This is a genomic window from Litoribacter ruber, from assembly GCF_018449405.1.
GTDB classification, from domain to species: domain Bacteria; phylum Bacteroidota; class Bacteroidia; order Cytophagales; family Cyclobacteriaceae; genus Litoribacter; species Litoribacter ruber.
Genome location: NZ_JAHCMY010000002.1, coordinates 461,372 through 517,993, shown reverse-complemented (window position 1 = coordinate 517,993; position 56,622 = coordinate 461,372). Strand labels below are relative to the sequence as shown.

62 protein-coding genes (2 of these 62 only partly in view) are annotated in these 56,622 nt (G+C 45.6%); 32 read left to right on the top strand and 30 right to left on the bottom strand.

Annotation, left to right across the window (positions count from 1 at the left end):
• The 14 genes from KI659_RS06925 to KI659_RS06860 form a co-directional block, all read right to left on the bottom strand.
• A protein-coding gene (locus KI659_RS06925; protein WP_213944624.1) for a CPBP family glutamic-type intramembrane protease crosses the window boundary here: on the bottom strand, positions 1-226 show its start. The gene continues 419 nt to the left of window position 1, outside the view; the window shows 226 of its 645 coding nt (coding positions 1-226); its start codon is at positions 224-226; the stop codon falls past the left edge of the window.
• A 32-nt stretch (positions 227-258) separates the two neighbouring features.
• Positions 259-399, bottom strand: a complete 141-nt coding sequence (locus KI659_RS06920; protein WP_213944623.1) for a hypothetical protein — start codon at positions 397-399, stop codon at positions 259-261.
• A gap of 51 nt (positions 400-450) precedes the next feature.
• Complete coding sequence (locus tag KI659_RS06915) at positions 451-660, bottom strand: hypothetical protein (protein ID WP_213944622.1); 210 nt, start codon at positions 658-660, stop codon at positions 451-453.
• Between the two features lie 524 nt (positions 661-1,184).
• Positions 1,185-2,180, bottom strand: coding sequence for an adenosine kinase (locus tag KI659_RS06910; RefSeq protein ID WP_213944621.1), 996 nt, complete (start codon positions 2,178-2,180; stop codon positions 1,185-1,187).
• A gap of 301 nt (positions 2,181-2,481) precedes the next feature.
• Entirely contained in the window at positions 2,482-3,648 is a 1,167-nt protein-coding gene (locus KI659_RS06905) for a hypothetical protein (protein WP_213944620.1), read from the bottom strand.
• 33 nt (positions 3,649-3,681) lie between these two features.
• Positions 3,682-4,014 (bottom strand): type II toxin-antitoxin system RelE family toxin, encoded by a 333-nt coding sequence (locus KI659_RS06900; protein ID WP_213944619.1) that lies wholly within the window; start codon positions 4,012-4,014, stop codon positions 3,682-3,684.
• Positions 4,011-4,226: a hypothetical protein gene (locus KI659_RS06895; RefSeq protein WP_213944618.1), complete on the bottom strand. Its 216-nt coding sequence runs from the start codon at positions 4,224-4,226 to the stop codon at positions 4,011-4,013. Before KI659_RS06895 ends, KI659_RS06900 begins: the two co-directional genes overlap by 4 nt.
• A gap of 191 nt (positions 4,227-4,417) precedes the next feature.
• Positions 4,418-5,734 (bottom strand): 30S ribosomal protein S12 methylthiotransferase RimO, encoded by a 1,317-nt coding sequence (gene rimO / locus KI659_RS06890; protein ID WP_213944659.1) that lies wholly within the window; start codon positions 5,732-5,734, stop codon positions 4,418-4,420.
• A 566-nt stretch (positions 5,735-6,300) separates the two neighbouring features.
• Positions 6,301-7,257 (bottom strand): signal recognition particle-docking protein FtsY, encoded by a 957-nt coding sequence (gene ftsY / locus KI659_RS06885; RefSeq protein ID WP_213944617.1) that lies wholly within the window; start codon positions 7,255-7,257, stop codon positions 6,301-6,303.
• Between the two features lie 139 nt (positions 7,258-7,396).
• Positions 7,397-7,549 carry a DUF4295 domain-containing protein gene (locus KI659_RS06880; protein WP_009185442.1) on the bottom strand — a complete coding sequence of 51 codons (153 nt, stop codon included), beginning with the start codon at positions 7,547-7,549 and terminating at the stop codon, positions 7,397-7,399.
• 45 nt (positions 7,550-7,594) lie between these two features.
• Entirely contained in the window at positions 7,595-7,777 is a 183-nt protein-coding gene (gene rpmG, locus KI659_RS06875) for a 50S ribosomal protein L33 (RefSeq protein WP_035075268.1), read from the bottom strand.
• A gap of 30 nt (positions 7,778-7,807) precedes the next feature.
• Positions 7,808-8,050 carry a 50S ribosomal protein L28 gene (gene rpmB, locus KI659_RS06870; protein WP_143959649.1) on the bottom strand — a complete coding sequence of 81 codons (243 nt, stop codon included), beginning with the start codon at positions 8,048-8,050 and terminating at the stop codon, positions 7,808-7,810.
• Between the two features lie 244 nt (positions 8,051-8,294).
• Positions 8,295-8,456, bottom strand: coding sequence for a DUF5522 domain-containing protein (locus tag KI659_RS18655; RefSeq protein ID WP_213944658.1), 162 nt, complete (start codon positions 8,454-8,456; stop codon positions 8,295-8,297).
• Between the two features lie 116 nt (positions 8,457-8,572).
• A complete protein-coding gene (locus tag KI659_RS06860) occupies positions 8,573-8,773 on the bottom strand; it encodes a hypothetical protein (protein WP_213944616.1) in 201 nt (66 codons plus the stop codon).
• A gap of 13 nt (positions 8,774-8,786) precedes the next feature.
• Here KI659_RS06860 and rocD point away from each other — a divergent pair, with 13 nt between their 5' ends.
• The 3 genes from rocD (at position 8,787) to KI659_RS06845 (ending at position 10,707) form a co-directional block, all read left to right on the top strand.
• Entirely contained in the window at positions 8,787-10,064 is a 1,278-nt protein-coding gene (gene rocD / locus KI659_RS06855) for an ornithine--oxo-acid transaminase (RefSeq protein ID WP_213944615.1), read from the top strand.
• Between the two features lie 177 nt (positions 10,065-10,241).
• Positions 10,242-10,454 (top strand): hypothetical protein, encoded by a 213-nt coding sequence (locus KI659_RS06850; protein WP_213944614.1) that lies wholly within the window; start codon positions 10,242-10,244, stop codon positions 10,452-10,454.
• On the top strand, positions 10,444-10,707 hold the full coding sequence (locus tag KI659_RS06845) for a hypothetical protein (RefSeq protein ID WP_317195932.1): 264 nt from the start codon (positions 10,444-10,446) through the stop codon (positions 10,705-10,707). The genes KI659_RS06850 and KI659_RS06845 overlap by 11 nt, the downstream gene beginning before the upstream one ends.
• A 172-nt stretch (positions 10,708-10,879) precedes the next feature.
• Here the strand turns inward: KI659_RS06845 and KI659_RS06840 are convergent, their stop codons facing one another.
• The 3 genes from KI659_RS06840 to KI659_RS06830 form a co-directional block, all read right to left on the bottom strand.
• Positions 10,880-11,233 carry a hypothetical protein gene (locus KI659_RS06840; RefSeq protein ID WP_213944613.1) on the bottom strand — a complete coding sequence of 118 codons (354 nt, stop codon included), beginning with the start codon at positions 11,231-11,233 and terminating at the stop codon, positions 10,880-10,882.
• A 234-nt stretch (positions 11,234-11,467) separates the two neighbouring features.
• Entirely contained in the window at positions 11,468-12,571 is a 1,104-nt protein-coding gene (locus KI659_RS06835) for a trans-sulfuration enzyme family protein (RefSeq protein ID WP_213944612.1), read from the bottom strand.
• A 47-nt stretch (positions 12,572-12,618) separates the two neighbouring features.
• Positions 12,619-13,116 (bottom strand): DUF4293 domain-containing protein, encoded by a 498-nt coding sequence (locus KI659_RS06830; RefSeq protein WP_213944611.1) that lies wholly within the window; start codon positions 13,114-13,116, stop codon positions 12,619-12,621.
• Positions 13,117-13,173: 57 nt separating this feature from the next.
• Here KI659_RS06830 and KI659_RS06825 point away from each other — a divergent pair, with 57 nt between their 5' ends.
• The 8 genes from KI659_RS06825 to hemE all read left to right on the top strand — a co-directional run bounded on the left by KI659_RS06825 (position 13,174) and on the right by hemE (position 20,816).
• Positions 13,174-13,506 carry a hypothetical protein gene (locus KI659_RS06825; RefSeq protein WP_213944610.1) on the top strand — a complete coding sequence of 111 codons (333 nt, stop codon included), beginning with the start codon at positions 13,174-13,176 and terminating at the stop codon, positions 13,504-13,506.
• A gap of 193 nt (positions 13,507-13,699) precedes the next feature.
• Positions 13,700-14,386 (top strand): hypothetical protein, encoded by a 687-nt coding sequence (locus KI659_RS06820; protein ID WP_213944609.1) that lies wholly within the window; start codon positions 13,700-13,702, stop codon positions 14,384-14,386.
• Between the two features lie 583 nt (positions 14,387-14,969).
• Positions 14,970-15,725 (top strand): tRNA pseudouridine(38-40) synthase TruA, encoded by a 756-nt coding sequence (truA, locus tag KI659_RS06815; protein WP_213944608.1) that lies wholly within the window; start codon positions 14,970-14,972, stop codon positions 15,723-15,725.
• A 70-nt stretch (positions 15,726-15,795) separates the two neighbouring features.
• Positions 15,796-17,568, top strand: coding sequence for an ABC transporter ATP-binding protein (locus tag KI659_RS06810; protein ID WP_213944607.1), 1,773 nt, complete (start codon positions 15,796-15,798; stop codon positions 17,566-17,568).
• 280 nt (positions 17,569-17,848) lie between these two features.
• Positions 17,849-18,430 carry a hypothetical protein gene (locus KI659_RS06805; RefSeq protein ID WP_213944606.1) on the top strand — a complete coding sequence of 194 codons (582 nt, stop codon included), beginning with the start codon at positions 17,849-17,851 and terminating at the stop codon, positions 18,428-18,430.
• 2 nt (positions 18,431-18,432) lie between these two features.
• Positions 18,433-18,930, top strand: a complete 498-nt coding sequence (locus KI659_RS06800; protein WP_213944605.1) for a hypothetical protein — start codon at positions 18,433-18,435, stop codon at positions 18,928-18,930.
• A gap of 92 nt (positions 18,931-19,022) precedes the next feature.
• Positions 19,023-19,550, top strand: a complete 528-nt coding sequence (locus KI659_RS06795; RefSeq protein ID WP_213944604.1) for a hypothetical protein — start codon at positions 19,023-19,025, stop codon at positions 19,548-19,550.
• Between the two features lie 234 nt (positions 19,551-19,784).
• Positions 19,785-20,816 (top strand): uroporphyrinogen decarboxylase, encoded by a 1,032-nt coding sequence (gene hemE / locus KI659_RS06790; protein ID WP_213944603.1) that lies wholly within the window; start codon positions 19,785-19,787, stop codon positions 20,814-20,816.
• A 137-nt stretch (positions 20,817-20,953) separates the two neighbouring features.
• Here the strand turns inward: hemE and KI659_RS06785 are convergent, their stop codons facing one another.
• Positions 20,954-21,790, bottom strand: coding sequence for an MOSC domain-containing protein (locus KI659_RS06785; protein ID WP_246535308.1), 837 nt, complete (start codon positions 21,788-21,790; stop codon positions 20,954-20,956).
• A 221-nt stretch (positions 21,791-22,011) separates the two neighbouring features.
• Here KI659_RS06785 and dnaK point away from each other — a divergent pair, with 221 nt between their 5' ends.
• Complete coding sequence (dnaK, locus tag KI659_RS06780) at positions 22,012-23,949, top strand: molecular chaperone DnaK (protein WP_213944602.1); 1,938 nt, start codon at positions 22,012-22,014, stop codon at positions 23,947-23,949.
• A gap of 460 nt (positions 23,950-24,409) precedes the next feature.
• Here dnaK and hemB read toward each other — a convergent pair whose 3' ends face one another.
• From hemB to KI659_RS06740, 8 genes are all read right to left on the bottom strand, one after another.
• Positions 24,410-25,381, bottom strand: coding sequence for a porphobilinogen synthase (gene hemB / locus KI659_RS06775; RefSeq protein ID WP_213944656.1), 972 nt, complete (start codon positions 25,379-25,381; stop codon positions 24,410-24,412).
• A gap of 434 nt (positions 25,382-25,815) precedes the next feature.
• Positions 25,816-26,517 (bottom strand): hypothetical protein, encoded by a 702-nt coding sequence (locus tag KI659_RS06770; RefSeq protein ID WP_213944601.1) that lies wholly within the window; start codon positions 26,515-26,517, stop codon positions 25,816-25,818.
• A 1-nt stretch (position 26,518) separates the two neighbouring features.
• A complete protein-coding gene (locus KI659_RS06765) occupies positions 26,519-27,217 on the bottom strand; it encodes an ABC transporter ATP-binding protein (RefSeq protein ID WP_213944600.1) in 699 nt (232 codons plus the stop codon).
• A 167-nt stretch (positions 27,218-27,384) separates the two neighbouring features.
• A complete protein-coding gene (locus tag KI659_RS06760; RefSeq protein WP_213944599.1) occupies positions 27,385-27,576 on the bottom strand; it encodes a hypothetical protein in 192 nt (63 codons plus the stop codon).
• An 80-nt stretch (positions 27,577-27,656) separates the two neighbouring features.
• Complete coding sequence (locus KI659_RS06755; protein ID WP_213944598.1) at positions 27,657-28,874, bottom strand: porin; 1,218 nt, start codon at positions 28,872-28,874, stop codon at positions 27,657-27,659.
• A gap of 211 nt (positions 28,875-29,085) precedes the next feature.
• Positions 29,086-30,624, bottom strand: a complete 1,539-nt coding sequence (locus KI659_RS06750; RefSeq protein WP_213944597.1) for a YifB family Mg chelatase-like AAA ATPase — start codon at positions 30,622-30,624, stop codon at positions 29,086-29,088.
• 102 nt (positions 30,625-30,726) lie between these two features.
• On the bottom strand, positions 30,727-31,092 hold the full coding sequence (locus tag KI659_RS06745) for a hypothetical protein (protein WP_213944596.1): 366 nt from the start codon (positions 31,090-31,092) through the stop codon (positions 30,727-30,729).
• A 103-nt stretch (positions 31,093-31,195) separates the two neighbouring features.
• The gene (locus tag KI659_RS06740; protein WP_213944595.1) at positions 31,196-32,872 is read right to left on the bottom strand and encodes a hypothetical protein; all 1,677 of its coding nucleotides are present in this window, start codon (positions 32,870-32,872) and stop codon (positions 31,196-31,198) included.
• A gap of 192 nt (positions 32,873-33,064) precedes the next feature.
• Between KI659_RS06740 and KI659_RS06735 the strand changes: the two genes are divergently transcribed.
• From KI659_RS06735 to KI659_RS06650, 18 genes are all read left to right on the top strand, one after another.
• The gene (locus KI659_RS06735; protein WP_213944594.1) at positions 33,065-33,310 is read left to right on the top strand and encodes a type B 50S ribosomal protein L31; all 246 of its coding nucleotides are present in this window, start codon (positions 33,065-33,067) and stop codon (positions 33,308-33,310) included.
• Positions 33,311-33,381: 71 nt separating this feature from the next.
• A complete protein-coding gene (locus tag KI659_RS06730; RefSeq protein WP_213944593.1) occupies positions 33,382-34,581 on the top strand; it encodes a GlmU family protein in 1,200 nt (399 codons plus the stop codon).
• 16 nt (positions 34,582-34,597) lie between these two features.
• Positions 34,598-35,740: a DNA polymerase III subunit gene (locus KI659_RS06725; protein ID WP_213944592.1), complete on the top strand. Its 1,143-nt coding sequence runs from the start codon at positions 34,598-34,600 to the stop codon at positions 35,738-35,740.
• The gene (locus KI659_RS06720; RefSeq protein WP_213944591.1) at positions 35,737-36,183 is read left to right on the top strand and encodes an ATP-dependent zinc protease family protein; all 447 of its coding nucleotides are present in this window, start codon (positions 35,737-35,739) and stop codon (positions 36,181-36,183) included. The genes KI659_RS06725 and KI659_RS06720 overlap by 4 nt, the downstream gene beginning before the upstream one ends.
• A complete protein-coding gene (gene rimK / locus KI659_RS06715; protein WP_213944590.1) occupies positions 36,180-37,088 on the top strand; it encodes a 30S ribosomal protein S6--L-glutamate ligase in 909 nt (302 codons plus the stop codon). The genes KI659_RS06720 and rimK overlap by 4 nt, the downstream gene beginning before the upstream one ends.
• Positions 37,088-38,023: a hydroxymethylbilane synthase gene (gene hemC, locus KI659_RS06710; protein ID WP_213944589.1), complete on the top strand. Its 936-nt coding sequence runs from the start codon at positions 37,088-37,090 to the stop codon at positions 38,021-38,023. The genes rimK and hemC overlap by 1 nt, the downstream gene beginning before the upstream one ends.
• Positions 38,023-38,859 (top strand): peptidylprolyl isomerase, encoded by an 837-nt coding sequence (locus KI659_RS06705; protein WP_213944588.1) that lies wholly within the window; start codon positions 38,023-38,025, stop codon positions 38,857-38,859. Before hemC ends, KI659_RS06705 begins: the two co-directional genes overlap by 1 nt.
• Positions 38,837-39,766, top strand: a complete 930-nt coding sequence (locus KI659_RS06700) for an SDR family oxidoreductase (protein WP_213944587.1) — start codon at positions 38,837-38,839, stop codon at positions 39,764-39,766. The genes KI659_RS06705 and KI659_RS06700 overlap by 23 nt, the downstream gene beginning before the upstream one ends.
• A 41-nt stretch (positions 39,767-39,807) precedes the next feature.
• Entirely contained in the window at positions 39,808-41,196 is a 1,389-nt protein-coding gene (locus tag KI659_RS06695) for a sodium-dependent transporter (RefSeq protein ID WP_213944586.1), read from the top strand.
• A gap of 235 nt (positions 41,197-41,431) precedes the next feature.
• Positions 41,432-42,007: a porin family protein gene (locus KI659_RS06690; RefSeq protein ID WP_213944585.1), complete on the top strand. Its 576-nt coding sequence runs from the start codon at positions 41,432-41,434 to the stop codon at positions 42,005-42,007.
• Positions 42,008-42,084: 77 nt separating this feature from the next.
• Positions 42,085-42,498 (top strand): RrF2 family transcriptional regulator, encoded by a 414-nt coding sequence (locus tag KI659_RS06685; protein WP_213944584.1) that lies wholly within the window; start codon positions 42,085-42,087, stop codon positions 42,496-42,498.
• Positions 42,499-42,574: 76 nt separating this feature from the next.
• Positions 42,575-42,829: a DUF2061 domain-containing protein gene (locus KI659_RS06680; protein ID WP_213944583.1), complete on the top strand. Its 255-nt coding sequence runs from the start codon at positions 42,575-42,577 to the stop codon at positions 42,827-42,829.
• Positions 42,826-43,551 carry a phosphoadenylyl-sulfate reductase gene (locus KI659_RS06675; RefSeq protein WP_317195935.1) on the top strand — a complete coding sequence of 242 codons (726 nt, stop codon included), beginning with the start codon at positions 42,826-42,828 and terminating at the stop codon, positions 43,549-43,551. Before KI659_RS06680 ends, KI659_RS06675 begins: the two co-directional genes overlap by 4 nt.
• A gap of 8 nt (positions 43,552-43,559) precedes the next feature.
• Positions 43,560-44,459 (top strand): sulfate adenylyltransferase subunit CysD, encoded by a 900-nt coding sequence (cysD, locus tag KI659_RS06670; RefSeq protein ID WP_213944581.1) that lies wholly within the window; start codon positions 43,560-43,562, stop codon positions 44,457-44,459.
• Between the two features lie 60 nt (positions 44,460-44,519).
• A complete protein-coding gene (locus tag KI659_RS06665; RefSeq protein ID WP_213944580.1) occupies positions 44,520-45,776 on the top strand; it encodes a sulfate adenylyltransferase subunit 1 in 1,257 nt (418 codons plus the stop codon).
• 58 nt (positions 45,777-45,834) lie between these two features.
• On the top strand, positions 45,835-47,940 hold the full coding sequence (locus tag KI659_RS06660) for a nitrite/sulfite reductase (RefSeq protein ID WP_213944579.1): 2,106 nt from the start codon (positions 45,835-45,837) through the stop codon (positions 47,938-47,940).
• Complete coding sequence (cobA, locus tag KI659_RS06655; protein WP_213944578.1) at positions 47,930-48,703, top strand: uroporphyrinogen-III C-methyltransferase; 774 nt, start codon at positions 47,930-47,932, stop codon at positions 48,701-48,703. Before KI659_RS06660 ends, cobA begins: the two co-directional genes overlap by 11 nt.
• A 10-nt stretch (positions 48,704-48,713) precedes the next feature.
• On the top strand, positions 48,714-49,292 hold the full coding sequence (locus KI659_RS06650; RefSeq protein WP_143959602.1) for a precorrin-2 dehydrogenase/sirohydrochlorin ferrochelatase family protein: 579 nt from the start codon (positions 48,714-48,716) through the stop codon (positions 49,290-49,292).
• 111 nt (positions 49,293-49,403) lie between these two features.
• On the opposite strand, the gene KI659_RS06645 is transcribed toward KI659_RS06650, so the two are convergent.
• Positions 49,404-50,525: a sugar phosphate isomerase/epimerase family protein gene (locus KI659_RS06645; protein ID WP_213944577.1), complete on the bottom strand. Its 1,122-nt coding sequence runs from the start codon at positions 50,523-50,525 to the stop codon at positions 49,404-49,406.
• Positions 50,526-50,697: 172 nt separating this feature from the next.
• Between KI659_RS06645 and KI659_RS06640 the strand changes: the two genes are divergently transcribed.
• Positions 50,698-51,825 carry a PQQ-dependent sugar dehydrogenase gene (locus KI659_RS06640; RefSeq protein ID WP_213944576.1) on the top strand — a complete coding sequence of 376 codons (1,128 nt, stop codon included), beginning with the start codon at positions 50,698-50,700 and terminating at the stop codon, positions 51,823-51,825.
• A 55-nt stretch (positions 51,826-51,880) separates the two neighbouring features.
• Here the strand turns inward: KI659_RS06640 and KI659_RS06635 are convergent, their stop codons facing one another.
• The 3 genes from KI659_RS06635 to bshC are packed head-to-tail and all read right to left on the bottom strand — an operon-like array spanning position 51,881 to position 54,519.
• Complete coding sequence (locus KI659_RS06635) at positions 51,881-52,369, bottom strand: hypothetical protein (protein WP_213944575.1); 489 nt, start codon at positions 52,367-52,369, stop codon at positions 51,881-51,883.
• A 31-nt stretch (positions 52,370-52,400) separates the two neighbouring features.
• Positions 52,401-52,967, bottom strand: coding sequence for a 5-formyltetrahydrofolate cyclo-ligase (locus KI659_RS06630; protein ID WP_213944574.1), 567 nt, complete (start codon positions 52,965-52,967; stop codon positions 52,401-52,403).
• 1 nt (position 52,968) lies between these two features.
• Positions 52,969-54,519 carry a bacillithiol biosynthesis cysteine-adding enzyme BshC gene (gene bshC / locus KI659_RS06625; RefSeq protein WP_213944573.1) on the bottom strand — a complete coding sequence of 517 codons (1,551 nt, stop codon included), beginning with the start codon at positions 54,517-54,519 and terminating at the stop codon, positions 52,969-52,971.
• Between the two features lie 169 nt (positions 54,520-54,688).
• On the opposite strand from bshC, the gene KI659_RS06620 reads away from it, so the two are divergent.
• On the top strand, positions 54,689-56,622 hold the 5' portion of the coding sequence (locus KI659_RS06620; protein WP_213944572.1) for a heavy metal translocating P-type ATPase. It continues 250 nt past the right edge of the window; 1,934 of the gene's 2,184 nt are visible here — the first part of the coding sequence; the start codon lies at positions 54,689-54,691; the stop codon falls past the right edge of the window.

Below are 56,622 nucleotides of genomic sequence, written 5' to 3'. Positions count from 1 at the left end.
CCTCTACTACAGGGGCTATTAACAAAGCTGAAACAATAGACAGCTGATCCATCTGGGCAAAGCTTTTGTCAAACCCTCCAACTCCCAATTTCATAGCGATCACATCAGACACCATATAAGTATAGATGAGTTTGGTTATAAATAAGATAATAACCAGTGTATAGAATTGGCTATCCCAGTTTTCCTTAAAAGAAGCAATCTTTTGATTTAAATAAATAATCTTCATGCTTGGCTTTATATGGGTTGGGACTTTATTAATTAAAAGTTATGGTTTTCTACGGGCGGTGCCCCCTTAAGCCCCCTTTTAAAATCTCCCCAACTCCCGGTAATGGTCAATCCAACAATTATCGTTATGGCAATAATCAGCACGTTGACCCATGTCAATTGTTTCTTTTTCATATTTAACAAACCTCTATCTTTTCCTTCAGATATTTTCTTCGGAAGGGTATATCAAATTTCCATAGCAGCAACCCAACCAGTCCCAACCGCCGCCATTCTGATACCTGCTATCCCAGCACGGGAAAAATGAAGGTCAAAAATGTTGTTTTCAGTGATATAATCACCATAGGAATGATTGAGCTGAAAACCTATAAACAGCAACAGAACCGTCCAAAACAGATGAACCCTCGTATAATAATCCACGTTCAAAATATTCTTCATACCCGAGCAAACAAAAACTAAAAGCCCTGTAAAATAGACCAACTAAAGTTTAGATGCAAATCTAATTTTTCATAATTTGATCCGCAATGATACCAAAGGCCAATTTTCCCTTGATTGGCAGGACGGAAGACGGAAGAAAGATGTGAAAAAAAATGGCCACAAAGTCCACAAAGTTTTCACGAAGTTTCACAAAGGCCACTTCGCGGAGAAAAATTAAAGTCTTGAGAAAAAAGTGTCAAGTGAAATTAGGACGTGACAAAGCTCCATCAAAGCGTTCACCCTTGTTTTTGGCTGTTTCTATTGCACATGTACATGTGCAGTAAAAACGGCTTTTGCACATCTACTTGTGCAGTCTGTGTAAAAGCAAAAAATCACCGGCCAAAAGACCGGTGATTTTTAAATTCTACTTTCATCTAAGGTGTCCAAAAACCCAACTAAAGCGTTGCGCCCGTTGCGTTCCGTTGCGTTCCGTTGCGCCTTTACGAGAAATTATTCTCTAAATCAAAATGCACCCTGTTTCCAATTTAAGGATTCAGCCTTGCCAAGATCTCCTTCGCCTCGTGCCACTTCAACCTTGGCCCAAACTGACTCACAATCTTGGAGCTGGCCATGGAAGCCAACTTGCCGCTGGAAGCATAGCTGTGGCCGTTGGTGATGCCGTACATGAAGGCACCGGCAAACATATCACCTGCGCCATTGCTGTCAATTGCCTCGGTTTTGTAGGGCTCGATGTCGATGAAGGTGTCGCCATCCCAGATAATCGCACCGTTTTTCCCTTGGGTGATGCAGAAGTGCTTGGCGGCTTTCTTCAGCTCCTCACGGGCATCCATCAGGTTGTCTTTCCCGGTGTAGATCATCGCCTCTTCCTCATTGGCAAAAAGCATGTCTACGCTATGGCCAATCACGTCGTCAAACCCTTCCTTGAAGTATTTCACCATAGCCGGATCGGAAAAGGTCATGGCCACTTTCACACCGTTGTTTTCTGCGATTTTCTTCGCCTGAAGCATGGCTGCCTTTCCATTTTCGGAAGTTACCAGGTAACCTTCGATATAGAGGTATTTGGAATCCTTGATTGCCGCTTCATTGACATCGGCCACTGAATAGTTTTGCGTTATCCCCAAAAAAGTATTCATGGTCCTTTCGGCATCCTCGGTTACCATCACCAGACATTTGCCGGTAATGCCTTCCTCCAACTTCTCAGGATTAAGGTTGTGGTCAACGCCTGATTCCTTCATGTCCTCCATGAAGAACTGGCCAAGTTCATCGTTGGCCACCTTGCAGCAGTAATAGGAATTACCACCAAACTGGCTCACGGCAATCACGGTGTTGGCGGCAGATCCACCGCACTGTTTTTTGGCCTCGGCCGTGTTAATTACGCGCATCAGGGCATTCTGGCGATCCTCATCCACCAGGGTCATCACTCCTTTTTCCACCCCGTTGTCAAGGAAAAACTTGTCGGTAACTTTAAATTCAATATCCACAAGGGCATTTCCAATGCCGGTAACGTCGTATTTTTTCATGTTTGTTTTTTATAGTTAATGGGGTTAACCCCACAGAATAATCTCTAGTCTGTACTTTATTGTTCGTCTTTTCGTCACCTCGAGGCTCCATGTTTTAAAACACACCCTAAGCTATGACGAATGATTTCTCGCGGCGGCGCTGCGAAAATCGCTGCGACCGCTGCGAGAACTTTTATTCGTCATTAGTACCGGAACGGAGTGGAGAGGTCCCTTTACATTACAAGACCTCTCCACTGAGCTAGCGCTACGGTCGAGGTGACTACGATAATCACTTCTGGCATCGGTCATCCGACATCCCGCATCACTCAAAGATCTTATGCCTTTCAAAGGGCTTTTCCCTATCAAAGAGATACCTATACGTGTGATGCGTCTTATAAATCTCCGCATTCAACTGCTCGCATACCCGCATCATCTTGGGGTTAAAGTCCCCTATCCAGTTCATCTCAATAATTTCATAACTGAAATTAGATTTACTAGCATATTGTTCGTTATACTCCATGATCATGGCGCTCTCCACACCCTTGCCCTGAAACTCGGGTACCACCCCAAACACCAATCCAAGCATTTTATTGGGAGGATTGAAGGTTTTGTGCCAAAGAAATTTAAGCTTACCGATCAGATCCATCTTGCCATTTACATGCTTGAAAAGCTGATTCAGTTCGGGAATATTGATGAAGAAAGAAATGGGCTCACCTTTATGGAAACCAAAATAAATCAAGCGAACGTCGATGATGGGTTTCATTTTGGTAAACATCAACTTGGTCTCCTTCAAGGTCAGGGATTTGCCCATATGCCTTGCCCAAGCTTTGTTGTAGACCTCCATAAAAAACTCCGGAGCTTTGGTCAAAATCTCGTCCTTGGTGATAGACCTAAACTCAAAGTCGGGACTACCGATAATTTTGTTGGCCCTTTCAATCATTTTGGGATCAAAATCTACCCCCCGGGTGGGCCTCATGTAGGTAAACTGTTTGAAGTAAACCTGGAAACCATAGGCCTCAAAGAACTCCCGGTAGTAGGCAAAATTCCAGGGCATGTTGTAGTTGGCCGGTGAGTATCCATCCACCAGTAGCCCCCACCACTTGTCTCTTTCGCCAAAATTGATCGGACCGTCCATGGCCTCCATGCCTTCCGATTGCAACCAATCCTTGGCAACGTCAAAGAGCATAAAAGCGGCTTTTTGGTCATTAGTAGATTCAAAGAAACCAATACCTCCAGTAGGTTGCTTCTCCTTCATTTTGGGATTGATAAAGGCTGCTATCCGGCCTATGGTCTCCCCCTTTTCATTGAGGAGTAGCCATCGCTTGGCTTTGGCGCCCTGCCTAAAAAGCTTGTTGGTATCCGGGTGGAATAGATTTTCTATATCCTTGTCAAGCGGACGAATCCAATTCTTTTCGTTTTTATAAAGCCTCACGGCCATTTCTATGAATTCTTTTTGAAGAGCGGGGCTGTTGGCCTCTTTAAGGTTCATGAATAAATTGGGTTAAATAAAATTGAAAAGAAATTACTCAGGTTTTATTTTACTTAAGAGAGAAGTAATGAATGAGTCAGTTACTGATTCTTGCCCTGATTTGTCATAAATGGAAAGCAAATACACAGAATTTTCAGAGAGGGCTACGTGGGTTATCACCCGACCCCCTCCAGATTTCCCTTTACTCTTGCTCTTTATAGCTATTCGGATCTTGTAACAGTTTTTAAAAAGTGGTGCTCCTAGGTGAGGATTTTTCTCCAGGTTATCTATCAAATCATGAAATTCAGATTTGAGGGAGGGATACTTCTTGACCAACTTTTTAAGTTGCTTATCAAACTCTGGTAAAGTCTTTACCGAAATGCTCATAGTTCATCAAACAAATCCCTAGCATCTCGAGCTTTGATTTTCCCAGCCTTTGCATCCAGCATTTCTTTATAACCCTGAGCTACACTTTCGGCTATTATTTTGGATTCGGAAATATCTTCTGTCGCTGTAAACCTCACTTTCAAAGCTTTCAGGATTGCTTTTACAGTTTCAGACTGCTCCTCATTTATCGTTTCAATTACAATTACTCCCATAATATAAATTTAACGTTTTTCTTCAGAGTTTGTACAGGTATCACTAATGAACTCAAAAACCTGACAGGCTTCTGGATTCAACAAAAAAACCTACCAGGTTTAATCTATTTCACGAAAACCTGGCAGGTTTCATAAATTTTTACACGCAGAAACTACAGAACAATCTGTGCAATTCGTTTAATCTGTGTTTTTTATTTTTCCACTACATCCCCATAAAGGTCAAACTCCGTCGCCTCAGTGATCTTCACATCCACAAAATCACCCACGCGGCAATAGTGCTTGGATGCATCAATCAATACTTCATTATCCACTTCGACTGAGTCATATTCAGTCCTTCCGACCCACTGCCCGTTTTCTTTTTTATCTATTAGTACTTTAAAGGTTTTGCCAACCTTTTCCTGATTGAGGTCATAGCTGATCTGCTCCTGGATTTCCATCAGGTGGTTGGCACGTTCCTGCTTCACTTCTTCAGGGGTGCTGTCTTCCATGCTGTGTGCATGGGTATTTTCCTCATGGCTGTAAGTAAAGACCCCAAGTCTTTCAAATTTCATCCCTTCCACAAAATCCACCATTTCCTGATATTCCTTCTCCCCTTCACCCGGGTGTCCGGCGATCAAAGTAGTACGGATAGCAATGTCCGGCAAAATGTCACGGATGCTGTGGATCAAATCTTCCTGCTTTTCACGGCTGGTGCCCCTTCTCATGGCTTTTAACACATCTGAGGAACCATGCTGCAACGGAATATCCAAATAGTTACAGATATTCGGTCTTTCCTTCATCACCTTGATGACATCCATCGGGAAGCCAGTTGGGTAGGCATAATGCAAGCGGATCCAGTCGATGCCATCCACATCGGAAAGGGCTCTCATCAGGTCGGCCAGTCTTCTTTTCTTGTAAAGGTCCAACCCATAATAGGTGGAGTCCTGCGCAATAAGCAACAACTCTCTTGTTCCGTTGGCCGCCTTGTGCTCGGCTTCCTTCACCAGCTCCTCAATGGAACGGGACACGTGTCCGCCTCTCATCAAAGGAATGGCACAGAAGGAGCAGGGTCTGTCGCAGCCTTCGGATATCTTCATATAAGCGTAGTGGGAAGAATGCGTAAGCAGACGCTCTCCTACCAGCTCATGCTTGTAGTCGGCCTTGAATTTCTTGAGAATGGCAGGAAGGTCACGGGTGCCGAAGAAGGCATCCACCTGTGGGATTTCCTTTTCCAGGTCATCCTTGTAGCGCTGAGATAGGCAGCCGGTCACATAGACCTTATCTACCAGCCCGCGCTCCTTGGCATCGGCATACTGCAGGATGGTGTCGATGGACTCCTGTTTGGCATTGTCGATAAACCCACAGGTATTAATAATGATGATATTGTTGTCTTGGGCACTCGACTCGTGGTTGGCATCGATGCCGTTGCCCTTGAGCTGGGTCAACAACACTTCGGAATCCACCAAATTTTTGGAGCATCCCATGGTGATGATGTTGACCTTATCTTTCTTTAATGTTCTCGCCTTCAAATCGTTCTTTCTAAATTTCATGCAAAAGTACAAAAAATAAAGCAATTCTCCCGTCTTCAGCCTTCCGGTCTTCGGTCTTCCGTCTCCGGTCCTCGCTCTTACATCCGACATCCGACATCGGACATCAAACATCCCAACATTAAACCAATATTACCCCAGTCACTTTAAACCTATTTAACTTAAATATTACTTAACGGTAAGTTTGCATACAGAGATTTGGAAATAACTACTTTTGAATACGTACAGCAAACGGACATTTTTTCAACTCCTTGCATTATTTTTTAGGCGTCGATGTGAATCGACGCTTTTTTTATTTGGGGCCACGAAGGCGCGAAGGCGCAAAGAAAAACAATTGAAGCTAATTAGCCACTAAGCCCCAAAGTCTCGAAGAAAATCCTTAGCGTCTCAGTGGCAGAAAAACAAAAAATCACCAAGCCTGCTTCAAGCCTGGTGGTCTATATAAAATTAAAAGAAAACTCTGAGCATCTCTGTGGAAAAAATCCGCGAAGAGGGACTCTGTGAAACTCCATTTTTTTTGAACTCCGCGAAACTCTGTGTCCCCTTGTTTACTTCTTCTTAAACAACGAATCCACGAATTCCTTCCTGTTAAACACCTGCAGGTCGCTCATTTTTTCACCTACGCCGATGTATTTCACGGGGATTTTGAACTGATCGGAGATGCCGATGACCACGCCACCCTTGGCAGTACCGTCAAGTTTGGTGATGGCAAGGGAAGTGATTTCGGTTACACGGGTAAATTCCTTGGCCTGGATAAAGGCATTCTGTCCGGTGGAGCCATCCAGCACCAAGAGGATCTCATGGGGTGCGGTTTCTATGAATTTTTGCATCACCCTTTTGATCTTACCCAATTCATTCATCAGGTTGACTTTGGTGTGAAGCCTACCGGCGGTATCTATGATCACCACGTCAGCCTGCATATCCACGGCTTTTTTCACCGCGTCGAAAGCCACTGATGCCGGGTCGGTATTCATGCCATGGGAAATCACCGGGACGCCTACCCGCTCGCCCCAAAGGATAAGCTGATCCACGGCCGCCGCTCTGAAAGTATCTGCCGCGCCAAGGACCACGGACTTGCCCGCCTGCTTGAATTGGTGGGCAAGTTTGCCGATGGTGGTGGTTTTACCCACACCGTTGACGCCGACCACCATGATCACGTATGGTTTTTTGTCTTTGGGAAGGTCAAAATCGGTAAGGTCTTCGGTGTTGTTTTCTTCCAACAGTCCCATGATTTCCTCACGCAGGATCTGATCAAGTTCGGCGGTGCTGACGTACTTGTCACGCGCCACCCGCTCCTCGATTCTGCGGATCACCTTGATGGTCGTGTCCACGCCTACATCGGAGGTAATCAGGATTTCTTCCAGTTCATCGAGGATTTCCTCGTCCACTTTGGACTTGCCGACCATGGCTTTGCCCAATTTGGAAAAAAGATTCTCGTTGGATTTTTCTAGGCCTTTGTCTAGGCTTTCCTTTTTATCTTTCGAAAAGAAACCAAAAATTCCCATAGCTTTTACACAAATAAACACCTGAATTTAAGCAGGTGATTTCTTAAAACGGACATTACGCCCTTGAATATAACAAAAAAGTCCCAGTTCCGATAGATTACCGAAAGGGACTTTCAAATGCTTTGCAAAAAAGGCAAAATTATTTTTTCAATGTTTCCTGAACCATTGGGGTTGGAACCATCTCTTCTCTGAAGGTATAGGCACCAGTCTTCTCAGACTTTACCGCTTTGATCACTTTAGCATAAGTGACGCCGCCTTCTTTTTTTAGGGTTGCTACTACTTTCTTAGCCATATCTTAACTATTTAAAGGAGGTATCAAGCAAGGATACCCGCCTAATTATTTGATTTCTTTATGAACAGTCACTTTCTTCATGATTGGGTTGAACTTCTTCAATTCCAATCTTTCAGTAGTGTTTTTTCTGTTTTTGGTCGTGATATATCTGGAAGTACCTGGAAGACCGCTAGTCTTATGCTCGGTGCACTCCATGATCACTTGTACTCTGTTACCTTTCTTAGCCATCGCTCTATATCTTTAAAAGAGTAATTCTATTTATTTAATGATAATGTTACCGTTCTGCTGAGCTTCTTTCAACACTGCAGAGATACCCTTCTTGTTGATGGTTCTCAAAGCCTTTGAAGAAACCTTCAACGTGATCCAAGCATCTTCTTCTGGTACATAGAAAGATTTCTTGTGCAAGTTTGGATAAAACTTACGCTTGGTCTTGTTGTTGGCGTGCGATACATTGTTACCTACTCGAGGTCTTTTACCGGTGATGTCACAAACTTTTGCCATGATATATGATCGTAATATTTAAGACGTTTTCTAAATTGAGTTTGCAAATATCGGAACTTTTCGGGAATTACCAAAAGAGCAGCAAAAATTTATTGCCTAATCTGTTGGATGTCATTAACGTGGAAATGGAAAGTTATGAATTATGAATTAAGAATTAGGAATTAAGAATTAAGGTTTTTGAATGACCGATATTTCTGATTCTCCATTCCCAATTCCTCATTTCTAATTCTCTATTCCCAATTCCTTATTTCCCATTCCGGTACGGGCAATGCTTGCACCCACTCCCACAACAGAAGCCTCTCCTGAGGTGGTACTGCTCCGTAAACACCATCAGCCCCGCCTCGTTGAAATAGTAGTCACCGGGTTGGACTTGCTGGGGTTTGATGGGTTCTTTTTTCTTTTTCATCATATTATATAAACCGTCTTTTCGACTGAGCGACCCTTTTCGGGAGCGAATGGAGAAATCTAGATCGAGAACAATATTTATTAGACCTCTCCACTCCGTTCCGGTCGAGGTGACGCTTAATGTTCTGCATTCATAGGCTTTGTGCCCGCAGTGACCTCTTCCCTTTCCCAATCCACTTCGTCACTCGGGACAGGTGTGCGACTTTTTTTTACTTTGGAAAACTTAGTGGCCTCTTTTGTTCCGTCTTCCGTCTTCCGTCTTTTATCCCTATATTTGTTTTTACCCAAAACAAACCTCAGCCCGATAAGTGCGGGCAAAACTACAGATTTTATGATTGAAAAAATAACCTCCAGCCAGCAGGCCATTGCTTTAGAAGACAAATACGGCGCCCACAACTACCACCCGCTGCCGGTGGTGCTTTCAAAAGGCGAAGGCGTATTTTTATGGGATGTGGAAGGTAAGAAATATTTCGACTTCCTTTCCGCCTACTCGGCCGTCAACCAGGGCCACTGCCACCCTAGGATCAAGGACGCGCTGATTGAGCAGGCGGGAACCCTGACTTTGACCTCAAGGGCTTTTCACAATGACGTGCTGGGGCCATTCGAGAAATACATCACCGAATACTTCGGCTTCGACAAGGTGCTTCCTATGAATACCGGCGCCGAAGGGGTGGAGACGGCCATCAAAATTGCCCGTAAATGGGGTTATGAGAAAAAGGGAATTGCCGAAAACCAGGCGACCATCATAGTGGCCGACAACAATTTCCACGGCAGGACTACGACTGTCATCTCCTTTTCTAACGACGAAAACGCCCGTAAAAACTTCGGTCCCTACACCGCAGGTTTTGTCAAAGTGCCATACAACGATGTGGACGCACTGAAATCTATCATGGCTGAGAACAAAAATGTGGTTGCCTTTCTTGTGGAGCCTATCCAGGGAGAGGCCGGCGTATATACACCAGATGACACTTATATAAAGGAAGTAGCCGCAGTCTGTAAAGAGAACAATGTGCTCTTCATCGCCGATGAGATCCAGACGGGCATTGCAAGGACGGGTTCACTTTTGGCCGTGTGCGGAAACTGCAGCTGCGAAGGCCATTGCGAAAAGCAGGAAACCTACATCCAGCCGGACATGCTCATTTTGGGCAAGGCCATTTCGGGTGGCTTCTTCCCGGTTTCTGCTGTATTGGCCAATGACGAGATCATGGGCGTCATCAAGCCCGGCCAGCACGGTTCCACTTTTGGCGGCAACCCACTTGGCGCCAAGGTTGCCATGGCTGCTCTTGATGTGGTAAAGGATGAAAAACTTGCCCAAAATGCCAGAAAGCTCGGCAATATCTTCAGAGAGCGGATGCAGAAACTGGTGGACAAATACAATATCGTGAAGCTGGTCAGGGGCAAAGGCCTCTTGAACGCCGTGGTGATCAACGACAGCGAGGACAGCAGCACCGCCTGGGACATCTGCGTGGCCCTAAAAGACAACGGCCTACTGGCCAAACCCACCCATGGCAACATCATCCGCTTCGCCCCTCCATTAGTCATAACCGAAGAGCAGCTACATGAGTGCTGTGATATTATTGAAAGGACGATTGAGGGGTTTGAGAAATAGGCTTTAAAAAGGACACGGAGTTGCGCGGAGTTGGGCACAGAGTTTCGCAGAGTTCTCGTACCAGCCTATCGAATCAATTTTATTTAATAAAAAGAGGGGCCATTTGGCTCTCTCTTTTTTTGCAACTTTTTAAATTCATCTAAGGTTCTTAAATTAAAAGAATTAAACTGAAGCAGTATGAAACGGATTACTTTAGAAATACCTGATGATAAATATTTTTTCTTTTTGGAGCTGGTAAAAAACCTTGGCCTCGACAAAGTTAAAGAGGAAACTAGTGATTCACAGAAGGAAATCCTTCGAGATATTGAGCAGGGTCTTAAGGAAATTAAGCTTATTCAGGAAGGAAAACTGAAAGGCACCACGTTAAAAGATTTCCTCGATGAGTTATAGCATCATTCTGACTGAAAATTTCAAAACCCAGGTAAAGAAACTTAATAAGAAATACAATTCCTTAAAGTCCGACCTCCAAAAGCTGGGAGAAGAACTCGCTATCAACCCCACATCAGGAACTCCACTCGGACATAATATTTATAAAATCAGATTGGCAATTACCTCCAAAGGTAAGGGCAAATCAGGAGGAGCTAGAATCATTACTTACGTAAAAGTAATAAATAAACAGATTTTTTTTTGTTTCAATATATGATAAAAGCCAATTGGAAAATATCTCAAAAGCCCACCTCCTTGATATATTATATAGGCTTGGTTTATTGGATTAAGAGAAATTGAAACTCCAGATTACATCTCCAAATTTAAAATTTTTACTGATCCCTTTTCTTTGTACCCTTCTTTTCCTTTGTGCCCATTTCCACCCTTCTTCACTTTCCTATCGGATAAAACGTCGCAGGTGCTTCGAATTTGGGGAGGTCTAGTTCATATTTACTACCATCAACCCTCAAAGGTGGGCTGCTAGGCTTATAGTCAGCCAATACATCTACTTGGGTATCGTTATAAATCGGCATCTTTGCCTGCAAATCCGGAGGTAGCGCGGCAATTTCCATTTTGGAGTTGAATTCGGGGGATGGCTGCAGTATGGGCATCCTGTCGACTTTTTCCGGGGAAACTATCCCAAAAACCTTTAACTCGACACCATCAAAATCCAAAGTCTCCTGACCCCAAGAAGGCAAAACAACCAACATCAACCCCGCACTGAATAAAATCTTCTGAAACATAGCCTATAATTTTTAAATCCGCTCCTATAAATTTAGTGAAAAATTAATCTCTATAAAAATGTTTAACCACAGATTACTTAAATTAACACAGATTAACTAATCACCTCTACCTCATTGGATATAATCAGCAGAATCAAATGTGCCCCTTCATTTACTCCCCGCCCAGCATTTTCCGCGACGCAGCTCAGTGAGACTCTGTGCTCGAACTCTGAGTTACTCTGTGACAATTTTTTCTCAACCCAGCGCCCCATCCAGATCGCTCAGCAGATCATCCAGGTGTTCCAAACCAACCGACACCCTGACCAGGTTCTGGGGCGTGGTGGTATCAGGCCCCTCCACAGCGGCCCTTCTTTCGATGAGGCTCTCCACACCGCCGAGACTGGTGGCATTGGTGAAAAACTTCAGCTTTGCGATCATCTTGTCGGTCTCTCCAGCTGTTCCTCTGTATAAAAACGAAAGCATTCCACCGAAGCCGGTCATCTGCGCAGAAGCTACCTCAAAGCCCTCATGCGATTTCAATCCTGGGTAGAATACCTTTTCCACGTTTTGGTGGTTTTCTAAATAGGTGGCAATGATACCCGCATGTTCGGCATGCCCCTTCATCCTATAGGCCAGGGTCTTGATGCTGCGGGTAAGGTAATAACTGTCAAACGGCGAAGGCACTGCTCCACCAACCTGCTGTACCAGCCTGATTTGCTCCCAGAAGGCATCCTCCTCTTTGGTGATCAATGCCCCTCCGAGGATATCGGAATGGCCGCCGAGGTATTTGGTGCTGCTGTGCATGACGATATCTGCCCCCAGATCCAAGGGATTCTGGAAAACGGGAGTGGCAAAAGTATTGTCGCAGACTATCTTAATACCGGCTATTTCGCTCACCTGTGCGCAGGCAGCCTTGATGTCTGTGATTTTCAAAAGCGGATTGGAGGGTGTCTCTATCCAGAGCAAAGCCGTGTTGCTCCTGATGGCGCTTCCGATGTTTTCAGCCTTGGCCATATCCACAAAGGTCACCTCCAGTTTACCTTTGAACATTTCGACCAGCTGCTTTTTCAGGCCATGGTACATGTCTTCCGGGGCGATGATGTGGCTGTGGGCAGGCAGGGCCTGGAACACGGCCATTCCTGCTGCATTTCCGGAGGAGAAGGCTGCGGCGTCCTTTCCTTTTTCCAGCTTGGCAAGCAGATTTTCCAGTGCTAGGCGGTTGGGGTTGGCAGCCCGGGTATAGATCAGGGAATCCTCCCGGTGCTCAAAAATGGTTGAAAGGGTAATGGGCTGGGTTACGGGTCTACGGATGTCCGTAATCTGAGTGCCCGCATGGATGGCTACAGTTTCAAATCTCATAGGGGAAAGTTATAAAAAAAGAGGCAATAAATTGCCTCTTTTTTTATCTACCTGATCCTATCCACCGACCTCACCAGCATCTCATCCTTGCGGATGAAGCGGTTAGCGAGCAGGTTCATCAGCATGGCGAGCACTATGGCATAAAAACCGAGCATGAAGGCTCCGGTATCCCGTCCTCCGATCGCGTCATTGGCTGTAATCGAAAGGTAAACGGTGGCTCCCAAGATAATGACCATAATTAGGGAGTTGATCATATTAAGCATCATTTGACGCTTGCGGTCCTTAAACTGGCTGAGGCTATACAGGGCGAGTAAGCCAGAAACTACGGCAAGAAAACCCAAATAAGCGGTGCTTGACTGGCTCACCACTCCGGCGGATTCAGAAATCTCCGCGACCCCAATGGTGGTCACCGTCAAGGTCCAAGCCGTAAGCATCACCTGCTCGGTTTGGGAGGGGTTAACTTGTGACCATAGTGGGAAAAGTGCCACCAACACCATGCTTAATGCCAGCAAAAAAAGGAAAATCGTTTGTACGCGTTGTATCATCTTGTTTGAAGTTTTGACAAAATAACGTCCTTCTGCTTATAATCGCAAGTTAAGGCAATGGAGAATTGGAAATTAGGAATGGGGAATAAGGAAAATAACAAAATAACCACTGAGAATCGGAGGCTAAGTAAAATCAGTTCTGGAGCCTCACAATCCCACAGAGGGGTTCATTCCCTGAAGCAATCTAAATGTAAGAGGAGAAGTTTCTCGCAAACCTGTCCCGAGCAGCGAAGCGAATCGGGAGGGAGCAAAGGGCGCAATAGGATCAGACTGCAGGCGGGTCACTCCTTTTCCCTCTCCATCATAGCGGTAAGCATGGTACGGATGAGGTATGGATTAGGTATGGACAAGCTCCATATTTGGGCTAACGGGAACTGGGAAGAAACCTAGCTCAGCTCTAACTCAATATCCCTATAAGGTCTCTATAATGTCCCTATAAATTCCCTGTAAGGTCCCTATAACCTTTTTCACCTCGTTAGCCATTTTTTTACACTCTGATAAACATTTCCCTGTAACCCATTGCATAAATGGGTGATTTTTACCAATTTAACCAAACAAAACACTTTTTATATTGTAGTAAGACATGGCAAAAATCAAACACAAACTAGGGGCTATTTCTGGCACTATTGATAACAAAACATACGTAAATAGTGATACCTATGGAGAGCATGTGCGCGCTGCTAGAGGAACACATAAAGAGGCGGTGCTAAATGATGTAATGCAAGCCTGGACGAAAGCGCCTGCTGTAAAAAACAAAATGGCTGGCTTGCTGAACACGGTGGTCAAGAATAATTCCGGCATCCTTTTCAGTACCAAGAATTACCAACCCATGTTGGCTAAGTTGGACCAGCATTACAAACTACATGGGGAGTATGCCTGGAAAGCTTTGGTGGGAATGGATCTGGTAAATAAAAATCCATTTGACAGATTTGGACTGTCTTTTGGTCGGGAATGGGTAAACAGGCGAGGAAACGTACTTAAGTTTGATTGGTCCGCCATTCAAGATTGGTCTTTGGAATCCTCGGGGTTGATTGGCTTTGACCTTCACCTGTATTTCTTGGGCTACATACCGGAAATCGAAAACTTTGAAATTGCCAGCCTGCAATTGAGCGCAAATGGCAAGCAACTGGAACCGGTCAGTACCCAGCGACTGAAGTTCTCAAAAGACGTGAAGGATATAATAATAGTAGCCAAATTCCTGGGCTATTCAGATAGGTTTCACCTTGAAATGGTTGGCAATTCCGGCATGAAGGTCCTTCAGGTGATTTAATTGGAATTCGGGTATGTGTGGTTTCTCGCAAACCTGTCCCGAGCAGCGAAGCGAATCGGGAGGGCGCAAAGTGAACCGCAAAGAGCGCGGCGCTTTATTTTCCCCAAACTTCCCTCTAAGTAATCCGTGAAACCTGTGTTTTTTTCTCCTTCACCAACTGCCTATTTGTTGAAGGGTTTAAGGTCCTGAAGGGAATAGCTGTGCTTTATTCCCTTCAGGACTGATGAATGGATTAATGAGCCACTAGTGCCCTTCTTCGTGGCCGCTTTGTTTACGTTCAGCAATCGTGCTAGACCTCTCCACTCCCTTCGGTCGGTACTAATGACGGGTTAAAATAACCGCAGAGCCACAGAGAAAAAAATGGAAACCGCAAAACTTGTCCCGAGTAGTGGAGCGGATCGGGAGAGGTTAAGTTTCGCAAAGAATAAATAAGTGAAATAAAACCCATTTTACCTGGCGACCTGCCTTTGCCTGGCAGGCAGGCGCTGCGATTTTCTTTGCGCCGCCGCGAGAAATCAAAACGTCATAGCACTTGGTGGGTTTGCACAATTTTTCCCCAACGAATTCCTATCTTTGCCCCCTCATGAACGAGCAACATCGATACTTTCTGGAGCTGGCCTACAAGGGTACTGCCTACCATGGCTGGCAGGTGCAGGAGAATGCCCATACCGTGCAGGCCGAACTCAACAAGGCCCTTTCCACGCTGCTGAGAAGGGATGTGGAAACCATGGGGAGCGGCCGCACCGACACGGGCGTACACGCAATGCAACAGTTTGTTCATTTTGACCATCATGAAAAACTGGAACCCCAAAACTTTCTAAAAAGAGTCAATGCCCTGCTGCCCTCTGATATCGCTTGCTACAGGCTTTTGCCTGTCAAAAATGAGGCACATACCCGATTCGATGCCTTGTGGAGAAGCTATGAATACCATGTTACCTTGCGCAAGAATCCTTTTTCTGAGGAGCAGGCCTGGTATTGTTTTTACAAACTCGATGTGGATAAAATGAACCGGGCTGCTGAGCTGCTCCTGAGCCACACCGATTTTGAATGTTTCAGCAAGGTCAAAACCAGCGTCAACAATTTCCGCTGTGAAATTAAAACTGCCCGCTGGGAACAAAATTCTGAAAGTTTGATTTTCCATATTACGGCAAATCGCTTTCTTAGGGGAATGGTAAGGGCTATAGTGGGCACTTTGGTAATGGTGGGCACCGGCAAACTGGACCTGGTGGGTTTCCAAGAGGTTTTGTCCAGCCAAAACCGCAGGAAGGCAGGGTCGTCTGCTCCAGCCCATGGCTTGTTTTTAAGTCGCATCACATATCCTGAGGACATATTTATTTAAAAAAGAGACCGAAGACCGAAGACGGAAGACGAAAAACGGGTCAAAAAAATCATATAAAACTAATTAACCATTGAGTTTAGAAAAGGAAAATGTAAAAAGTGGGGAGATCATTGACACCAAGGTCCTCAAGAAACTGTACCAGTTTGTGCAGCCCTACAAAGGCCGGTTCTTCTTCCTTATATTTCTTACGTTAGCCTTGGCGATCTTGGCTCCTACCAGGCCCCTATTTATTCAGATAGCAATCGATGACTATGTGGCTATGGGTGACCGGGATGGGTTGGTCCGAATCATCTACCTGCTGGTGGGGCTAATGATTTTGCAGTCCATCGTGCAGTTTGCCCACACTTATCTTTCTGGCTGGATCGGCCAGGTCATCATCCGGGACATCAGGATAAAGCTTTATCGGCACCTGCTGAAAATGAAGCTCAAGTTTTTTGACAACACCCCTATTGGCAGGCTGGTCACCCGAAACATTTCAGACATTGAAACCCTGGCGGATGTATTTAGCGAAGGGTTGGCAGCCATAATAGGTGATCTTTTGCAGCTGATCACCATCCTAGGGGTGATGTTCTACATTGACTGGAAGCTTACCTTGGTCAGTTTGTGTACCCTGCCCTTGTTGATCATTTCCACGTATGTGTTCAAGGAAAAGATCAAGGTGGCCTTTAATGATGTCCGAAATGCGGTATCCAATCTCAACTCTTTCCTTCAGGAGCATATCACGGGGATGAATATTGTGCAGATCTTTAACAGGGAAGAAAGGGAGTACAAGAAATTTGAAACGATCAACAAAGAGCACAGAAGGGCACACCTCAAGTCTGTATTGTACTATTCCATCTATTTCCCTGTTGCGGAGATCATTCAGGCTATTGGGATAGGCTTAGTGGTATGGTACGGGGCCACGGGGGTGTTTGACATGGAGCTCAAAGTAGGTGTACTGATTTCCTTTATCATGTACCTGCAGCTTTTCTTCCGTCCCATCAGAATGATTGCTGACCGATACAATACCCTGCAGCTGGGAGTGGTGAGTTCCTCGAGGATTTTCAAGCTGCTTGACAGTGAAGAACACATCCCCAATAATGGCACTTATGCACCTGAAAAGATCAAGGGGGACATACAGCTGAAAAACGTCTGGTTTGCCTACAATGATGAGGAATATGTGCTCAAGGACATCAATTTTGATGTGAAGCATGGGGAGACCATCGCCCTAGTGGGAGCCACTGGAGCGGGAAAATCCAGTATTATCAACCTGATCAGCCGTTTTTATGAAATCAACAAAGGCAGCATCCTGGTTGACGGCACTGATATCCGAGATTTCGAGCTCAACACCCTTAGAAAGCATATCGGGGTAGTATTGCAGGATGTATTCCTTTTCTCTGACACCATTTTGAACAACATCACCCTAGGAAATCCAAAAATAACCCGAGAGCAGGTCATGGAGGCCGCCGAACTAGTGGGAGCGAGAAAGTTTATCGAAAGGCTTCCTGGCGGGCTGGACTACAACGTGATGGAAAGGGGCGCCACGCTTTCGGTGGGGCAAAGGCAGATGATATCCTTTGTAAGGGCCATGGTGTACAATCCGGAGATCATCATATTGGATGAGGCCACCTCCTCAGTGGACACCGAAACCGAGGAGCTGATTCAGGGAGCCATAGAAAAGATGATGAAAGGCCGGACCTCCATCGTGATTGCGCACCGCCTGTCTACTATCATCAAAGCTGACAAGATCATCGTCATGCACAAAGGCGAGATCAAGGAAATCGGCAACCATGAGAAGCTTTTGGCAGAAGGTGGGCTGTATGCGCAGCTGCACCAAATGCAGTTGAAGTCTATGGTTAGCTAGTAGGGGAAATGAGTCACGAACTTGCCTTGCGACAGACAGGGTCACAGGAAGTTCAAAAGAAGTCGCGCAAAGAATTGAAAATTAGGAATGAGGAATGGGGGAGCACGGATTTCTTAATTCCTAATTCTACATTCAAACTTCAAGTGGGCACGAGGGCTGAATTATACAATGGTCCTAGAAGTACTTTGTACCTGGTACATGGTACTTTGTACTAAGAATTTTTCCGCAAAATAATCCTAAATTCGCACCGTTGACTGTTAAACCTTACCTAAAACATTTTATGAAGAAAGTATTATTGCTGGCTTTTTTACTCTTGCCGGCTTTGGCGTATTCACAGGAGCATCAAGTGGGGGTCAGACTGGGGGAGCCGTTGGGGATTACTTACAAGACTTTTATCGACGAGCGCATTTCCCTGGAAGGGATAATCGGGGCTGCGGGGGCCAACCATGCTGGTTACTACCGCCGGGCATTCAACAATAACAGACCTACTGGAGATGCCGTTTATGCCAGTCATAGCACCTACTCCGCTTTTTCCTTGAATGCAAGAGCAGCCTATCATGAGGATATTACCAACCAGTTTAACATTACCGAAGGCATGCTTTGGGCTTATGGAGGTGTCGGTGCCCAGTTGAGGTCCGTACAAGTGGATTATCTATATTCCAGACCTATGTCACCAACATTCTTCAACAGTGAAAACAGAACAAACATCGATTTTGGCCCTGAGGCATTTGTAGGTACTGAATATTATTTTCAGGATCTGCCAATCAGTGTGTTTGTGGAAGCAGGCTTGTTTCTCGAACTGATTGACCGTCCAGGACACCTAAGGTTACAGGGGGCAATCGGGGCACGATATATTTTCTAATTATGAAAAAAGCATTAATTCTCATCCCGGCAGTACTTTTTGTCGGTTTGGTTGGCTATTTCTTACTGGGCGGGTTCAATGAGCTCGAACTGGAGGTGGTGCAAACTGACAACATTCACCTAATGGGATACCAGTACCGCGGCACCCCGCAAGATGAGGCTTTGCCCCAAACCTTCCAAAAAGCTGAAGGACTGTTGGGAGATGGCAAAACTCTGCATACCCTTTACCAAGTAGAACCAGCGGGTAAACTCGACACCATGGAAGTTTTCATAGGAGTAGAGTTCAGCGGGGAAATGGGTGACGCGCAGGAATTGCTTATCGAAAGCCAAAATGCCATTGTGGCCACGATGCGGTCCAGCAGATATGTGATGCCAGGCCCCAATAAAGTCAAAAAACGCATTGAGAAATTTGCCGAGCTAAATGGGCTGGAGACCCAGGGAATATATATTGACAGGATTGTGGAATCCGATCATGTGGAGGTTTGGGCTCCCTTGAAATAACTGGTACATTTTACCATTTCAATGATTTCCACAACCATTTCCTTTGGCTTTGCGTCTAAATAAAACGTATATTTCAACCAAAACAATATTTTATGAAAAAGCTGCTGTTATCCCTCTCTGTTCTTGGTGCATTTTTGATACAGGCCTGTCAAGGTCCCATGGGCCCTCCTGGCTTAGATGGAATAGATGGAATTACTGTAGAAGCAGATGTATTTGAAGTAGTGGGGGATTTTGATCCAGAAGCCAATTTTACAATACAAGGAGATTTCAACGAACTTGGATTAACCTTTCTTGAATCCGACAAGCTCCTGATTTATCATCTTTGGGAAACAGATGAGGGCAGAGATGTGTGGAGAATTCTCCCTCAGACAATTTATCTTGACCAGGGCCAATTTGCCTATCAATATGATTTTACGAATTTAGACTTTAGAATTTTCATGCAGGGCAATTTCGACCTCAACATCTTGGAGCCAGATTGGAGAAACGAACAGTATTTCCGACTAGTAGTAGTACCTACGAGAGCAGTGAACTTCCGAGTGGATTTCAATGACTATGAAGCGGTCGTCGATCATTACAATTTGGATACAAGCAATATCCCAAGAATCAGATTGGGTAAATAAAACTTCCCCTTTTTATAAAACGAAAAACCACCTCTCTTTCAGGGAGCGTGGTTTTTTTTATTAAAAGTTTTAAAACACTTAACTTCAGATCATTTTCAAATTAATCTACAAAACTCCTCTACCTATTAATAATTCTAACTGTGAAAACTGCGGGTTGGAATCTCCGAGGAGAACAGTTCCTCCTTTTTTCTGGTTTGGAATGGGTAATCCAAAATCCTGAATTATCTTTGCCCCATGCAATTACAAAACGACTTATTACTTAGAGCGGCACGCGGGGAAAAGACCGAAAGGACTCCCGTGTGGTTGATGAGACAGGCCGGAAGGATTTTGCCAGAATACAGGGCAGTAAGAAACAGTGTGAGTGGATTCATTGAATTGGCCCAGACCCCTGAACTGGCCGCAGAGGTGACCATACAGCCGGTAGATCTGCTGGGTGTGGATGCCGCCATTATTTTTTCCGACATCCTGGTCATCCCCGAAGCAATGGGATTGCCCTATGAGATGGTGGAAAAGAGAGGCCCATGGTTTCCTGACACCGTATCTTCCCCATCGGATCTGAAAAAGTTGAGAATTGCGGATGGGCACAATGATCTCAAATATGTGATCGATGCCATCAAGATTACCAAAAAAGAACTAAACGGCCGGGTGCCTTTGATCGGTTTTGCCGGCGCACCCTGGACTATTTTTGCCTATATGGTGGAAGGCAGCGGATCGAAGACTTTCTCGAAAGCCAGAGCCATGCTGTACACCCAGCCTGAATTCAGCCATCAGCTGCTGCAGATGATCACCGATTCCACCATCAATTACCTCAGAGCACAAATCGAGGCTGGGGCCGACTTGATCCAGATTTTTGACAGCTGGGCGGGGATCCTGCCTCCTTACCATTATGAGGAATTCTCCCTCAGGTACATTCAGCAGATCTGTGATGCCATCAATGAGGTGCCTAAGACGGTATTTGCCAAAGGAGCATTCTTTGCCAGAGAACAAATGGCCAAGCTAAACTGTGAGACTATCGGACTGGACTGGAACATGGGCATTGCCGAATCAAGAAGAATGATCGGGGTTAATAAAACCCTACAAGGCAACCTTGACCCGGCAGCCCTTTACGGCACCGCCAAGGAAGTGGAGGCCGCTACCAAGCAAATGCTTGATCAATTTGGAACCAGCAGGCACATTGCCAATTTAGGTCACGGGGTGTATCCTGACATTGATCCGGAGAAGGTGAAGGTGTTTATTGAGACGGTGAAGGCTTATAGTATAAGGTAGGTGTAGGAAGAATTGAGAATTAGGAATGGAGAATTAGGAATGGAGAATTGAGAATTGAGAATTAGGAATTAGGAATTGGATATCTTTGCTAATTCTCCATTCCTAATTCCTAATTATTAATTATTAATTATTAATTATTAACTCCTCATTCCTAGCTCCAATCTTTCTACGGGGTCGCCTACTTCGATTTCGCCTAGGGATACGGCGATCATGTTTTGACCGAAGAGTATTTTTTGGCCTTCCAATCGATAGGATGAGAGGGTTTTTAAAGGCTCTTTGCCCTTCTCGGCCGTTTGTTGGTCAATCGTCACCATCACGCATCGGGCGCAGGGTTTGGTGACCTGAAACATGCACTCTCCTATCTGCACCACCTGCCAGGTATCCTCCTCAAAGGCAGCACCGCCTTCGAATACCAGATTAGGCCTAAAGCGGTCCATCTCCACTTTCTCTTCCAATCGGCCGTTGAGGTCGTCCAGGGAACTTTGACCGATGACCATATATGGCATACTGTCAGCAAAACTGACGGTCTCATCGTTGATGGCGTATTTCTCGCTGATAGGCCTGTCAGCCTTTTCGTCCATTTTAACCAAATGGCAATTGATGTCCAGTATTTCGCTCAACCATTTGTCGACCTCTGGGCATACAATCTCGGCCATCAGGGAATCATCCCAAACGGTGACTTGGATCTTTTTGCCGGTGACCGGCGAAAAAGGCACCTCCACATATTTGTTCAAGGCCTTTTTGTGGTAGATCCGAAGCCCGCTTTGGGTAAACTCCGGCTGCAGCAAAGCCATGTGGGGAAACCTCCTTTGGGTGATGAACTGCCCATTGTCGTCCACCACCATCCACCTTCTGTCGTTTTCAAAACCTTTGATATCCACGGTGGCTTTATGAAGCCGGATGCCGCCCAAGGATTTGACCGGATATATGTATATGTCTTTAAGCCGCATGAGTACTTGCACCAATTGATGCATTTGTATACAGCTAACATACTGATTTGTTTCTAAAAGTGTTCATGAGGTGACAGAAAGAACTAAAAAAAATCGCAATTGTCAGGCTTTAAGGGGGAGTTAGCCAGCAATTCTGACAATCTGACGCAAAATTTGGCTGGAAATGCCTTGGCACATGACTTGATAATTATGACTTCGAACGAATTTACTTACTGAATCAATAAAATAGAAATCATATATCAATTATGGGAAAAATTATAGGAATTGACTTGGGTACTACTAACTCTTGCGTTGCCGTAATGGAAGGTAACGAGCCTGTAGTAATCCAAAACAGCGAAGGGAGAAGAACTACCCCATCCATTGTGGCCTTTTTGGACAATGGAAACGGCGAGAGAAAAGTAGGGGATCCTGCCAAAAGACAGGCCATCACCAACCCGGCAAACACTATCTCCTCTGTGAAGAGATTTATGGGCAAGAAGTTCTCTGAGGTTTCTGAAGAGAAAAAACATGCTTCCTATAAAGTAGAGCAAGGCTCAAACGATACCATCGTAGTGAAAATCGGCGACAGATCTTATACTCCTCAGGAGCTTTCAGCCATGATTCTTCAGAAGATGAAATCAACCGCTGAGGACTTTTTGGGCCAAGAGGTAACTGAAGCTGTCATCACTGTACCGGCCTACTTCAATGACGCAGAAAGACAAGCCACAAAAGAAGCTGGTCAGATCGCAGGTCTTGAAGTGAAAAGAATCATCAATGAGCCTACTGCAGCCGCTTTGGCCTATGGTATGGACAAAAAGAATCAGGACATGAAAATCGCTGTGTATGACCTTGGTGGTGGTACATTCGATATTTCAATCCTAGAACTAGGTGACGGTGTATTTGAAGTAAAGTCTACCAATGGTGATGTACACCTAGGTGGTGATGACTTTGACCAAGTGATCATCGACTGGTTGGCTGATGAATTTAAGGCTGAGGAAGACTTGGATCTTAGAAAAGACCCAATGGCCCTTCAGAGATTGAAAGAAGCTGCTGAAAAAGCGAAGATTGAGCTTTCCAGCTCCTCTTCTACTGACATCAACTTGCCATATGTGACAGCGACCGCATCAGGTCCTAAGCACTTGAACAAAACGCTTTCTAGAGCCAAGTTTGAGCAGTTGTCTGAAAGCTTGGTAAGAAGATCAATGGATCCGGTTAAGAAAGCCATGCAGGATGCAGGACTTTCTCCATCTGACATTGACGAGGTAATCTTGGTGGGTGGTTCTACTAGAATCCCTAAAATCCAGGAAGAAGTGGAGAAATTCTTCGGCAAAAAGCCTTCGAAGGGTGTAAACCCAGATGAGGTAGTAGCTATCGGTGCGGCCATCCAAGGTGGTGTATTGACCGGTGAGGTGAAGGATGTATTGCTTCTTGACGTTACCCCGCTTTCTTTGGGTATCGAAACTATGGGCGGTGTGTTTACCAAATTGATCGAGGCAAACACGACTATCCCTTCCAAGAAATCTGAGACCTTCTCTACTGCTGCCGACAATCAGCCGGCTGTGGATATCCACGTATTGCAAGGTGAGAGACCTTTGGCTAAGGACAACAGAAGCATCGGTAGATTCCAGCTTTCTGACATTCCGCCAGCCCCAAGAGGCGTACCTCAAATCGAAGTGACCTTTGATATTGATGCCAACGGTATTCTTAACGTGTCTGCAAAAGACAAAGGAACCGGCAAAGAGCAGAAAATCAAGATTGAGGCATCTTCCGGACTTTCTGAAGAGGAAATCGAAAGAATGAAGAAGGAAGCTGAAGCTAATGCTGCTACTGATAAAGCTGAAAAAGAGAAAATCGAGAAGCTGAATCAGGCTGACAGCTTGGTGTTCCAGACCGAGAAGCAGTTGAAAGAGTTTGGTGACAAACTTTCCGACAGCAACAAGGCCAATATCAGCGGAGCGCTTGAGAAGTTGAAAACCGCTCATCAGAGCCAAGACGTAGCGGCAATCGAGCCTGCCATGGAAGAGCTTAACAAGGCTTGGGAAGCTGCTTCCCAAGAAATGTATGCAGCTGGTCAAGGTGCTGAAGGCGCTGCCCAAGGTGGCCCAGGTGCTGACGCAGGAGCGCAGTCTTCGGGTGCTGCAGGAAGCGGAGACGGTGTTTCCGATGTGGATTACGAAGAAGTAAACGAGGACAAGAACAAATAAGTCCTTCGGTTAAAATAAGTAAAAAGGCATCTGTACTCGTTATGGATGCCTTTTTTGATTAACCACAGAGGATATAAAATCAACCGCAAAGACAGTAAGGGGCGCAAAGATTAATGGGTAGCCTATGCGTTTTTTTTAATCAATACTTACACACTTATTGGAATAGTGTCAATTTTTTCTATGTGACTCTGCGTCTCTGCGGTTTATTTTAATAGTTGCTTTTTTTTCTTTGCGACCATCAGCGTCCTTTGCGTTTATTTTTTTTGTCAGTTGTTATTTCTCTGGGTCCTCTGACCCTCTGTGGTTTATTTTATTAGTTGCTATTTTTTTTCTTCGCGACCCTCAGCGTCCTTTGCGGTTATTTTTTTTATCAGTTGTTTTTTCTCTGGGTCCTCTGCGGCTCTGCGGTTTATTTTATTAGGTGCTTTTTTTTCTTTACGAACCTTCGTGTCCTTTGCGGTTATTTTTTCTGCAGCTCGGCGAATTCCTTCGCAAAGTAACTCAATATCACGTTCGCCCCTGCTCTTTTGATGCTGATCAGGGATTCGAGCATGGCACGTTCACCGTCCAGCCAGCCTCTTTCGGCTGAGGCCTTGATCATGGAATATTCGCCGCTGACATTATAGGCTGCGATGGGCACGTTGTAGTTTTCTTTCAATAATCTGATCACATCTAGATAGGCCAAGGCAGGCTTCACCATCAGGAAGTCCGCACCCTCTTCGGTATCCAGATCGGCTTCGATCATGGCTTCGTGGAGATTTGCCGGGTCCATCTGGTAGGTTTTCTTGTCTCCCCATTTAGGGGCAGAATCCAAAGCATCCCGGAACGGACCATAGAAAGCGCTGGCATACTTGGCTGTATAGGACATGATTGAGACATCCGTAAAACCGTTGTCATCCAGTTGCTCGCGTAGATAGCCAACCCTGCCGTCCATCATGTCGGATGGCCCGATGATATCCGCACCTGCCTGTGCCTGTGCCACGGTCATTTTGCCCAAAATCTCCAAAGTCTCATCGTTTAGGATCTTGCCGTTTTCAACGATTCCGTCATGGCCATCGGAGCTATAAGGATCCATGGCCACATCGGTCATGATGCAGGCTTCTGGAAAAGTCTCCTTTATTTTTTGGATGGCTTTGAGGTAAAAAGTCTCAGGATTATGGCTTTCGGTGGCGTATTTGTCCTTTTTGCTTTCCGGATAGGCAGGAAAGATGTCAAAGGCCACAATACCCAAATTCAAACAGGACTCGATTTCCTTGATCATCAGATCCAAGGAGTAACGGAAAATCCCGGGCATGGAGGCCACCTCTACCTTTTGGTTTTGTCCCTCAATGAGGAACATCGGGAAGATAAAGTCTTTAACCGAAAGGCGGGTTTCCTCCACCATTCCTCTGATAGCACTGGATTTTCTGTTTCTGCGTGGTCTTCTGTACATCATGGCTTTTGCGATTTGGTCACAAAGGTAAGAAACTAGCAGGTAAGTAAAAAAACATGCTTTAAATGGAGATTCTATCCCCATGTTGTACCAGGGGCAGAACCGTATAAGAAGGTTCGGCGAACAGTGTAACGAAAAGTCGGCGTATGATATAAAGTATCTCTGGCGAGAAAATGTAGATTAGGAGGTTTACAGGAACAGGAAAATAAAGAGATTCTTTATAGATTATGCAGGCACTACGGATACGCTGTATTTTACCATTGAGGATAGAGGAGCCTTCCAAATAATCCCAAATAGGCTAAACGATAAGCCTTTCGAAATTTACAGGGATTGTTTTGAACCCGGTTTCCTATTATTGCACCTGACTGCTGCTGTAGAATAAAGTAAGGATTAACTTTACAGCAGGGAGGAAAATCGAGTCATATTGGTGAGCCTCAGAAGTCTGCTCTTTTAAACTTAAGGAATGAACCTCCTAGAAGTCCTGCCAGAAAAAGTCCCAAAATGATGTAATGCCAAGTATAAAGATGTTCGGGACTGGTAAAATTCCCAATGCTGACCAATGGCCTGAAGAATTGGGCAAAGGGATGTGTAAGCGATAAAATGTTGAGAGCCATTTCCAGAAAACCTATGCCCCAAAATATTAAAATGGCCCGGTGGGCTTTCGTGGTAACGGCTCCCAAAGATGCGCCAATCAGCCCATAGCAGATAATTGCAGCTAAAACTGCCATCAATTTTTGTATGGGAAAGGAATTTATAAAAACCTCACTTCCTTTAAAAGCAACCAAAGCAAGCAGTGTAAAGGCTGTCAATACTACCACAGTAGAAACATAATAAAAGACAATTACCAGCTTTGAAATGAATAAATCTGTGCGGGAATACCCGTTGACGATTCTTTTTCGGTTGGTGCCATTTGTAAATTCTCGCGTGATGGCAACAATTGCCCCATATACCACGGCGAGAGTTCCTACTTGGTTGACAATAGAGAAAAACTCATTAAGGGTGAATAAGGGTGAAAGTTTGATCATTCCGTAAATTGGAAAGGCTACTAAACTGATCACCAAAATGGTAAAAAATATAAAATAATCAGGCCTATTGAGTTTATAAAACTCTATATCCAAATGTTGTCTTAAAGTCATGTTAGTAGATTGTAGATGTAAAAGCTTTTTCTATAGAGAAATGGTCTCTCAAGAGGTTTTCAGTGGTATCTTGTAAGGCAACCGCTCCATCCTTGAGAAAGATTATCCCTGTGCAAAGTTTTTCGAGTTCCTCCATATAATGACTGGCGATGATTACCGTCTTACCTTCCTCTTTAAACTGACGGATCAGGTTTCGGACAAAAATGATCCCCTGGGGATCCAAGCCATTCGTAGGCTCATCCATGATGATCAATTCTGGATCGGTCAACAAGGCATCTGCGATCTCCAATCTTTTCCTCATGCCATATGAAAAATCCTGAAAGCGCTTGGCCCCTGTGTGGTCCAAACCTACCAGTTTCAGCAACTCTTCAACCCTTTCTTCCCCAACCCCTTTGGTTTTGGCAGAAATGACCAGGTTGGCTTTTGCCGACACCCGCAAATAAAAACAGGATTGGTCCATCACCACGCCAATCTGACTTTGAATGGTATCCGGCGAAGTGGATCCCAGGATAGTGAAATTCCCTGAACTCGGTTTACGCAGTCCAAGCAGTATGTTGATCAAGGTACTTTTGCCGCTTCCGTTAGGACCGACTATGCCTATGATCTCGCCTTTATTGATCTCTATGGAAACATTATCCAAGGCTTTTTCTGAGCCATAAAACTTGGATAACCTTTCTGTTTTGATTACTGTAGAATCCATAAATTATAATTTCAAAAAACAACAGGAAAGCAATAAACTAAAAAAAAATCAGATCCCCTTTCATTTTTTCGGATTTCGAGAAGTATAAAAAACTCTGGCGATTCCTTGCTCATCTTTTTTATAAAGAATTGCCTTTTCAAGCTGTGTAGAAGCTTTTTTGGTCCAAATTATTTGAGCCATTTTTTACTCTTTTTCTCTAAATCATCTTGAGAAATAACATTTCCTAACGCTTCATCATTCTCCGATTCATCGATATCAGCTAGCAGGCTCAATTGCTCTATTACATCCTCTAAAGTTGATTCAGGAGTAAGCTGATCAGCTACCTGAATTAAGTATTTTTTTAATGCGGCGGATTCCATAGTAAATCGTTTAGATCTCAATATAACAAAAAAAAGGCTGGAATAATCCAGCCTCCGTTCTAATATCCGATCCTAATTTTTTAGAAATTCACCTGTGCCTGCAACCTAAGCAAGCTTCCCACTTGTCTGTTGTTTGGATTGAGGGAGTTTTCAAAGGTCCTGTCGGAAATGGTGTACATAGTCACCAGTTCAAAGTTTTTGTTAGGCTGCCATTCCACCCCTATTTCCAATTCCTTTACCCTGTGCCTGGTGGCATCTAGCTCATGCTTTTTACCCCCTTGGTAAAAGTGATATCTGGTAAAAGGAATAAATAAATCCTTGCCTTTTTTCAGGTAATAATTAGCCATCACATAGCCACCTTCCAGCGGGGCATCCTCCACATCCATGGTTTCCGGATTGAACTCGGGGCCTCGGCCTCTGTTGTACTCCGCCTGAATACCGAAAGGCTGGGGATACATGACAAATGAAGCTCCATAACGATACTCTCTGAATTCTGTCTGGTCCATATCCGTCAGCTGGTTACGCTGGATGACAAAATCACCGGTATAGCCCTGAAGGGAACCCTCAATAAACTGTCCGGATTTGAGCAGAAAAGGATATGTCAATCGGGTAACCACGTGCATGTTATCGTTGAGTTCAGGCATATTTGCTGTCTGCCCATTGTACACACCGAAGCCAAAAACACCATAGTCGCCTGAACCTTTGAGTCCGCTTGAAACCAAATAATTAAATCTTTTTCTGATTTCTGATGGGGCATAGTAAAACATCACCCCAATGTCTCGCTCATTGGCCACTGCTGAGTTAAGTCCATCATGACGGTCAAGGGGGATCCTGTTTTGGGAACTTTGAAGGTTCTCAAAGCCAAAAGGCACTTTGGACTGTCCGATCCTTAACCTGAACTCCTGCTTGTCGTCCAGACCAAGGTCAAAGTAGGCATCTCTGATTTGTGCCAAATTACTTCCTCCAGAAGCCAAGTCCGGCTGAATGTAGAAATACACCTTCTCGTGAACCTGTCCGTAAAATATCAAACGTATCCGTCTGAAGAAGAAACCGTTGGTCTCCCCACCCCAAGAGCGGTCGCACTGGGCACACTGAAGATCCGGATTGGTCTCAAAAAGCCCGTTATACCTCAACTGGGCATAGCCACGAATCTGAATGGACTCAAACCATTGGTTCTTTTTAACATCAATCTTTTCCTCGCTTGTGGTATTAATTGTATCCGACTGAATGTCCCTTGCAAAAACATCCGCGAACCCCATGACCAAGCCAATCATGAGTAAGGCGATTTTTCCTCGCATCCCTGAATAGGTTAAGTAAGAATAATTGTACAGCGATGCAAAATTGTAAAAGCAATGTATCCTGGTGATGAATTGCCGGTTATCAAAAAATTATGAAAACAAACATTATTTGGTTTTAACTACATAAAAAATTAACAGTATAGAAAACATATAAAAAAATTACGCTCTTAAGCTATTTAAAGACTGTTTCTCACTTAACTTTTCCTTAACATTACCCTGCCCAACCTTCTCGGTCAAGGCTACGGTATTGTATGGCTTCAGCAAGGTGCTCCACTTTTATCTGCTCGCTTTCGGCGAGGTCGGCTATGGTTCTTGCCACTTTCAAAATCCTGTCATAAGCCCTCGCCGATAGGCCAAGCCTTTCCATAGCCGTTTTTAGCAAGGCCTTTCCCGCTTCGTTGATCTGGCAGACCTCCTTTACCATGTGAGAGGGCATCATGGAATTGTTGTAAACCTGTGGATTATCCTTGAACCTATCAATCTGCCGCTGCCGGCCGATGATTACCCTGTCGCGAATGCTTTTGCTTGATTCAGCTTTGCGCATGGAGGTCATTTCTTCAAATTTCACTGGGGTTACCTCCACGTGAAGGTCTATTCTATCCAAGAGGGGGCCGCTGATTTTATTCAGGTAGCGCTGGACAATCCCCGGCCCGCACACGCATTCCTTTTCAGGATGGTTGTAATACCCGCAAGGGCAGGGGTTCATACTGGCTACCAACATGAAATTAGCCGGAAAATCCACGGAAATCTTCGCTCTGGAAATAGTCACTTTCCTTTCCTCCAAAGGCTGCCTCAAGACCTCCAGCACAGTCCTCTTAAATTCAGGCAACTCATCTAAGAAAAGTACACCGTTATGCGAAAGAGAAATCTCTCCAGGCTGGGGATTGCCACCCCCACCTACCAAGGCCACGTCGCTAATCGTATGGTGCGGGGAGCGGAATGGCCGCTGGGCGATCAGTGAGGCATGTCTTTCCAGTTTGCCGGCTACCGAGTGGATCTTGGTTGCCTCCAATGCTTCCTGCAAAGTCAGCGGGGGCAAAATAGAGGGCAGTCTCTTGGCCAGCATGGTTTTTCCTGCGCCTGGAGGACCTATCATGATGACATTGTGCCCGCCGGCAGCGGCGATTTCCATAGCTCTTTTGATATTGTCTTGCCCCTGCACATCGGCAAAGTCAAACTCATAGCTATCCAAGGAGTTGTAAAAGATGTCGCGGGTGTCCGTTACCAGGGGCTCAATTTCAACCGTACCTTCCAAGAAACCGATGGCTTCCTCCAAATTTTCCACCCCGATTACGTCCAGGTTATTCACGATTGAAGCTTCTGATGCATTTTCGGAAGGCACAATAAAACCTTTGTACCCCCTTTTCCGAGCCTCAATTGCGATGGGCAATACGCCTTTGACTGGACGCAATTTCCCATCAAGGGCCAATTCTCCCATGATTACATATTCAGACAAGTTTGGAAAGGCGACCTGCTCGGAGCTCTGCAGAATTCCAAGGGCAATGGGCAAGTCATAGCAGGATCCTTCTTTTCGGATATCGGCAGGTGCCAAATTGACCACCATGCGTTGCCGCGGCATGCGGAAACCGTAGTATTTCAAGGCCGACTCTACCCGCTGCTGGCTTTCCTTTACGGCGGAATCAGGCAAGCCTACCATGTAAAAGCCAGTTCCCTGACCCACATTTACTTCTATGGTGATGGTTTTGGCATCCACCCCAGCTACAGCACTCCCGAAAGTTTTGGCAACCATGATTGAAAAAGATAAGTTGTTTAAAAAGTCAAAATAAGTGCATTAAATCAAAAAAAGGAAACCTGATGCAGGTTCCCTAACAATTCAAATGTAATAGTCGAACTACTTAAAGTTCTGCCTTGGGCGTATTTTGGAGGGCTCTTTATCTTCATCGATGGTTTCGATTTTTTTCTCCACCCTGCTGATTTTCACATCCTGCTCCATATCATACATCCTGGCTTTCAGTTCGTTTTTCTCCAGCTCCAATTTCCGGATGTCTTTGTGAAGTCCGTTGACATACACATTGTCCAGTAGCCAAGACACGATAAACAACCCCGCTCCCACCAGCAGCCAGATAACCACCTTGCCGGCGGTCAACTCTTGGATATTGAAGGCATTGCGAATGCTATCAAAAGCCAAAAAGAATATCAAAGCCACCGCAAAATATAAGGCTACCAGCAATTGAAATATGGTATTAATCTGTTTCATAAGGTTTAATTAGAATATCTGTACCTAATATATCAAACAATCGGCAGTGCAGAAAGTTTTTCAAGGATTATTTGCTGATTACAGGTAATTTTTAGCATTTGGCCTATAAAAATTGGTCTCGCAGCCCAAAGTTTAACCTTATACCCATTTGGGTGAAACTTGTACTCAAATTGGACTGGCCTTCTATCTGCTGCTGCCGGAAAGTCTGGCTCAAATCGACAAACAAATTGTGTTTCCACATATAGCTGGCCCTCATGGTCCCCATATAGATTTCGTTCTTCACCCCTTGTCCAATGGTGTGGCCAAAAAGGCCGAGCTCCACATTGGTGATGTTGTGGTTCTTATTCACATCCCCTCCATAATTGACCTCCGGACTCGGGTCTGAACCGTGTAGTTGATACATGCCTGTCAAATTCAAAAACAGCCTATTGATGGGCTGATACCTCACAATAGCCAATCCTTCCCTAAAATTCGCCCCGCGGGGATGGGTAAGGGGGGTACGGTAATTGGTGAAAGATCCGTATTCAAACTTTTCCTGGTAAGTGTAGGGCCTCACTTGGTTATACTCCACCTGAAAATCCAAGTTAGAAATTTTGAAGGCATCCACATATTTGTAGCCTAACTGTACGCCATGTTTATTCCGGCGGCTGTTTTCACCATCGATCCCAAAAAACTCCCCAAACACAAACTCATCCAGGGCAAACTGCCCATACAGCTGCATCGCCGGATAGAAATTCCACTTAAAATCAGTTCCCAACATAACCTTATCCGGCGTACCCAACATGTGCTCAACCCAGCGGTAAAAGATAACGGGGTTGGCATAATTCCAATCCCAGGAATTGGCCATCACGGATTCAAATACGCCCACATTAAACTTATTGGCGATGTTGATGCCTAGCCTGTGGTGGGAAAACCATTTTTGTGGAAAGCGCGCATCGGTTGGCCGCCCCCTTCCGTCATAAACCAAATCTGCCGTCATCTGCCCCCACATGTTGGTGAAATCCAGCTTCCAGATTTTGGTATTTATTTTGAAAAACATGAAGGGATTCGAGAAATCAGAGAGAATCAAAGAACGGTTGCCTTCCCCCACAAAATTTCTATCGTGCCCGACTTGGGCTTGAACATGCTTGGTAATGTTAAAACTCAGATGCCCCAGTGCAGAAAAGTAGCTGAAACCGTTTTGCTCATAAAACTTCCAAAAACCCTCTCCGGGCACAGCCCCATTTTCACGGGTGTAGGCATCCATCCAGGTGGGAAACACCACCTCGTTCATGGTCATGAAGGTGTAAAAACCAATTTTTCGATCTACACTCCCCCGCAACTCGATCCCCCGGCTATTGATGAATCGCAAGTCTTCTTGTCCCCTCTCCACTCCCCCACCAAGACTGATCACCGGATTGACATGCAAGTCAAAAAAGCGGTCGCGGTAATGGTAAAAGTCCGAAGGCTTTCTGTAGATTCCCCACAGGGGTTTTTCGCTTTCCGTGGTGGGTAGGCCGGAAAACTCCCAGCTGTCATCCCTCAAGTACTGGAGATTGAAGGCATCGACTTTTCCCAAGGATTGGTTTTGAACGGTGAGGCTATCCAGATATTTTACCACCCGGTCCCTGCGGTAAGGCTTGAATCCGGTGTTGAAATCTGGGCTAAATTCCCCGTTTCGGATTTCATAGCGTTCGATTAGATGATATTTGTCTCTATCAAAGGGTAAATAAGCGCTTTGGGCGGAAACAACTTGAGAAATCAGCACAAAACCAATGAGGAAAAATAAAAACCTGTCCATAATGCCTGTAAAGAAAATAATTCCAAAATAAAAAGTCCTGAAATGTAGGCAAAATTCTTAATTTCACCACCGAATTAGGGCTTTAAATCATTGGTGATAAATAATTCATTGATAAAGATTTGGACAGGTTTATAAAAAAGGATAACTTTGTGCCTCAATTTGAAAAAGAGCGATTTATAAATAGGTAATACAATGAAAAAAGACATTCATCCTAACTACAGAGACGTAGTATTTTACGATACCTCTAGCGAATATATGTTTTTGACTAAGTCTACTATCGAGACTAGCGAAACAATCACTTACGAGGACGGCAACGAATACCCAGTTTACAAGATTGAAGTGAGCTCTAACTCACACCCTTTCTACACTGGTAAGAAAATGCTTTTGGATACTGCTGGTAGAGTTGAGAAATTCAACAGAAGATACAAGAAGCAGTAATTTCTGATATTCAAAGAGTTTAAAAGTCTCCCGGAACTTGTTTTCCGGGAGACTTTTTTATTTTTGTGCTTATGGAAAACATTATTTTATTTGATGACCCTGCCTTCCGAGGCACTTTGTTACCTTTTACCTTCACCAGGCCCATTGCCGACATCCGGGTGGGCATATTGACCATAGCCGAAAAGTGGGAGAAGCATCTCAATGCCACCACCGGCTTTATCACCCAGGACTACCTTCAGGACAAATTCAACCATAATGATAAGCCTGCTCTTATTATCAACGGCATTCTTTGCCCAAACCCCAACCTTATCGAGGCCATCAAGGGCCTCGGACCAAATCAGGCACTTTGGAAGGAGCAGACACTTTTGGCCACTCATGAGGTAAACCCCATGGACTTCCAGTTGGAAGCTGCCAAAAACAAGGACAGAGTGGAGTATGACGGTGAATTTACCGCTATTCACAAGCCTTGGCACATTTTCCAATACAATGGCTCCGAAATCAGGAATGATTTTGAGATAGTGACCAAAGGGAAAATATCCGCCGACATCAATGACCCCCACACCAAGACATATGAGGCAGACAATATCTTCATCGAGGAAGGCGCCAATATCAAGGCTGCCATCCTGAATGCTGAGGACGGTCCCATCTATATAGGCAGAAATGCCGTGGTCCAAGAAGGCTCCATCATCAAGGGGCCATTTGCACTTTGTGAGCACGCCACGGTAAATATGGGCGCAAAAATGCGCGGGGACACCACCATTGGCCCCTATAGCAAGGTAGGCGGGGAAGTTTCTAACTCGGTAATCTTCGGCTTCAGCAACAAAGGCCACGACGGTTTTATGGGCAACAGCGTGCTTGGCGAATGGGTAAATCTGGGCGCCGACACCAATACTTCCAATCTTAAAAATAACTACGCCACCGTCAAACTTTGGGATTACACCCGGGGGGGGTTCAGCAACACCGGGCAGCAGTTTTGCGGCCTGATGATGGCCGACCACTCCAAATGCGGCATCAACACCATGTTCAATACCGGCACCGTGGTCGGAGTAGGCGCCAACATTTTCGGAGATGGGTTCCCTAGAAACTTCATCCCATCCTTCTCTTGGGGAGGGGCGGCGGGATTCACCACATTCCAGTTCCGCAAATTCGAGGAAGTGGCCACCAAGGTGATGGAAAGAAGAAAACTTGAGTTTGATGCCACAGAAAAGGCTATATTGCAAAAGGTATTTGAACTGACCAAGGCATACCGCATTTGGGACAAAGAAGCCTAGAATTTAAACCTCAATCATGTTATTTGCATCCATTCCCGGCTTGGAAGAAACCAAGCAAAGGTTAATCACAGCGATCAAAAACAACCATTTAGCCCACGCCCTGTTGTTTCACGGGCCAGAGGGTTCAGCCAACCTGGGCATGGCCCTGGCCTTGGCCACCTATGTCAACTGCGAAAACAGGGGCGAGGAGGATGCCTGTGGGGAATGCGGCTCGTGCCAAAAAATGGCCAAGCTCATCCATCCGGATGTAGGTTTCACTTTCCCCGTACCCGGAAACCTCATCAGCGAGGGGGATGACGGCAATAAAAAGAAAGTGGACATCCTGTCACCATGGAGGACTTTTGCCCTAAACCAGCCCTATGGAAACATCCAGGACTGGAATTACCATAGTGCATTTGAAAACAAGCAGCTCAACATTTCCAAAGCCGCTGCCAAGCAGATCATCAAGACCCTTTCGCTGAAATCCTTTGAGGGCGGGTACAAGATCATGCTGATCTGGGCTCCGGAATACATGCACGTGACAGCGGCCAACGCTATTTTGAAAATACTGGAGGAACCAGCCGAAAAAACGCTATTCCTGATGGTGACCAGTCATCCGGAAAAACTTTTGACGACTATCCTTTCCCGCACCCAAAAGATATTGGTTAGGGCATTTAGGGATGAGGAGATAAAGGCCCACCTGACCAATTCAGGCATTGCCTCTTCGGAGGCTGCTGCCCAGATTGCCCCTTTGGCAGATGGCAGCATGAGGGAGGCCTACCTCCTGGCCGATCAAGTAGCCGATGAAAACACCTCCAAGTTCAGGAACTGGATGCGGAATTGTTTTTCGGTGGACATCAATGAGATCCTTTCCCAATCTGACATTTATGCAGCCTCGGATAAGGAGGCACAAAAGGCCTTATTGCTGACCGGGCTAAACGTATTGCGGGAAAGCTTGTTAAAAAGAAGTCAGCTGGACGATCTGATGAGAACGCCCCCGTCTGACCAGGATTTTATTGAGAATTTTTCATTAAAGGCCATGACGGAAAATAAAATCTTGGCCATCTACCAGCTTTTGAATGATGCACATTACCATTTGGAAAGAAATGCCAGTCCAAAAATCCTGATGACTGACCTTTCATTTTCTATTGCGAAGGTGCTGCGAAACAAAAATCTATGAAGCAAAAAAGAATCATCGGCAGAAGAGAAAAGATCACATTACCCAAATGGGGGCTAAACCTAATTTCGGCAAAAGTAGATACAGGAGCCTACACTAGTAGCATCCATAGTGAATATGCGGAGGAGAAAACCGTCAAAGGAAAAAAGGTGCTGGAATTCAGACTTTTGTCGCCAGGCCACATCAAATACACCGGGGAAACTTTCCAAACCAGCAACTACACCCAAAAGAAAGTAAAAAACTCTTTTGGACAAGCCGAGATTAGGTATAAAATCATCACAAAAGTGCTTATGTTTGGCGAAGAATTTGAAGCTGAATTCACCCTATCCGACCGGTCCAAAATGCGAAACGCAATCCTTATTGGGAGAAAAACCCTGAAGGGCCGGTTTTTGGTAGACGTGGATCAGGTCAACCTTTCTCATCATTTCAAAAAAACAACCCGATGAAAGTCGCCATATTATCCAGAAACAGTCACCTATATTCCACCAAGCGTCTTCAACAAGCCATTGTAGCAGCCGGACATGAAGCAGTTATTGTGGACCACTCCCTATGCGATCTTATCATCGAGCAGGAAGGTCCTTCCATTATTTACAAAGGCGAAAAACTTCACGGGATTGATGCCATTATTCCACGTATCGGGGCTTCTGTTACCTTTTATGGTACGGCGGTAGTGCGCCAGTTTGAGCTCATGGGGGTATTCTCAGCCGTAGAATCCCAGGCCATCGTGCGCAGCCGTGACAAGCTGAGAAGCTTACAGATCCTTTCCAAGGCAGGCCTGGGCATGCCCAAAACCGCTTTCACCAACTTTTCTAAAGGAGGCGAAAAACAGCTTATCGAGCACGTGGGCGGTGCTCCACTCATCATCAAACTTTTGGAAGGAACCCAAGGGCTGGGAGTTGTTCTTGCCGAAACGAAAAAAGCCGGACAGTCGGTAATTGAGGCTTTCCATGGACTAAAAGCAAGAATAATAGTCCAGGAATTCATTAAAGAAGCGAAGGGGGCAGATATTAGGGCATTCATTGTGAATGGCAAAGTGGTTGGCGCCATGAAGCGACAAGGGGCTGAGGGAGAATTCCGCTCAAACCTCCACCGTGGTGGAAAAGCAGAGGTGATCAAACTGTCCAAAGCAGAAAGACTAGCTGCGCTAGGTGCAGCCAAAGCCTTGGGACTTGACATTGCAGGTGTGGACATGCTGCAGTCAGCTCGAGGCCCCCTTATATTGGAGGTAAACAGCTCTCCGGGACTTGAGGGCATCGAGAAGGCCACCGGGATCAACATTGCAGGAAAAATCGTGGAATATATCGAGGATTCGGTGGGTAAAAAGAACAACAAAAGGAAAATCAAAGAATAATGCGAGCCGTAAGAATCGGAACCAGAGGCAGCAAATTGGCCCTATATCAGGCCTACCACATTGCTGACTTACTGAAAAACACTGGACTTGAGAGTGAAATTGTCATCATTGACACCAAAGGTGATCAGATCTTGGATGTTTCTATCGCCAAAATCGGCAGCAAAGGCGTTTTCACGGAAGAATTGGAGGACCAGCTTTCCAGCGGAAAAATCGACATCGCCGTTCACAGTGCCAAAGATATGCAGTCCTCATTGCCTGAAGGATTTGAGATTATCGCTTTTACCGAAAGGGAAAAAGTTAACGACATCATTTTAAGTCACAGTGCTGACATTGACTACAAGGACAGCTCCAAGCCACTGCTTTTGGGCACCAGTTCAACCAGACGGGTGGCGACATTGAAACATTATTATCCCCATATCAAAACTGTAGAAGTCAGAGGAAATCTTCAGACTAGAATCGCCAAAATGGAATCGGGAGTCTGTGATGCTTTGTTGTTGGCCTATGCCGGGGCACACCGTATGGAATATGACCACCTGATCCGCCATGAATTATCCTTGGATGAGTTTACCCCAGCAGTGGGCCAGGGAAGTATCGCGGTGGAAGCTGCCGACACCCTGGATAAGGAGATTAGGGAAAAAATCATTTTGGCTTGCCACCACGAAGAGACCGGTTACCGATTGAACGCCGAAAGAAGCTATTTAAGAGTACTTGAAGGCGGTTGCAGCATTCCTGTTTTTGCCCTTGCCGAGGTGGAAGGAGATGATGTGCAACTTAAAGGGGGGATTGTCAGCCTGGACGGCCAGGAAAGGATTATTCACCATGTATCAGGCCCTAAGAAGGAGGCTGACAGGCTGGGTAGAGAGCTTGCGGATGCTGTGCTCAATTCCGGTGGAGACCGCATCCTACGGGAAATCAAGGCTGAAATAAAGAAATAATGAGAAAAAATTTATTGTTTTTGGCCTTGTTGGGCCTTATGGTTGCTTCATGTGCCACTGAAAAGGATTATCTGGTCACCATCGAAACACGCCATGGTAACATGTACGCGGTTTTGTTTGACGACACCCCTAGACACAAGGAAAACTTCGTTTCCCTTGCGGAAAACCAGCGCTACGACTCCACCGAATTCCACCGCATAATCAAGAACTTTATGATTCAAGGTGGGGATGTATTTGGGAAAGAAGAGCTGCCTGAAGAGCAATGGTACACCATTCCAGCAGAGATCCACAAGCACCGCATACACTCCAAAGGTATGATTGCAGCGGCTAGGCAAGGGGACAACATCAATCCGGAAAGAAGATCCAGCGGAACCCAGTTTTATATCGTCCAAGGCAGGGTGTACGACCAGTTGGAGCTGACTACTGACTTGAAGCGTCTGCAGGAAAATTTCATGCGTTATACACAACTGGAAAGCAACCGTAACTTAAGAGAACAATACACCCAGCTGTATGAATTTGGAGATTTTAACGGGATCAACAAACTCATGCTATCCCACAAGGAAGAAATGGAAAGGTTCTTCAACACCAATTTGGACAAAAAACTGACCTCCCAGCAGATAGAAAAATACACCACAGTAGGTGGCACACCCCATTTGGATGATGCCTACACCGTATTCGGAAGAGTGGTGGAAGGCCTGGAGGTATTGGACAAAATTGCTGCTGAGCCCACTGGACCGGGTGACAAACCTAGGGAGCCGGTATTTATGAAGGTGAAAGTGGAAAAAATTTCGAAAGAGCGGATAACCCGGGATTATGGTTTTGAATACATTGACTAAAAAAGTCCTGGTAACAGGCGCAAATGGGCTATTAGGACAAAAACTGATAGCCCTTTTGCTTGCCCAAAACTATGTGGTTTTAGCTACAGGCAGAGGGGAAAGCAGGCTGCCTCAGGATTGGAACTGTCCCTACTCCTCCATGGAAGTGAGCGATCAGGAAGCTGTGTATGACGTTTTTGACAACTTCAAACCTGAGGTAGTGGTCCATGCAGCTGCCATGACACAGGCCGACCAGTGTGAGGAAGACCGGGTGGGGTGCCATTTGCAAAATGTCATCGGCACCAAAAACATTGTGGAAGCTTGCAAAGACCATGAGTGCCATCTTATCTTCCTTTCCACCGATTTTATTTTTGACGGAAAAAACGGTCCCTATTCCGAAAACGACAAACCAAACCCTGCAAACTATTACGGGCAGACCAAATTGGAAGGTGAAAAACTGACTCAAATGTCAGGGTTAAAGCTATGGTCAATTGTGAGAACGGTGCTTGTATACGGCACCATGCATCGTGGTAGCAGGTCTAACATCATCTTATGGGTGAAAGAAAACCTAGAAGCCAAAAAACCTATCAAAGTGGTATCAGACCAATGGAGGTCGCCTACTTTGGTCGAAGATCTATGCGGGGGCATTTTGGCCATCATCGAGAAAAAGGCCTCGGGAATCTTCAACATTTGTGGCCCGGACTTCCTAACCCCCTATGAAATGGCGTGTGTTACTGCTGATCATTTTCATTTGGATAAAAGCTATATGGAAAAAGTCAGCGGTGATACATTTACACAAACGGCAAAGCGGCCAGCAAAAACTGGATTAATCCTAGACAAGGCCCAAAAAGAATTGGATTATAGGCCGAAAAGTTTTGCAGAAGGAATTGGTATTTTAGCAAAACAACTTAAATTAGCCAATTCTTAAAAATCGACAATTTTAAAATAATACAAATTTTATAAACATTTATGGCAACGAGTACGGATACTCAAGGTAGGGGCCAATGGGGCTCTAGTTTTGGATTTATTATGGCAGCGGCCGGATCAGCAGTTGGATTGGGCAATATCTGGAGGTTTCCTTACATTACAGGTGAGAATGGTGGGGGAGCCTTTGTTTTTATGTACATCATCTGCGTTTTATTGATTGGCTTGCCTTTATTGCTCAATGAAATCGCATTAGGCAGAAAATCTGGCAAAAACCCGGTAGGCGCCATCCGTTCTACTGGGGGCAATAAATTCTGGCAAGCAGCCGGTGCCCTTTGTATCCTTGTTTGTTTCTGTGTACTCAGTTACTATTCCGTCATCGCAGGTTGGACTATTGGCTACATCTTTACGGAGCTTATCGATATTCCCGTAAATTTTGAGGAGTTTCAAGACACCCCCATGTATGTGGTGCCGCTTTGTTTCATGTTTCTTTTGATGACCATCGGAATTGTATTGGGAGGTATTTCGGGAGGTATCGAAAAGGCGGCTAAATTCCTTATGCCTGTCCTGTTCTTGATCATCCTTTTCATCGCTGGACGTGCAGTAACCCTTCCAGGCGCTAGCGAAGGCATCAGCTACTACCTTTCTCCAGACTTCTCTAAAATCAACGGCGAGGTCATCCTTGCCGCATTGGGTCAGGCGTTCTTTTCCATGTCAGTGGGTTGGGGGCTTATGATCACATATGGTTCCTATTTGCCTAAAAACAACAACATCATCCAGTCATCCGGTTGGATTGCAGGTATGGACAGTGGTGTGGCTCTTTTGGGTGGTTTGATGATTTTCCCGGCGCTATTCGCCCTTCTTCCTGGTAAGGATCCCGCAGCTGGGCCAGCTCTGGTATTTGAGGTATTGCCGGCGGTATTTGATGCCATGCCAGGCGGAAACTTTATCGGTGCTTTGTTCTTCCTTTTGCTTTTGGTAGCAGCGCTTACCTCTAGTATTTCCATGCTTGAAGTACCTGTTTCCTATTTCATTGATGAGAAAAAATGGTCTAGAAAGAAAGCCACTTGGGTGATTGGTATTGCCGCTATGGCCTTGTCCATCCCTTCAGCCCTTTCATCAATTGAAGGCAATTTCTTCCATGAAATGACTGTCAACTTCTTCGGGATCGTCAAGTCTGGATTCTTCGACATGATGGACTTCTTCTTTGGAACTTTGGCTGTAGTAGTGATCTGTTTGATGCTGGCCCTTTACACGGGCTGGGCGCAGAAGATCGAGCTTTACGCAAACGAACTTGCCATGGGATCTCCTATTTTCCAGGGATTTGCCAGAAAAGCATGGATCTTCTTCATCCGAATCGTTTGTCCTGTAGTGATCCTCCTTGTATTGTTGAACATGGTAGGTCTATTGGGAGAGCCAGGCGAAGGCGGGTGATCCGTATTAAAACTTTAAGGAAAAGGGAACTGGGAAACCGGTTCCCTTTCTTTTTTGGGTAAATTCCACTCCCTCCAATTTTTAAAATCCTTTTTTTAACATTTTCCGTTCAATCCATTTAAACTTTCAAGCACTCTTTTTGCTTTATTCGAAAATGGAAACTGGTCTATTAGCCACAACTAAGGACTTTAAAACCAACTACACTTAATTATTTGACACTAAAAAACTTTACAACATGAAAAAGTTATTAATTGCAGCATTTTGCCTTTTCTTTGCGGCGAGCACACAGGCGCAGGATTTTTCCATCGGACCAAAAGTCGGAGTAAGCCAAGGAAACATTAGTGTGAACGGAGATGGTTATTCATCTGGTTCCAATAGGCTAGGGTACCATCTGGGTGGTTTTGTAAGATTGGGAGGCAGATCCTTCTTTATTCAGCCTGAGGTGCTATACACCAACACTGGAGGGGAAATCGAGCAGACCTCTGGACCAGGGGGACCTGTGAGCTATGAGGCTACTTTCAACAGATTGGATGTACCGGTGATGCTTGGTTTGAAATTCGGCAATGTGTTCCGTGTGCAGGCCGGTCCGGTTGCTTCCTTCCTTCTTAGCTCGAGCTTTGATGGTAACGGGGTGGAGTATAACAACAACACCATAGGTTATCAAGCGGGTATAGGTCTGGACATAGCCAACCTTATCTTGGACTTGAAGTATGAAGGTCCATTGGGCAACACCAGCGACAGTGTGGCAGGTTTCCCAACCGACCAAAGGATGAACCAGCTGATCCTATCATTGGGTATCAGGTTGTTTTAAGATCTAAACATACAAAGCCTTCCCTAACCGGAAGGCTTTTTTTATGTATTGATAGATGAAAAACCCTATTTTTGGGTATGCTTTCCAAAAAGACCAAATATGCACTCCACGCCCTTACCCACTTAGGGCAGAAGGAAGAGAGGACCCCTGTCCAGATACAGGAAATTTCTGAAGCCTATGGCATCTCGCACAAATTCCTGGAAAACATCCTTCTAGAACTGAAAAAAGCCGGAATATTGGGAAGCAAAAAAGGCAAGGGAGGAGGATATTACCTTATCAAAGAACCCAAAGACATCCCCCTATCAAAAATTATCCGGCTGCTCGATGGCCCAATTGCGCTTGTACCCTGTGCCAGTCTCAATTATTATGAAACCTGTGTGGAATGCAAAGATGAGGCTACTTGCGGGATTCACAAGGTGATGATTAAGGTAAGAGACGAAATGCTTAAAACTCTGGATAACAAAAACTTAGAAGATATTTTAAAAGAGTAAAGAATTTTTTCCCCTACTTACCCTACTTTTTTTATAGGTTTTATATACTTTTGTCTTTCCACCTAGACATTGACCTATGATTTTGGACCAGCCCATAAAGAAATGGTTTGTAGATACCACCGGACAAGACAGCAACTTTAAAAGTTTTGTGAAGTCTGTCTCCTGGAGGACAGTGGGAACCATTGACACCATCGTCATTTCATACTTTGTCACCGGCCAAATCACCATGGCACTTTCCATTGGTTCAGTTGAGGTAGTAAGCAAAATTTTGCTCTATTATCTCCATGAAAGAGCATGGGAAAAGATGACTAAGGTGAAAGTAAAAGCATAACCACAACCGAAAGCCAAAGGAATATGAAAAGCACAGTAGCCAAACTCAATACCGCCCTTACAAGTCTTTCCCCAGGGGATGGACTGCGGGAGGTTGCCTCCCTTTTTCCCCAAGGTGTGGTGTTTTCGACTTCACTTGGCCAAGAAGATCAGGTGCTTACGCATTTAATTGCTAAAGGCAATCTGCCAATACATATTTTCACCCTGGATACGGGAAGGCTGTTTCCGGAGACTTTGGATCTACTGGCCCGTACAGAAGCTAAATATGGAAATAAGATCCAAGTATATTATCCGGAAAGCAGGGACCTGGAAAGCTTAGTGGCCCAACAAGGAATCAACGGCTTTTATGCCTCTCCGGAAAACAGGAAATCCTGTTGCTACGCCAGAAAAGTCGCCCCTTTAAAGCGGGCACTGAAAGGCCAGAAAGTTTGGGTAACAGGTTTGAGGGCTACCCAGAACCAAAACAGGGGTCAGATGAACAAGATCGAATGGGATGAAAGCAACCAGATCATCAAGTACAACCCTTTGCTTGACTGGTCTTTTGAGGAGGTGCTGACCTTTATTGAAGCACATAAAGTACCATATAACCCTTTGCACGACAAAGGCTTCATCAGCATTGGCTGCGCTCCCTGTACCAGAGCCATCGGCCCAGATGAAGATCCCAGAGCCGGAAGATGGTGGTGGGAGAGTTCCAGTAAAGAATGTGGATTACACACTAAATAATTTTGACCATGAGCAACATTTTGATACCGAATCCTAAAGAAGCAGAATCCATACATATCATCAGGGAGGTGGCCGCACAGTTTGAAAGACCGGTGCTGCTGTTTTCGGGAGGAAAAGATTCCATCACCTTGGTGAGGTTGGCTCAAAAGGCTTTTTATCCGGCAAGAATTCCTTTTCCGCTTTTGCATGTGGACACCGGCCATAATTTCCCTGAAACCATTGCATTCCGGGACCAGCTGGTGGAAGAATTGGGCCTTGAGCTTATAGTGAGAAAGGTTCAGGACAGCATTGACCAGGGAAAAGTTAGGGAGGAAAAGGGCAGATATTCCAGCCGTAACACCCTGCAGACCACTACCCTGCTGGATGCCATTGAGGAATTCAAGTTTGACGCTTGTATTGGTGGCGCCAGAAGGGACGAGGAAAAGGCAAGGGCAAAGGAGAGGATTTTCTCCGTAAGGGATGATTTCGGCCAATGGGACGAGAAAAACCAGCGCCCCGAACTCTTCGACATGCTCAACGGAAGGATCCACCAAGGCCAGAACGTGCGGGTGTTCCCAATTTCCAATTGGACAGAATTGGACGTTTGGGAATATATCAAAACAGAAAACATCAAGATTCCTTCCATCTATTTTGCCCATAAGAGGGAAATCTTCATCCGTGACGGCATGATCTGGACGGCCAATGAACATGTGTACCGTGAGCCGCACGAGGAAGTGCTTGAGGAGATGGTTCGGTTCAGGACTGTGGGAGACATGACCTGTACGGCAGCTGTACTTTCCACCGCCGACACATTGGAAACCGTGGTTGAGGAGATCAAATCTTCCACCATTTCCGAAAGAGGGGCTAGGATCGATGACAAACGATCTGAGGCAGCCATGGAAAACCGAAAGAAGGTCGGTTATTTCTAATCATCTCCCCCCCATAAAACCATTTAAAGCACAGGCTTTATCACTCAAATTGAACTCACTATGTCCGACAATAGAAAACTCATCAAAATAGCAACCGCAGGATCTGTGGACGATGGAAAAAGCACCTTGATCGGAAGGCTGCTCTACGACACCCGATCCCTGACCAATGACAAGCTTGAGGCAATCGAAAGAAATTCAAAGCAGAAAGGATTTGATTACCTGGACTTCTCCCTGGCCACCGACGGGCTGGTGGCCGAAAGGGAACAGGGCATCACCATTGATGTGGCGCATATCTATTTCTCCACCGAAAAGACAAATTATATCATTGCAGATACACCCGGCCATGTGGAGTATACCCGCAACATGGTGACCGGAGCAAGTACATCCCAAGTGGCCATCATCCTGGTGGACGCCAGAAAAGGGGTGATCGAGCAGACTTATAGACACTTTTTCATTAACAACCTGCTTCGGGTAAATCATGTCGTGGTAGCCATCAACAAAATGGACTTGGTGGATTTTGACGAAGACACTTACCTCAAGATCAAAGGGGATTTTGAAGCCCTGATCGATAAAAGCAATTACAGCTTCGAGCAGGTGACCTTTATTCCTGTCAGCGCACTGAAGGGTGACAATATTGCCGGCAAGTCGGAAAACATGCCCTGGTATGTGGGCAACACCTTATTGGATCACCTGGAGGTACTGGAGCCTCAGGATTTGGAGGAAAACACTGCCGCAAGATTTGCAGTCCAGTATGTAATAAGGCCCAAAACTGATCAATACCATGATTTCAGGGGCTTCTCAGGCAAATTACATGGAGGTCCTTTGGCGGTGGGCGATGAGGTGACGGTATTGCCCTCATTTACCAAAACCAGAATCAAATCCATACACTTCTTTGACCAGACCTATGAAGTGGCCCAGCCGGGGAGCTCCGTCACCATTACGCTGGAAAATGAGGTCAATGTGAGCAGAGGGGACATGTTGGTCAAATCAACTGAGTTGCCACAGTCGGCAAAGGAGCTTTCAGCAATCATTTGCCAAGTGAACCATACCTCCTTACAGGTGGGCAGCAAGCTTATCCTCCAACATGGCGTCAATAGCGTCCTTGCAAAAGTTCAGAGCATCGAACATCTCATCCAAACGGATTTCAGTGGAGAAATTCCAGCAGACAGACTCCAATTGAATGATATTGGCAAAGTTAATTTCAAATTGAGCAAACCCATCCATTACGATCCTTACGCGAAAAACAGGGACAACGGCGGCTTTATCCTCATCGATGAAGGCAGTCTGGACACCGTAAGTGTAGGGTTCATTCAATAAAAGAGGGTGGGAATCCATCCTCTTTTCATTAATAACAACCTATTAAACCACCACCATCATGCAAAGCTTTAGATCCGAACTGGAGAACCCTCTAGTTCAAAAAGATATTATTGAATTAGAAAAAAAGATAGCCCTCTTCAGAAACGGGGCCATTGATGAGGAAAAATTCCGAAGCCTTCGATTGGCTAGGGGAATCTACGGTCAGCGCCAACCGGGCGTGCAGATGATCAGGATCAAACTTCCCTACGGCAGGTCCACCTCCGAGCAGTTGAAGCGGATAGCTGACGTGGCCGACAAATATTCCACCGGCCGCCTCCACATCACCACCCGTCAGGACATCCAGATCCACTATGTAAGCCTGGACAGGACACCCGAACTATGGGCGGAACTCGAGCAGGACGATGTCACCATCCGAGAGGCCTGTGGCAATACCGTCCGGAATGTTACCGCCTCCGAGAAAGCCGGCGTGGATCCCAATGAGCCTTTTGATGTGACCCCATATGCCGATGCCACTTTCAAATATTTCCTGAGAAATCCCATCTGCCAGGAAATGGGCAGAAAGTTTAAAATGGCGTTTTCATCAAGTGATGAGGATACGGCCTTGAGCTATCTGCATGACCTGGGTTTTATCCCTAAAATCAAATCCATCGACGGCGTCAAAACAAGAGGTTTTAAAGTACTGCTAGGAGGCGGACTGGGTTCCCAACCAAGACATGCCGATGAGATCACTGACTTTCTGAAGGCTGATCAGTTGATCCCTTTTATTGAAGGAGTATTGAGGGTTTTTGACCGGCATGGTGAAAGGGCCAAGAGGATGAAGGCCCGGATGAAATATCTGATCAAGGATCTGGGTATAGAAACCTTTCTGGGGTTGGTAAAGGAAGAACAGAAAGCCTTGCCTTTTCAGGTCTATCCAATTGATTTTGCCTCCTATGAAGCATCCCGGAATTTGCCTTCCCCTGCCATTCCAGCAGTGGAAGAAAAGCTTGACCTTACCTTTGAAAAATGGAAATTGACCAACGTCCTTCCACAAAAGCAGGAAGGTTATGTCAGCATCGGAATCAAAGTAAAACTTGGAGATTTCTACACAGATAAGGCACGCCAATTGGCCGATCTGGTGAAAACCTATGCCAACAATGAACTCCGGTTTACTTTGAGGCAAAATATCCTAATTCGAGATGTCAAAGAGGAGCTGACCCCATATTTCTACCAAGAGCTGAAAAAATTGGGTTTTGTTGCCCACGGCTACAATTCCTTTGGAGATATCACCGCCTGCCCGGGTACGGACACCTGTAACTTGGGCATTGCCAGCAGTACAGGGATTTCCACCGTCCTCGAGGAGCTGATCCAGGAGGAGTACCCACAGTACCTTTCCAATCAGGATCTGACCATCAAAATCTCCGGCTGTATGAATGCCTGCGGGCAGCACAACATGGCCTCAATTGGCTTTCAGGGAATGTCTATTAAAGTAGGAAAATCCGTGGTGCCTGCGCTTCAGGTGTTGCTGGGAGGAAGGGTTTTGGGGGACGGCAAAGGTGTATTTGCCGACAAGGTCATCAAGATCCCGAGCAAAAGAGGCCCTCAGGCGCTAAGAGTTTTGCTGGATGACTTTGAGGCCAATGCCAATGGTTTTGCCTTCCCTGACTACTACGACCACCAGGGCCAGAAGTATTTCTACGATATTCTCAAGGATCTCTCTTCCACCGATGACATTCAGGATTCCGATTTTGTGGACTGGGGCAATGACCAGCCTTATGTCAAGGAAGTGGGGGTAGGCGAATGTGCCGGAGTTGTCATTGACTTGGTCGCCACCTTACTGCTGGAGGCAAGGGAAAAACTGGCCAACGCCGAGGAAGCCTTGGAAGAAGAAAGATGGTCGGACAGCATTTACCACTCCTATACCGGGATGATCAATGCGGCCAAGGCCTTATTGTTGTCAGTTGGCGAAAGCACAAATTCTTATGCGAATATCATTTCCAAATTTGAGGAAGCTTTCACCGAAACTTCCAAATTGGACTTGGGGAATTCTTTCAAAAGCATTGTTTATCAGATGAAGGAAAATGAGCCAACACTGGAATTTGCCAAGCAATATTTCACGGCTGCTATGGAGGTATTCGGATTGATCAATGAGTACAGAAGAGAGGAGGTAGTAAATGAGAAATAACATCAATCCAAAAGTAACATTGGTTGGCGCAGGACCAGGGGATCCGGAACTGATCACTTGGAAAGGAATCTTGGCCCTAAGCAAAGCTGATGTAATATTATACGACGCTTTAGTGGATAAAAGTCTCTTGAACCATGCTCCAAAAACCGCTATCAAGGTATATGTGGGGAAAAGGAACAAAGTAAAGGGTAACCCGCAGGAGGAGACCAACCACCTCTGTGTCTACCACGCAAAAAAACACGGACACGTGGTTCGCCTAAAAGGCGGGGATCCGTTTGTTTTTGGAAGAGGGTCCGAGGAGGTGGATTATATCCAAAGCTTTGGAGTAGCCACGGAAGTTATTCCCGGGATCACTTCAAGCGTGGCCGTACCGGCGGCGGCCGGCATTCCGGTCACCAAAAGGGGAGTCTCGGAAAGCTTCTGGGTCATTACTGGATCCACCACAGCAGGCAAACTCTCGCGGGACGTGGAACTGGCCGCCCAGTCGACAGCCACAGTGGTTGTACTGATGGGGATGGGCAAATTGCCTGAAATCGTCAAGCTTTTCAAAATGTCCGACCGCGCCTCCACTCCTATCGCCATCATTCAAAGCGGTACCACCAAGGAGGAAAAAATTGTGGCTGGAAACATTGAGGACATTGAAGAAAAGGCGACCCTTGCCGGAGTAGGAACACCTGCCATTATCATCATCGGAGAGGTAGTGAGAGAAAGCCCAAGGCTGATGGATGTGTACAGGGAGGCTGTTTATATTGACCACCACTAATATCCAACCCATGAACGAGTTATATCCCATATTCCTTAAGGTCAACCAGCTGAACGTGCTGCTGGTCGGCGCTGGAAAAGTAGGGCTGGAAAAGCTCACTTTCCTGCTAAAATCCAGTCCAAACGCACATGTTACCGTGGTAGCAAAGGAAATCAGCGAGGAGGTAAGGCAGCTGGCCAAAGGGAAGTCCCATGTCACGCTTATTGTGGATGCCTACCAAACCAAGTATCTCGGAGGCAAGCATATTGTGATCGCTGCCACCGACGTGACCGAAACCAACCATGAGATCTATCATGATGCCAAGGAAAGGTATTTATTGGTCAATGTGGCGGACACACCGGCCTATTGCGATTTTTACCTCGGCGGCATCGTGACCAAGGGAAACGTCAAAATCGCCATCAGTACCAATGGTAAATCACCCACTACGGCAAAGCGGCTACGGCAGCTGCTAGAGGAGGTGATCCCTGAGGACATCGATGACTTGGTCAATAACCTCAACGAGTACAGAAAAACTTTAAAGGGTGACTTTGAGGAAAAAGTTGAACTGATGAACAAGATCACCGAGACTCTGGTCAGGAGCAGAAATTAACCTTACTAATTAAAAATTAACCGCAAAGAAATAAAGAAGCGCAAAGGTTTATGAAAACTCTATCACTTTGCGATTCTTGTTGTCTTTGCGGTTATCTCTCTGCAGGCTATCCTACTTAAGCTCCTCCATGGTCACTACCGGTACATCCTTGCGGTTGAGGTCTTTCAAAGGGTTTTGATCGCCTTTATAGGCATATCCTTCCTCGGTGAGCTCCCACAGCAATGGAGCAAGATTGAGCACCGTGGCTTTGCAGCCCTGCATGATGGCTCCCATATTTCCGGTGCCTTTGCTCAGTGCCGCTTCATTTTCAATTTCAAATGGGCCGCTGAAATTTTTGGCTTTCAATGTATTGATGAACTTTCTCCAATCCATGCTGTCACCCACTCCGAATCCAGGAAGTGTGGCTTCATAGTGGTGGCGGTCCCACTCATTCTGGCAGGTGGGAACTCCCGCCCTGTCCGCAAGGGATTGATCCACCTGGTGCATAGGGTACATGTTTCCCCAGAACACGCTGTTGCCGTTTCGAGTGGATTTGACATGAATGCGCTTCAACCTTTGCATATCGGTATTTTCGATAACCAGGGAAGGATCCACATGCTGCCATACATCGTGGGAAGGATCGTAAATTTCCCCATGGGCTTTGCTTGGGATCAGTTCGTACATCAGCTTTCGCGCAGCCAATACGCCTGGAAGGTTATTGTAAGTGGTCGAATACCCAGCAGAGCGCCAGCCTTCCATGGGGCAGTTTTCATATAATATCGTCACACCCATATCCTCGGCGTACTTGATGATGGGTCCAAATACCTTTTTATATTCCTCAAGGTTTTTCTCAAAGCCCCTTTCCTCTACACCCAACTCGTGATTATAACCTACAAATGTCCCGACTTTGATATCATTTTCGTCCCCACCCATCAGATGGGCCATGCGGATAAGGCGAAGCAGGTGGTTTTGGTTGTTGATTTTCTGCTGCTCATCGCCACCGATGAGGTTATCAAAAGCACCCAGCGACATCCTCAACTTGGCGCGGTTGAATTTTTCGATCATTTCTTTGGCCGTATCCGTGGAAAAATTCTCATAGTCCATATGGGTGGCCACAAAATCATCACGGGTCCCGTCTTTTCTGAACACGCAGACATCAAGCCCCTGCACTCCAGCTTCGTGGGCCTTCTCGATAGTCTGATCCAGGTCCAGTTGATCAAAAGCAGAAGTCATAATCCAAATAGGATTGTTCATAGGTCAATTATTTAAGGTTTGAAAGTGTAATTGGATAAAGATAAAAAAATAAGCCGTGCTATCCATCAGCCGATTAAATTTTCAGCGTGCCAAGAATACTAACATCATTTTTCACCTCTTTAAAAGGAGAATTAAATTGTGTATATTGTAGTTTGTAAAAGCAAATTTACCCATGAAAAACACACTCTATACCTTAGTGCTTTCCGCTGCCCTATTTTCCTGTGCGGAAAACAACAACGGGGAAATAAACGACCCCCTTTCACCCACCAACATGACTGAGTCTGACATGCTCAATTTCAGCGTGGATACCCTCTACACTGACTTGGAGAATCCCTGGGGGATGGTGTGGCTGGAAGATGGCCGCATGCTGGTAACCGAAAGGCAGGGGGAAATCCTGATTTTCGAAAATGATGAATTTACCGGTGAAAAGGTCCAAGGAATGCCTGACGTGTATGCCAGAGGGCAAGGGGGTCTGTTGGACATCCAGCGAAAAGACGACTGGCTATACATCGCCTATGCCAAGCCTATGCAGGGTGGCGGGGCGACCACCATTATGAGAGCCCGATTGGAGGGCAACAACCTTGTTGATCAGGAAGAATTGATCCAAACCACACCTGCAACCGATTCTGGGGTCCATTTTGGATGCAGGATTATTTTTGACAATGAGGATTACCTCTACTTCAGCTCTGGTGAACGGGGCACCAAGCCAAATGCGCAAGACTTGACCAACTCCCATGGGAAAATCCACCGCATCAACCTAGACGGCAGCATTCCTGAAGACAACCCCTTTGTGAACGAACCGAATGCCGTGAAATCCATCTGGACCTATGGCAATAGAAACCCGCAGGGGATGATCTATGATGCAGAGAATAACCGCATCTGGGCCCACGAGCATGGTCCAAAAGGAGGCGATGAGCTTAACCTTATCGAAAAAGGAAAAAATTATGGATGGCCTTTGGTGACCTTTGGGGTAGATTATGACGGCAGTGTGATTTCGGAAGAGACAGAAAAAGAAGGCATTACGCCTCCAGTTCATTATTGGGATCCATCTATCGCGCCTTGCGGCATGGTGCAAGTGACAAGTGACCGATATGGGGCTTGGCAAGGCAACCTGCTTATCGGCGCCTTGGCCCACCAGCACGTCGCCAGAGTTGAGCTAGATGGCACCACTTACGCCGGTGAGGAAAAATTGCTGCAAGACATCGGTCGTGTAAGGCATGTGGCCCAAAGCCCTGACGGCTACATTTATGTAATAACCGAAGGAACTGGCCTAATGGTCAAACTGATTCCAGAAGAATAGACAAAAAAAAAGAGGTAGCCGATCGCTACCTCTTTTTTTATGACTTAATTATTTTTTAAAACACATATCTGACAGAAAGTGCAAATCCATCTGCCCATAATCTCTGGTAACCAATCACGTCAAAAGCAGGTTTCCAGTCAAAGGATAAGTTAAGTGGAATTTCTACAAAAGTATATTCCAAACCTAGAATACCATCGATACCTACTACTGTGTAAGACCTGTCTGGATCACCCCAGCCCCGGTACCTTCTATCAGCGGCATTGAAGAATCCCACGTGGGCACCGGCACCATAATACCATCTCAATCCGCGGGCCTCAGGGATGTTGCGGTGAACTTCCAAAAGACCTGTCAACATCATACCTCTCCAACGGCTATGGATCAAACCTTCAAAAGCAACATCATTGGACAGAAAATGCTTAACGGTAACTCCGGCACTGTTCCCTGCCCTTAAACCGATCCCGGTATTGTAATCTTGGGCTTTCACCTCGGTGCCTAGACACATTCCTGCACATAGCAGGGCAACAATCATGATCTTTTTAAACATAGAAGTATAAAATTTAACAATAAAGAATTTTCTAAAAGATATAAAGCTGTTCAGGGCTGACACAAAAATCCAGCCTGATATCATGCTCTTCAGCGGGTATGGACTCCTCCGGAGAGAAAAACGACAGCCCCACTTTTATCACCTCATGGCCAAGGGAATCCAAAAAGCGGTCATAAAAACCTCTCCCGTAACCAAGCCTGTTTCCTCCCAAATCATATGCCAAAAGGGGGATTAATACCAGTTGTATGGCATTTCCATTAGTTGTGTGAGCGTGATGGGGCACCGGAATGCCATACGAATCCAGCTCATACTCAAAGGGAACCTCCAGCTCAATCGTCTGCATAGCCCCAGTGGCAAAATCGCTAACTGATGTATACAGATGGCAGCCCCTTGCTGCCATTTTTTCCACCAGCCCAAAAGTGTCAATCTCGCTTAACTTCTCAATGGGAAGAAAGACATGGATATGCGCTATTTCCGGATGCTTGTCTAAAAAAGTGAGGAAACGGCTGGTAACCGCCTGCGATTTTTCAATCCTTTCCTCCGGCGACAAGTACTTTCTTTTGGATTTATAGACTTTCCTCAGTTCTGATTTATCCATCCTAATACCTTAATAGAATATAATTGAAATCTAAGGGGTCAAAATGTTGGAATAGCTTTTCTATGAATTGCTCATCTTGCAGGTAAAACTGCAGAAGATTGACATACCTTTCTTGGGGCACGCCCTTGGGAAAAAGGGTGTTTTTGATTGCCTGCATCCTGCCCAAATCTTCCGAAAAATTCTTTTCCTCGGCTTTTACCACCTTTTTGCAGAAATGATCCATTATTTTCAGCATCCTGGTTTTGGTGCTTTCTGAAGTGGTTTCCAACGTGGGGTGAATACCTTTCACACTCATTCCCATTTCATCCATCAAGGATTCCAGAGCCTCCTTTTTATCATTTAAAGTCAAGTCATGTGAGGAATGCTGTTTGACATAGGCTTTTTTCCAAACCGGAAAACTCATAAAAATGTCCTTTAAAGGGATCCCCAGCCTTTCAATTTTTCGGGAAGTATTGGCATCTATCACCATGGCAAAATTCCTGGGCATAATTAAAGGAAAATCCACTTTGTAAAGATCGAAGCTTTTTTTCAGCTGCAGCCAATAAACCACTTCCGCCGGTCCCCCCAAATAGGCTAGGTTAGGCAAAATCACCTCCTGATAAACCGGCCGCATGATCACATTCGGACTGAATTTCTCAGGGTTTTTCTGGATCAATTGTCTAAGCTCAGTTTCTGTAAATTTCAATTCGGTATTTAATACCTCATAAGCATCCCCAACTTTTACAATCCTTTCCCTCAGCCCTTTGTCCAAATAGAAGAAATTGATCTCCCTCGAATACACCTGGGTTTTATACCCCAATTCCTCAAGCTGCTCAGTACTTTCCTGCACCAATTCACTGGCCTTTCCTTCCAGAATGTCAGCTTCCATAATCGGCGCAAACATTTTTTTCAGCTCCGAATCGTGCCCATCTACGATCACCAAACCTTTTTCGCCAAACAGGTGATGGACATATTTGCGAACCGCAGTGGCCAAATTATCAGAGCTTTCATAAGCCTCTCTTAAAAAATCTGGCAAAAAGCGCCATTTCTTAAGCATTGCTTTTAATTCACCATCAAGTACAAAATCTCCAACAGCACCGGTTTGCTGGCTTTCCCAGCGATACTTTTCCCCATCAAAGTTGAAATTGTTGATTTCAGCAAAATCGTGGTCCTCAGTGGCCATCCAATACACCGGGATGAAATGAAAATCAGGGTATTCTTTGTTGAGCCTATCGGCTAAATTGATGGTAGAGACAATCTTGTAAATGAAATAAAGCGGTCCGGTCATCAGGTTTAGCTGGTGACCGGTGGTGACGGTGAAGGTTTTGGAATCCCTGAGCTTTTCCACTGCTGCACATTCCAAACCCGCTTTTTGATATTGCCCGGTCAAGGCAGTTGCCAAGACCTCCCTTTTTTCTTGGGAAAAGCTTCTCTCCTGCACCGCTTTTTTGAAATTTTCCAGTGAGGGAAATAGGTTATAGAAAGGTTTTAAGGAAGGTTTTTGGTGAAGGTAGTCTAAAAAGAAAGCTGAAAACTGGCCGGTACACTCGGGCTCAAGGGTGGCTTTGATCATGGGTTTATTTGTCTGATTCAAAATTTCATCAAGAGGCTAACGGCCCCGCTAGTGGCAAAGTTCTAAAATTAAACGGAAATACAGGAACGGTCAATCCATTGTTTAATAAAATCAAAAATTATGTAAAGCACCAGCTCTATATATGTTTTAATTTTGGTATATAGATAATATGGCTATGAAAAAAGAATTTCCTGTCGGCGGAATGAGTTGTGCGGCCTGTGCGGTGAGCGTGGAAAACACACTCAAAACATACCCTGGAGTCAAAAAGGCTACCGTCAATTATGCCACCCATTCTGCAATAGTGGAATCAGAAGGCAAACTTGACCTGGACCACCTCAAAAAGGCCATCCAAAATGAAGGCTATGACCTGATTGTGGAAGATGTCAAGGCGGAGGAACTGGAGCTGCAGCAGCAGAAAGACTTGGCCAAACTCCGATTCAACACCATTGCCTCAGGAGTATTGTCCTTACCGGTGTTCATTATCGGGATGTTTTGGATGCACATGCCCTATGGAAATGAGGTGATGTGGGTCCTCACCACCCCCATCCTGCTGTTTTTTGGCCGTTCGTTTTTCATCAATGCATGGAAACAGGCCCGGAATCTCAAGGCTAACATGGACACGCTGGTGGCGCTTAGCACCGGTATCGCATATATTTACAGTACATTTAACACCTTTTTGCCAGAATGGCTTTTGAGCCGTGGACTAGAGCCACACGTGTATTTTGAGGCCGCTGCCATCATCATCTTCTTCATACTCTTGGGCCGCTTGCTGGAATCCAGGGCCAAGGCAGGCACGGGAGAGGCACTCAAAAAGCTGATGGGCCTACAGCCCAATGAGGTCACGGTGATTCATAACGGGCAGGAGATCCTCAAAAAAACCGAAACGGTGCAGGCTGGCGAGGAGATCTTGGTGAAGCCTGGCCAAAAAATCCCCTTGGATGGCGAGGTAATATCAGGCAGTTCTTATGTCAATGAGAGCATGCTCACCGGCGAGCCCGTTCCGGTACAGAAAACGATCGGCTCCAAAGTTTTTGCCGGCACCATAAACGAAAAGGGAAGTTTCAATTTTACCGCAACCCAAGTTGGCAACGACACGTTGCTCGCCCAGATCATACAGCGGGTAAAAGAAGCCCAGGGTAGCAAGGCCCCCATGCAGCACATGGTGGACAAAATTGCCGGAATTTTTGTACCCATTGTCATCCTACTGTCCATTATCACCCTTTTCGTATGGGGCTTTACGGGAATTGAGGACAGCTGGCTTCGGGGGATGCTTTCCATGATCACCGTGCTGGTGATCGCCTGCCCCTGCGCACTCGGTTTGGCTACCCCTACGGCCGTTATTGCCGCCATAGGCAAAGGGGCCAAAATGGGCATCTTGATCAAGGATGCTGAAAGCCTTGAAAAGGGCAAAAAAGTGGACACCCTGCTGCTGGACAAAACAGGCACAATCACCGAAGGCAACCCTAAAGTGGTGGATGTCTTTTTTCCCGGGAGCCAAGAGGATAACTTACCTGCTGTCATCGCAGCCATAGAAGGGAAAAGTGAGCACCCCTTGGCCAAAGCCATCGTATCTCATTTTGACCTAAAGGAAAAACCCGTTATTCAGGATTTCCAATCCCATACCGGAAACGGAGTGAGTGCAAGCTTTGAGGACAAGCTTTATAGGATTGGGAAAAAAAGCTGGATGGAGGAACAAGGGGTAAGTATGGCTGAAGGAATTTTGGCTGATGCTGAGGAAAAATTATCCCAGGGTAAGATTGTAATCTTTGTAGCCAAAGAGAATGAACTGATTGGATCCATCACCATTGCCGATCCTGTCAAAAAAACCTCGAAAGAAGCAATCAAGCATCTCCAAAAAAGAGGCGTGGAAATCCACATACTTTCCGGGGATCAAGACAAGACTGTTTCACATTTGGCCGATCATTTGGGTGTCCCCCATTATCAAGCGGCCATGATGCCTACGGATAAGGCGGAATATGTTAAGCGCCTTCAGCAAGAGGGTAAAATTGTGGCTATGGCCGGGGACGGCATCAATGACAGCGAGGCATTGAGTCTGGCAGATGTGAGTATAGCGATGGGGCATGGCTCCGACATCGCCATGGA

What these genes read in the sequence shown, in the direction of transcription:
- KI659_RS06920 (WP_213944623.1), bottom strand. Translation starts at nt 399, where the DNA reads ATGAAAAAGAAACAATTGACATGGGTCAACGTGCTGATTATTGCCATA.
- KI659_RS06915 (WP_213944622.1), bottom strand. Translation starts at nt 660, where the DNA reads ATGAAGAATATTTTGAACGTGGATTATTATACGAGGGTTCATCTGTTT.
- KI659_RS06910 (WP_213944621.1), bottom strand. Translation starts at nt 2,180, where the DNA reads ATGAAAAAATACGACGTTACCGGCATTGGAAATGCCCTTGTGGATATT.
- KI659_RS06905 (WP_213944620.1), bottom strand. Translation starts at nt 3,648, where the DNA reads ATGAACCTTAAAGAGGCCAACAGCCCCGCTCTTCAAAAAGAATTCATA.
- KI659_RS06900 (WP_213944619.1), bottom strand. Translation starts at nt 4,014, where the DNA reads ATGAGCATTTCGGTAAAGACTTTACCAGAGTTTGATAAGCAACTTAAA.
- KI659_RS06895 (WP_213944618.1), bottom strand. Translation starts at nt 4,226, where the DNA reads ATGGGAGTAATTGTAATTGAAACGATAAATGAGGAGCAGTCTGAAACT.
- ftsY (WP_213944617.1), bottom strand. Translation starts at nt 7,257, where the DNA reads ATGGGAATTTTTGGTTTCTTTTCGAAAGATAAAAAGGAAAGCCTAGAC.
- KI659_RS06880 (WP_009185442.1), bottom strand. Translation starts at nt 7,549, where the DNA reads ATGGCTAAGAAAGTAGTAGCAACCCTAAAAAAAGAAGGCGGCGTCACT.
- rpmG (WP_035075268.1), bottom strand. Translation starts at nt 7,777, where the DNA reads ATGGCTAAGAAAGGTAACAGAGTACAAGTGATCATGGAGTGCACCGAG.
- rpmB (WP_143959649.1), bottom strand. Translation starts at nt 8,050, where the DNA reads ATGGCAAAAGTTTGTGACATCACCGGTAAAAGACCTCGAGTAGGTAAC.
- KI659_RS18655 (WP_213944658.1), bottom strand. Translation starts at nt 8,456, where the DNA reads ATGAAAAAGAAAAAAGAACCCATCAAACCCCAGCAAGTCCAACCCGGT.
- rocD (WP_213944615.1), top strand. Translation starts at nt 8,787, where the DNA reads ATGATTGAAAAAATAACCTCCAGCCAGCAGGCCATTGCTTTAGAAGAC.
- KI659_RS06850 (WP_213944614.1), top strand. Translation starts at nt 10,242, where the DNA reads ATGAAACGGATTACTTTAGAAATACCTGATGATAAATATTTTTTCTTT.
- KI659_RS06845 (WP_317195932.1), top strand. Translation starts at nt 10,444, where the DNA reads ATGAGTTATAGCATCATTCTGACTGAAAATTTCAAAACCCAGGTAAAG.
- KI659_RS06840 (WP_213944613.1), bottom strand. Translation starts at nt 11,233, where the DNA reads ATGTTTCAGAAGATTTTATTCAGTGCGGGGTTGATGTTGGTTGTTTTG.
- KI659_RS06835 (WP_213944612.1), bottom strand. Translation starts at nt 12,571, where the DNA reads ATGAGATTTGAAACTGTAGCCATCCATGCGGGCACTCAGATTACGGAC.
- KI659_RS06830 (WP_213944611.1), bottom strand. Translation starts at nt 13,116, where the DNA reads ATGATACAACGCGTACAAACGATTTTCCTTTTTTTGCTGGCATTAAGC.
- KI659_RS06825 (WP_213944610.1), top strand. Translation starts at nt 13,174, where the DNA reads ATGGAGAATTGGAAATTAGGAATGGGGAATAAGGAAAATAACAAAATA.
- KI659_RS06820 (WP_213944609.1), top strand. Translation starts at nt 13,700, where the DNA reads ATGGCAAAAATCAAACACAAACTAGGGGCTATTTCTGGCACTATTGAT.
- truA (WP_213944608.1), top strand. Translation starts at nt 14,970, where the DNA reads ATGAACGAGCAACATCGATACTTTCTGGAGCTGGCCTACAAGGGTACT.
- KI659_RS06805 (WP_213944606.1), top strand. Translation starts at nt 17,849, where the DNA reads ATGAAGAAAGTATTATTGCTGGCTTTTTTACTCTTGCCGGCTTTGGCG.
- KI659_RS06800 (WP_213944605.1), top strand. Translation starts at nt 18,433, where the DNA reads ATGAAAAAAGCATTAATTCTCATCCCGGCAGTACTTTTTGTCGGTTTG.
- KI659_RS06795 (WP_213944604.1), top strand. Translation starts at nt 19,023, where the DNA reads ATGAAAAAGCTGCTGTTATCCCTCTCTGTTCTTGGTGCATTTTTGATA.
- hemE (WP_213944603.1), top strand. Translation starts at nt 19,785, where the DNA reads ATGCAATTACAAAACGACTTATTACTTAGAGCGGCACGCGGGGAAAAG.
- KI659_RS06785 (WP_246535308.1), bottom strand. Translation starts at nt 21,790, where the DNA reads ATGCATCAATTGGTGCAAGTACTCATGCGGCTTAAAGACATATACATA.
- dnaK (WP_213944602.1), top strand. Translation starts at nt 22,012, where the DNA reads ATGGGAAAAATTATAGGAATTGACTTGGGTACTACTAACTCTTGCGTT.
- hemB (WP_213944656.1), bottom strand. Translation starts at nt 25,381, where the DNA reads ATGTACAGAAGACCACGCAGAAACAGAAAATCCAGTGCTATCAGAGGA.
- KI659_RS06770 (WP_213944601.1), bottom strand. Translation starts at nt 26,517, where the DNA reads ATGACTTTAAGACAACATTTGGATATAGAGTTTTATAAACTCAATAGG.
- KI659_RS06765 (WP_213944600.1), bottom strand. Translation starts at nt 27,217, where the DNA reads ATGGATTCTACAGTAATCAAAACAGAAAGGTTATCCAAGTTTTATGGC.
- KI659_RS06760 (WP_213944599.1), bottom strand. Translation starts at nt 27,576, where the DNA reads ATGGAATCCGCCGCATTAAAAAAATACTTAATTCAGGTAGCTGATCAG.
- KI659_RS06755 (WP_213944598.1), bottom strand. Translation starts at nt 28,874, where the DNA reads ATGCGAGGAAAAATCGCCTTACTCATGATTGGCTTGGTCATGGGGTTC.
- KI659_RS06750 (WP_213944597.1), bottom strand. Translation starts at nt 30,624, where the DNA reads ATGGTTGCCAAAACTTTCGGGAGTGCTGTAGCTGGGGTGGATGCCAAA.
- KI659_RS06745 (WP_213944596.1), bottom strand. Translation starts at nt 31,092, where the DNA reads ATGAAACAGATTAATACCATATTTCAATTGCTGGTAGCCTTATATTTT.
- KI659_RS06740 (WP_213944595.1), bottom strand. Translation starts at nt 32,872, where the DNA reads ATGGACAGGTTTTTATTTTTCCTCATTGGTTTTGTGCTGATTTCTCAA.
- KI659_RS06735 (WP_213944594.1), top strand. Translation starts at nt 33,065, where the DNA reads ATGAAAAAAGACATTCATCCTAACTACAGAGACGTAGTATTTTACGAT.
- KI659_RS06730 (WP_213944593.1), top strand. Translation starts at nt 33,382, where the DNA reads ATGGAAAACATTATTTTATTTGATGACCCTGCCTTCCGAGGCACTTTG.
- KI659_RS06725 (WP_213944592.1), top strand. Translation starts at nt 34,598, where the DNA reads ATGTTATTTGCATCCATTCCCGGCTTGGAAGAAACCAAGCAAAGGTTA.
- KI659_RS06720 (WP_213944591.1), top strand. Translation starts at nt 35,737, where the DNA reads ATGAAGCAAAAAAGAATCATCGGCAGAAGAGAAAAGATCACATTACCC.
- rimK (WP_213944590.1), top strand. Translation starts at nt 36,180, where the DNA reads ATGAAAGTCGCCATATTATCCAGAAACAGTCACCTATATTCCACCAAG.
- hemC (WP_213944589.1), top strand. Translation starts at nt 37,088, where the DNA reads ATGCGAGCCGTAAGAATCGGAACCAGAGGCAGCAAATTGGCCCTATAT.
- KI659_RS06705 (WP_213944588.1), top strand. Translation starts at nt 38,023, where the DNA reads ATGAGAAAAAATTTATTGTTTTTGGCCTTGTTGGGCCTTATGGTTGCT.
- KI659_RS06700 (WP_213944587.1), top strand. Translation starts at nt 38,837, where the DNA reads ATGGTTTTGAATACATTGACTAAAAAAGTCCTGGTAACAGGCGCAAAT.
- KI659_RS06695 (WP_213944586.1), top strand. Translation starts at nt 39,808, where the DNA reads ATGGCAACGAGTACGGATACTCAAGGTAGGGGCCAATGGGGCTCTAGT.
- KI659_RS06690 (WP_213944585.1), top strand. Translation starts at nt 41,432, where the DNA reads ATGAAAAAGTTATTAATTGCAGCATTTTGCCTTTTCTTTGCGGCGAGC.
- KI659_RS06685 (WP_213944584.1), top strand. Translation starts at nt 42,085, where the DNA reads ATGCTTTCCAAAAAGACCAAATATGCACTCCACGCCCTTACCCACTTA.
- KI659_RS06680 (WP_213944583.1), top strand. Translation starts at nt 42,575, where the DNA reads ATGATTTTGGACCAGCCCATAAAGAAATGGTTTGTAGATACCACCGGA.
- cysD (WP_213944581.1), top strand. Translation starts at nt 43,560, where the DNA reads ATGAGCAACATTTTGATACCGAATCCTAAAGAAGCAGAATCCATACAT.
- KI659_RS06665 (WP_213944580.1), top strand. Translation starts at nt 44,520, where the DNA reads ATGTCCGACAATAGAAAACTCATCAAAATAGCAACCGCAGGATCTGTG.
- KI659_RS06660 (WP_213944579.1), top strand. Translation starts at nt 45,835, where the DNA reads ATGCAAAGCTTTAGATCCGAACTGGAGAACCCTCTAGTTCAAAAAGAT.
- cobA (WP_213944578.1), top strand. Translation starts at nt 47,930, where the DNA reads ATGAGAAATAACATCAATCCAAAAGTAACATTGGTTGGCGCAGGACCA.
- KI659_RS06650 (WP_143959602.1), top strand. Translation starts at nt 48,714, where the DNA reads ATGAACGAGTTATATCCCATATTCCTTAAGGTCAACCAGCTGAACGTG.
- KI659_RS06645 (WP_213944577.1), bottom strand. Translation starts at nt 50,525, where the DNA reads ATGAACAATCCTATTTGGATTATGACTTCTGCTTTTGATCAACTGGAC.
- KI659_RS06640 (WP_213944576.1), top strand. Translation starts at nt 50,698, where the DNA reads ATGAAAAACACACTCTATACCTTAGTGCTTTCCGCTGCCCTATTTTCC.
- KI659_RS06635 (WP_213944575.1), bottom strand. Translation starts at nt 52,369, where the DNA reads ATGTTTAAAAAGATCATGATTGTTGCCCTGCTATGTGCAGGAATGTGT.
- KI659_RS06630 (WP_213944574.1), bottom strand. Translation starts at nt 52,967, where the DNA reads ATGGATAAATCAGAACTGAGGAAAGTCTATAAATCCAAAAGAAAGTAC.
- bshC (WP_213944573.1), bottom strand. Translation starts at nt 54,519, where the DNA reads ATGATCAAAGCCACCCTTGAGCCCGAGTGTACCGGCCAGTTTTCAGCT.